The sequence below is a fragment of the Pseudomonas sp. IPO3778 genome (genome assembly GCF_013386825.1).
GTDB lineage: Bacteria > Pseudomonadota > Gammaproteobacteria > Pseudomonadales > Pseudomonadaceae > Aquipseudomonas.
The window spans coordinates 1-57,671 of the sequence record NZ_JACARC010000039.1; the positions used below are offsets into that span (position 1 = coordinate 1).

48 protein-coding genes, 1 tRNA gene and 2 pseudogenes (1 of these 51 running past the window's edge) are annotated in these 57,671 nt (G+C 61.4%); 25 read left to right on the top strand and 26 right to left on the bottom strand.

All coding sequences use genetic code 11. The features are described 5' to 3' along the window. Positions 1-214: 214 nt before the first annotated feature. The 3 genes from HX855_RS20615 to HX855_RS20625 form a co-directional block, all read right to left on the bottom strand. The gene (locus HX855_RS20615; protein ID WP_177084270.1) at positions 215-1,939 is read right to left on the bottom strand and encodes an ABC transporter ATP-binding protein/permease; all 1,725 of its coding nucleotides are present in this window, start codon (positions 1,937-1,939) and stop codon (positions 215-217) included. Between the two features lie 222 nt (positions 1,940-2,161). Beyond that, a complete protein-coding gene (locus tag HX855_RS20620) occupies positions 2,162-2,722 on the bottom strand; it encodes a response regulator transcription factor (protein WP_003216016.1) in 561 nt (186 codons plus the stop codon). Then, complete coding sequence (locus HX855_RS20625) at positions 2,715-3,977, bottom strand: ATP-binding protein (protein WP_177084271.1); 1,263 nt, start codon at positions 3,975-3,977, stop codon at positions 2,715-2,717. Before HX855_RS20625 ends, HX855_RS20620 begins: the two co-directional genes overlap by 8 nt. 206 nt (positions 3,978-4,183) lie before the next feature. On the opposite strand from HX855_RS20625, the gene HX855_RS20630 reads away from it, so the two are divergent. The 10 genes from HX855_RS20630 (at position 4,184) to HX855_RS20675 (ending at position 17,588) form a co-directional block, all read left to right on the top strand. Then, entirely contained in the window at positions 4,184-4,897 is a 714-nt protein-coding gene (locus HX855_RS20630; RefSeq protein ID WP_177084273.1) for an SIMPL domain-containing protein, read from the top strand. A gap of 87 nt (positions 4,898-4,984) precedes the next feature. After that, positions 4,985-6,586 carry an ABC transporter substrate-binding protein gene (locus HX855_RS20635; protein WP_177084275.1) on the top strand — a complete coding sequence of 534 codons (1,602 nt, stop codon included), beginning with the start codon at positions 4,985-4,987 and terminating at the stop codon, positions 6,584-6,586. Positions 6,587-6,844: 258 nt separating this feature from the next. Further along, complete coding sequence (locus tag HX855_RS20640; protein WP_177084277.1) at positions 6,845-8,473, top strand: ABC transporter substrate-binding protein; 1,629 nt, start codon at positions 6,845-6,847, stop codon at positions 8,471-8,473. A 364-nt stretch (positions 8,474-8,837) separates the two neighbouring features. Continuing rightward, positions 8,838-10,382, top strand: a complete 1,545-nt coding sequence (locus HX855_RS20645) for an ABC transporter substrate-binding protein (RefSeq protein ID WP_375140091.1) — start codon at positions 8,838-8,840, stop codon at positions 10,380-10,382. Positions 10,383-10,553: 171 nt separating this feature from the next. Beyond that, entirely contained in the window at positions 10,554-11,951 is a 1,398-nt protein-coding gene (locus HX855_RS20650; RefSeq protein ID WP_177084281.1) for an OprD family porin, read from the top strand. 81 nt (positions 11,952-12,032) lie between these two features. Then, positions 12,033-13,631 (top strand): ABC transporter substrate-binding protein, encoded by a 1,599-nt coding sequence (locus tag HX855_RS20655; protein WP_177084282.1) that lies wholly within the window; start codon positions 12,033-12,035, stop codon positions 13,629-13,631. A gap of 74 nt (positions 13,632-13,705) precedes the next feature. Beyond that, positions 13,706-14,716 carry an ABC transporter permease subunit gene (locus HX855_RS20660; protein ID WP_177084284.1) on the top strand — a complete coding sequence of 337 codons (1,011 nt, stop codon included), beginning with the start codon at positions 13,706-13,708 and terminating at the stop codon, positions 14,714-14,716. Between the two features lie 10 nt (positions 14,717-14,726). Further along, positions 14,727-15,638, top strand: coding sequence for an ABC transporter permease subunit (locus HX855_RS20665; protein ID WP_177084286.1), 912 nt, complete (start codon positions 14,727-14,729; stop codon positions 15,636-15,638). 10 nt (positions 15,639-15,648) lie between these two features. Next, positions 15,649-16,617 carry an ABC transporter ATP-binding protein gene (locus tag HX855_RS20670; RefSeq protein ID WP_008437263.1) on the top strand — a complete coding sequence of 323 codons (969 nt, stop codon included), beginning with the start codon at positions 15,649-15,651 and terminating at the stop codon, positions 16,615-16,617. Beyond that, positions 16,617-17,588, top strand: a complete 972-nt coding sequence (locus tag HX855_RS20675; RefSeq protein ID WP_177084288.1) for a peptide ABC transporter ATP-binding protein — start codon at positions 16,617-16,619, stop codon at positions 17,586-17,588. The genes HX855_RS20670 and HX855_RS20675 overlap by 1 nt, the downstream gene beginning before the upstream one ends. Before the next feature lie 113 nt (positions 17,589-17,701). On the opposite strand, the gene HX855_RS20680 is transcribed toward HX855_RS20675, so the two are convergent. Together HX855_RS20680 and HX855_RS20685 are read right to left on the bottom strand one after the other, a co-directional pair. Then, entirely contained in the window at positions 17,702-17,977 is a 276-nt protein-coding gene (locus HX855_RS20680) for a hypothetical protein (RefSeq protein WP_177084290.1), read from the bottom strand. 257 nt (positions 17,978-18,234) lie between these two features. Beyond that, a complete protein-coding gene (locus HX855_RS20685; RefSeq protein ID WP_076016505.1) occupies positions 18,235-19,818 on the bottom strand; it encodes a peptide chain release factor 3 in 1,584 nt (527 codons plus the stop codon). A 295-nt stretch (positions 19,819-20,113) separates the two neighbouring features. On the opposite strand from HX855_RS20685, the gene HX855_RS20690 reads away from it, so the two are divergent. From HX855_RS20690 to HX855_RS20710, 5 genes are all read left to right on the top strand, one after another. Continuing rightward, positions 20,114-20,866, top strand: coding sequence for an ABC transporter permease (locus tag HX855_RS20690; RefSeq protein WP_233092015.1), 753 nt, complete (start codon positions 20,114-20,116; stop codon positions 20,864-20,866). 20 nt (positions 20,867-20,886) lie between these two features. Then, positions 20,887-21,783 carry a glycine betaine ABC transporter substrate-binding protein gene (locus HX855_RS20695; RefSeq protein WP_177084292.1) on the top strand — a complete coding sequence of 299 codons (897 nt, stop codon included), beginning with the start codon at positions 20,887-20,889 and terminating at the stop codon, positions 21,781-21,783. Positions 21,784-21,794: 11 nt separating this feature from the next. Further along, the gene (locus HX855_RS20700) at positions 21,795-22,448 is read left to right on the top strand and encodes an ABC transporter permease (RefSeq protein ID WP_177084294.1); all 654 of its coding nucleotides are present in this window, start codon (positions 21,795-21,797) and stop codon (positions 22,446-22,448) included. After that, entirely contained in the window at positions 22,445-23,602 is a 1,158-nt protein-coding gene (locus HX855_RS20705) for a betaine/proline/choline family ABC transporter ATP-binding protein (protein ID WP_008437274.1), read from the top strand. The genes HX855_RS20700 and HX855_RS20705 overlap by 4 nt, the downstream gene beginning before the upstream one ends. 497 nt (positions 23,603-24,099) lie before the next feature. Then, complete coding sequence (locus HX855_RS20710; protein ID WP_177084296.1) at positions 24,100-25,263, top strand: type III PLP-dependent enzyme; 1,164 nt, start codon at positions 24,100-24,102, stop codon at positions 25,261-25,263. Positions 25,264-25,329: 66 nt separating this feature from the next. On the opposite strand, the gene HX855_RS20715 is transcribed toward HX855_RS20710, so the two are convergent. Continuing rightward, positions 25,330-26,130 (bottom strand): tetratricopeptide repeat protein, encoded by an 801-nt coding sequence (locus tag HX855_RS20715; RefSeq protein WP_177084298.1) that lies wholly within the window; start codon positions 26,128-26,130, stop codon positions 25,330-25,332. 2 nt (positions 26,131-26,132) lie between these two features. After that, positions 26,133-26,813, bottom strand: coding sequence for a Fe2+-dependent dioxygenase (locus tag HX855_RS20720; protein ID WP_177084299.1), 681 nt, complete (start codon positions 26,811-26,813; stop codon positions 26,133-26,135). A gap of 173 nt (positions 26,814-26,986) precedes the next feature. On the opposite strand from HX855_RS20720, the gene HX855_RS20725 reads away from it, so the two are divergent. Then, complete coding sequence (locus HX855_RS20725; RefSeq protein ID WP_177084300.1) at positions 26,987-29,512, top strand: sulfite reductase flavoprotein subunit alpha; 2,526 nt, start codon at positions 26,987-26,989, stop codon at positions 29,510-29,512. 182 nt (positions 29,513-29,694) lie between these two features. Here HX855_RS20725 and HX855_RS20730 read toward each other — a convergent pair whose 3' ends face one another. From HX855_RS20730 to HX855_RS20740, 3 genes are all read right to left on the bottom strand, one after another. Beyond that, positions 29,695-32,109: a TonB-dependent siderophore receptor gene (locus HX855_RS20730; protein ID WP_177084301.1), complete on the bottom strand. Its 2,415-nt coding sequence runs from the start codon at positions 32,107-32,109 to the stop codon at positions 29,695-29,697. 78 nt (positions 32,110-32,187) lie between these two features. After that, entirely contained in the window at positions 32,188-33,141 is a 954-nt protein-coding gene (locus HX855_RS20735; RefSeq protein ID WP_177084302.1) for a FecR domain-containing protein, read from the bottom strand. Further along, positions 33,138-33,656: a sigma-70 family RNA polymerase sigma factor gene (locus HX855_RS20740; RefSeq protein WP_177084304.1), complete on the bottom strand. Its 519-nt coding sequence runs from the start codon at positions 33,654-33,656 to the stop codon at positions 33,138-33,140. Before HX855_RS20740 ends, HX855_RS20735 begins: the two co-directional genes overlap by 4 nt. A gap of 351 nt (positions 33,657-34,007) precedes the next feature. On the opposite strand from HX855_RS20740, the pseudogene HX855_RS20745 reads away from it, so the two are divergent. Beyond that, a pseudogene (locus tag HX855_RS20745) lies at positions 34,008-34,286 on the top strand (endonuclease domain-containing protein); the annotation flags it as partial. 61 nt (positions 34,287-34,347) lie between these two features. Here the strand turns inward: HX855_RS20745 and HX855_RS20750 are convergent. From HX855_RS20750 to ptsP, 4 genes are all read right to left on the bottom strand, one after another. After that, complete coding sequence (locus tag HX855_RS20750; protein ID WP_177084305.1) at positions 34,348-35,889, bottom strand: alkaline phosphatase; 1,542 nt, start codon at positions 35,887-35,889, stop codon at positions 34,348-34,350. A gap of 188 nt (positions 35,890-36,077) precedes the next feature. Beyond that, a complete protein-coding gene (locus HX855_RS20755) occupies positions 36,078-37,790 on the bottom strand; it encodes a PTS fructose-like transporter subunit IIB (protein ID WP_177084308.1) in 1,713 nt (570 codons plus the stop codon). Between the two features lie 11 nt (positions 37,791-37,801). Next, entirely contained in the window at positions 37,802-38,722 is a 921-nt protein-coding gene (gene pfkB, locus HX855_RS20760) for a 1-phosphofructokinase (protein ID WP_177084310.1), read from the bottom strand. After that, positions 38,723-41,581, bottom strand: coding sequence for a phosphoenolpyruvate--protein phosphotransferase (gene ptsP / locus HX855_RS20765; RefSeq protein WP_177084312.1), 2,859 nt, complete (start codon positions 41,579-41,581; stop codon positions 38,723-38,725). A gap of 293 nt (positions 41,582-41,874) precedes the next feature. Between ptsP and cra the strand changes: the two genes are divergently transcribed. Next, complete coding sequence (gene cra / locus HX855_RS20770) at positions 41,875-42,870, top strand: catabolite repressor/activator (protein WP_177084314.1); 996 nt, start codon at positions 41,875-41,877, stop codon at positions 42,868-42,870. Between the two features lie 5 nt (positions 42,871-42,875). Continuing rightward, complete coding sequence (locus HX855_RS20775; protein ID WP_177084316.1) at positions 42,876-43,652, top strand: TatD family hydrolase; 777 nt, start codon at positions 42,876-42,878, stop codon at positions 43,650-43,652. On the opposite strand, the gene HX855_RS20780 is transcribed toward HX855_RS20775, so the two are convergent. The 6 genes from HX855_RS20780 to HX855_RS20800 form a co-directional block, all read right to left on the bottom strand. Further along, positions 43,599-44,030: a hypothetical protein gene (locus HX855_RS20780; protein WP_177084317.1), complete on the bottom strand. Its 432-nt coding sequence runs from the start codon at positions 44,028-44,030 to the stop codon at positions 43,599-43,601. The genes HX855_RS20775 and HX855_RS20780 overlap by 54 nt on opposite strands. Before the next feature lie 120 nt (positions 44,031-44,150). Continuing rightward, positions 44,151-45,578, bottom strand: a complete 1,428-nt coding sequence (locus HX855_RS20785) for a methyl-accepting chemotaxis protein (RefSeq protein WP_375140092.1) — start codon at positions 45,576-45,578, stop codon at positions 44,151-44,153. Next, positions 45,520-46,182, bottom strand: a complete 663-nt coding sequence (locus tag HX855_RS33905) for a hypothetical protein (RefSeq protein WP_375140089.1) — start codon at positions 46,180-46,182, stop codon at positions 45,520-45,522. The genes HX855_RS20785 and HX855_RS33905 overlap by 59 nt, the downstream gene beginning before the upstream one ends. Before the next feature lie 231 nt (positions 46,183-46,413). Then, entirely contained in the window at positions 46,414-47,250 is an 837-nt protein-coding gene (gene ampE / locus HX855_RS20790) for a regulatory signaling modulator protein AmpE (RefSeq protein ID WP_177084319.1), read from the bottom strand. Then, positions 47,247-47,810 (bottom strand): 1,6-anhydro-N-acetylmuramyl-L-alanine amidase AmpD, encoded by a 564-nt coding sequence (gene ampD / locus HX855_RS20795; protein ID WP_177084321.1) that lies wholly within the window; start codon positions 47,808-47,810, stop codon positions 47,247-47,249. The genes ampE and ampD overlap by 4 nt, the downstream gene beginning before the upstream one ends. Before the next feature lie 61 nt (positions 47,811-47,871). Beyond that, positions 47,872-50,028: a DUF1631 domain-containing protein gene (locus HX855_RS20800; RefSeq protein ID WP_177084323.1), complete on the bottom strand. Its 2,157-nt coding sequence runs from the start codon at positions 50,026-50,028 to the stop codon at positions 47,872-47,874. Positions 50,029-50,308: 280 nt separating this feature from the next. Between HX855_RS20800 and nadC the strand changes: the two genes are divergently transcribed. Continuing rightward, the gene (nadC, locus tag HX855_RS20805) at positions 50,309-51,157 is read left to right on the top strand and encodes a carboxylating nicotinate-nucleotide diphosphorylase (protein ID WP_177084325.1); all 849 of its coding nucleotides are present in this window, start codon (positions 50,309-50,311) and stop codon (positions 51,155-51,157) included. Then, a pseudogene (locus tag HX855_RS33430) lies at positions 51,154-51,267 on the top strand (outer membrane lipoprotein carrier protein LolA); the annotation flags it as partial. The gene nadC and the pseudogene HX855_RS33430, both read left to right, overlap by 4 nt. A gap of 5 nt (positions 51,268-51,272) precedes the next feature. On the opposite strand, the gene HX855_RS20810 reads toward HX855_RS33430, so the two are convergent. The 4 genes from HX855_RS20810 to HX855_RS20825 form a co-directional block, all read right to left on the bottom strand. Then, entirely contained in the window at positions 51,273-51,578 is a 306-nt protein-coding gene (locus HX855_RS20810; RefSeq protein ID WP_177084328.1) for a DUF6388 family protein, read from the bottom strand. 136 nt (positions 51,579-51,714) lie between these two features. Next, positions 51,715-51,787, bottom strand: a tRNA-Thr gene (locus HX855_RS20815). 39 nt (positions 51,788-51,826) lie between these two features. Further along, positions 51,827-53,236, bottom strand: a complete 1,410-nt coding sequence (locus HX855_RS20820) for an O-antigen ligase (RefSeq protein WP_177084330.1) — start codon at positions 53,234-53,236, stop codon at positions 51,827-51,829. Between the two features lie 86 nt (positions 53,237-53,322). Further along, positions 53,323-53,736 (bottom strand): pilin, encoded by a 414-nt coding sequence (locus HX855_RS20825; RefSeq protein WP_177084422.1) that lies wholly within the window; start codon positions 53,734-53,736, stop codon positions 53,323-53,325. Positions 53,737-53,937: 201 nt separating this feature from the next. Between HX855_RS20825 and HX855_RS20830 the strand changes: the two genes are divergently transcribed. From HX855_RS20830 to yacG, 4 genes are read left to right on the top strand one after another with little or no spacing between them, the layout of a single operon-like run. After that, the gene (locus tag HX855_RS20830) at positions 53,938-55,146 is read left to right on the top strand and encodes a type II secretion system F family protein (protein ID WP_218175774.1); all 1,209 of its coding nucleotides are present in this window, start codon (positions 53,938-53,940) and stop codon (positions 55,144-55,146) included. Next, positions 55,143-56,021, top strand: a complete 879-nt coding sequence (locus HX855_RS20835) for a prepilin peptidase (protein ID WP_375140090.1) — start codon at positions 55,143-55,145, stop codon at positions 56,019-56,021. Before HX855_RS20830 ends, HX855_RS20835 begins: the two co-directional genes overlap by 4 nt. Continuing rightward, positions 56,018-56,641 (top strand): dephospho-CoA kinase, encoded by a 624-nt coding sequence (gene coaE, locus HX855_RS20840; protein WP_177084332.1) that lies wholly within the window; start codon positions 56,018-56,020, stop codon positions 56,639-56,641. Before HX855_RS20835 ends, coaE begins: the two co-directional genes overlap by 4 nt. After that, the gene (gene yacG, locus HX855_RS20845; protein WP_010174995.1) at positions 56,638-56,838 is read left to right on the top strand and encodes a DNA gyrase inhibitor YacG; all 201 of its coding nucleotides are present in this window, start codon (positions 56,638-56,640) and stop codon (positions 56,836-56,838) included. The genes coaE and yacG overlap by 4 nt, the downstream gene beginning before the upstream one ends. On the opposite strand, the gene HX855_RS20850 is transcribed toward yacG, so the two are convergent. Both HX855_RS20850 and HX855_RS20855 read right to left on the bottom strand, forming a co-directional pair. Continuing rightward, positions 56,835-57,050, bottom strand: coding sequence for a hypothetical protein (locus HX855_RS20850; protein WP_177084336.1), 216 nt, complete (start codon positions 57,048-57,050; stop codon positions 56,835-56,837). The two genes, yacG and HX855_RS20850, sit on opposite strands and share 4 nt — an antisense overlap. A 65-nt stretch (positions 57,051-57,115) precedes the next feature. After that, positions 57,116-57,671: the 3' portion of an energy-coupling factor ABC transporter permease gene (locus tag HX855_RS20855; protein ID WP_177084338.1), read on the bottom strand. It continues 134 nt past the right edge of the window; 556 of the gene's 690 nt are visible here — the last part of the coding sequence; the start codon falls outside the window, past its right edge; it ends in the stop codon at positions 57,116-57,118.

Below are 57,671 nucleotides of genomic sequence, written 5' to 3' on the forward strand. Positions count from 1 at the left end.
TTTAGCCGCGACGGGCCAGGGACGGGCCGTCGCGGCGGCCCGCTTCGCGGTGCCGGAGTGAGGGAACACCGAGCCTAGGCGAGGTGCCGACAGGCGGGGCAGAGCCCTTTGCTTACTTTGGGCTGGGCCGGCATTCCGGCTTTTCCAAAGTGAGCCGCTGTAAGAGCGGAACCATAAGTAGCCGTTACCGAAGAAACGGATATGCCCCAAAGACTCAAACCAGCGCCTGCTCCGCCAACTGCCCGTTCTCGATCCGCACATGCCGCCCATGGAAACGCTTGAGGCTGCTGCGATGCCCAACACTGACGATGCTCAAGCCCGGCAATTCATCAATCAACGCCTGATACAGCGCCGCCTCGTCTTCCTCGTCCATCGCCGACGTGGCCTCATCCATGTACAGCCACTGCGGCTCAAACAACAACGCACGGGCAAAGGCCAGGCGCTGCTGCTCACCCGGTGACAACATGCGCTGCCAGTGATTGGCTTCGTCCAACCGCGGAATCAGGTGCGCCAGGCGGCAGGTTTCCAGGACCTGTGCATAACGTTCCGCCGGGTAGGCGCCCTCCTCCTGTGGATAACTCAACACGCCGCGCAAGGTGCCGATCGGCAGATACGGCTTCTGCGGCAAGAACAGGTAACGCTCGGCCGGCAAGCGAATGTTGCCATGGCCGTTTGGCCACAAATTGCCCATGGCCCGCAGCAAGGTTGATTTGCCGCTGCCGGAACGACCGCTGAGCATCAGGCGCTCACCTTCGGCAACGGTCAGGTTGGCGCCGTCGAGCAGGTGACGACCATCGGCCAGGTCCAGGCTAAGGTTGTCCATCTGCAAATTGCCGCCCTGGCGTTGCAACTGAATGCCCATGTTGCGGCTTTCGTTTTCTTCCATCGCCTCGCCAAAACTCAGCAGACGATCACAGGTCGCGCGCCAGCTGGCCAACACGGTGTACGCGTCGACAAACCAGCTCAGGCTGCCCTGCACGCTGCCAAATGCACTGGCCACCTGCATCAGCACGCCCAGCTCTATCTGCCCGGAAAAGTAGCGCGGCGCGGCCACTACGAACGGGAAGATGATCGCAATCTGCGAGTAACCGCTGGTGAAGAAATTCAGGCGTTTCTTGAGCTGCATGATGCTCCAGAAGTTGCTCCACACTCGCCCGAAACGCGCACTCAGTTGCTGATGCTCATTGGGCTCGCCATTGAACAACGCGATGCTTTCGGCGTTCTCCCGCACCCGCACCAGGCTGAAACGCAAGTCGGCCTCAAACCGTTGTTGGCGGTTGCTCAAACCGATCAATTTCCGACCAATCAGGTGGGTCAACCAACTGCCCAGCACGGCATACACCAGCGCCGCCCAGAACATGTAGCCGGGAATGGTGATGCCCCACACTTCAATGCTGCCGGACACGCCCCACAGGATCACCGAGAACGACACCAGGCTCACCAGGTTGCTGATAAAACCCAGGCCCAGGCTGAGGGTGCTGCTGGTGAAGGCGTTGAGGTCTTCGGAAATACGTTGGTCGGGGTTATCGGTGTAACCGCCGTATTCGAGGTGGTAGTAGTTCTTCTGGCTCAGCCACTTGGCGAAGTAGGTTTCAGTCAGCCAGCGCCGCCAGCGGATGGTGAGCATCTGCTGCAGGTAAGACGTGAACACCCCAGTCACGATGGCCACCACGGCGATCACGCTGAAGTACATCAGCAAGTGGGTGAAGGCGTCGTAGTCCTTTTTTTGCAGGGCGTTGTAGAAGTCGCGGTTCCAGCTGTTGAACCACACCGAGACCGCCACACTGAACAGTGACAGCCCCAGCACCACCAGCAGCAACAGCCAGGCCTTGCCCTTCTCCTCACTGCGCCAGTAAGGAGTGATCAGTGCCCACACTTTCCTTAAAAATTGCCCACGCACCGCGTCGTTGACCGCGGAATACTCAGCGTTCTGATTCATTGTTCAGGCTCGGTAGGAAATAAAGAACAGGCATCGAATCGATGTAGGAGCGAGCTTGCTCGCGAAAAACTCAAGGGCACCGCGTGCTTTCCGGTTTCCCGCGCCATCGTTAACGACCTTCGCGAGCACGCTCGCTCCTACGGTCGATCATCACGTACTGGGCTGATCATAGGTGATCAGCCCAGACTCTGTGCAGCCTGAAGCAGATTGTTCAGTCGCCGTTCAACGTCGAACCGGGCGCTTCTGCAACTTGCGCTGCAAGGTTCGGCGGTGCATGCCCAGGGCGCGGGCGGTGGCGGAGATGTTGCCTTCGTGCTCGGTCAACACACGCTGGATGTGTTCCCACTGCAAGCGGTCCACCGACATCGGGTTTTCCGGCACCAGGGTGTCGAGGTCGGCGTGCTCGGAGAGCAAGGCGGCCAGCACGTCGTCGGCATCGGCCGGCTTGCACAGGTAGTTACAGGCGCCACGCTTGATCGCCTCGACGGCGGTGGCAATGCTGGAATAGCCAGTGAGGATCACCACGCGCATTTCCGGGTCCAGTTCCAGCAGCTTGGGCAACAGCACCAGGCCGGAGTCGCCGTCCATTTTCAGGTCCAGGGCGGCGTATTCCGGCAGGTCGGCCGTGGCGATGGCCAGGCCTTCTTCGGCGGAACCGGCGGTGCTCACGCGAAAGCCACGACGGCTCATGGCGCGGGCCATCACGCGGGTAAAGGTGGCGTCGTCGTCTACCAGCAACAGGTGCGGCAGTTCTTCGCCTTCGACTTGGATCTCGTCACTCATCGATGTCTCCTCGTGCGACACGGGGCAGGTGCAGCTCGGTGAGCGTGCCGCCTTCCTCATGACTATAGAGTTTCACTGAGCCGCCCGCGCGAGTCACGCTGGCCTTGCTCAAAAACAGGCCGAGGCCGAAGCCTTTGCCCTTGGTGGTAAAGAACGGCTTGCCGATCTGCTCGGCAATCGCCAGCGGCACGCCGGCGCCGTGGTCGCGAATACTGATGGTGAGGTCTTCGGCGTCCCAGTTCAGGGACACTTCCAAGCCTTCAGGGCAGGCATCGGCGGCGTTGTTCAGCAGGTTCAGCAGCGCCTGGGTCAGGTCCGGCGGCGGCGCCAGGCGCGGCACCGTGCCCTGGCCCAGCAGGTGGAAGCGGTAACTGGCTTCGGGACGCATCAGGTGCCAGCGGTTCAGGGCTTCGTCCAGCCACTGAGTGACGTCTTGCATCTCCACCGCCAGGCGGCGATTGGCTTCGGCGGCGCGCACCAGTTGCTGCAAGGTCAGCTTGCATTGCTTGACTTGCTCTTGCAGCACACTCAGGTCGTCTTGCAGGGCCGGGTCGTGGTGGTCCTGGGTCATTTCCTTGAGCAGTACGCTCATGGTCGCCAGCGGCGTCCCCAATTCATGGGCCGCGCCGGCGGCCTGGGTGGCGACGGCCAGCAGTTGCTGGTCGCGCAAGCCTTCTTCGCGGCGAATGGCGCGCAGCTCTTCCTGGCGGCGCAGCTCTTCCGCCATCCGCGCGGCAAAGAAGGTGATGACCGCCGCCGACAGGGCGAAGCTCAGCCACATGCCGTAGATCTGCAGGTTTTCCCGGGCGATGGGAAACGTCTGCAACGGGTAGAACTGCGCCAGCAGCAGGGTGTACAGCGTCAGGGCGATACCCGACAGCACCACCGAGTAGCGCCACGGCAAGGTCACCGCGGCGATGGTCAGAGGCACCAGGTAATAGGAAACAAACGGGTTGGTGGAACCACCGGAGAAGTACAGCAACACACTGTGGATAAACAGGTCGCAGGCCAGTTGCAGGGCGTATTCCAGCTCGGTCACCGGCCACGTGGTACGCAACCGGATGACGGTAAACACGCACAGTACCGTGGAGAAGCCGAGGGTCACGGCCAACTGCAACCAGGGCAACGGCAGCAGGTTGAACCAATAGGCAAGCCCGACCGAACCGGCCTGTGCGGCCAGCACCAGGGTGCGGATAAACGTCAGGCGCCAAAGGTTCTGGCGGGTGGCGGAAGTCAGTTTTACGGCGGCGAGCATGAGCTCTCCCGATGAGCGCTGCAGGCGGATCGCACGGAGTATAAACGAAGCGACAGCGCTGGCACGGCGTGTGTGGCTCTTTGACGCAGGGGTCAGGAACATGACCGTTCGTCGGCATTCGATAACTTGTAGGGAATGTGTAAACCCGAAGAACTGAAACCTTGCGTCTACAGTCTTACCGAACACGAACATCTCAAGGAGCTTCCATGTCACGTTTCACTCGCAGTGCAGCCGTTATCACCCTCGGCGCCGCCACCCTCGCCAGCCTGCCTGCCATGGCCGCTGATGAGCTGCATTACAACCAGATTTCCCTGCGTGCCGAAGTCAGCCAGGAAGTGGCGCGCGACCAGATGATCGTCACCCTTTACACCGAGTCGCAGAACACCGACCCGGCCAAGCTGGCCGCCGAAATCACCACCACCATGAACAAGGCGCTGGCCCAGGCCCGCGAAGTCAAAGGCGTGACCCTGCGCCAGGGCAGCCGCAACAGCTACCCGATCTACGACAACAAGAACCAGAAAATCACCGGCTGGCGTGAACGCGCAGAACTGCGCATGGAAAGCGCCGACTTTGCCGCGCTGTCCAAGCTCACCGGCGACATGCTGACCAACCTGAAAATGGACAGCATGGATTTCGCCATCGCCAACCCGACCCGCAAGGCCAGCGAAGATGCCTTGCTTAAAGAGGCGGTCACCGCGTTCAAGGCCCGTGCACAACTGGCCACCGACGCCCTGGGCGGCAAGGGCTACAAGATCGTCAACCTGAACTTCAACACCAACGGTTATCCACAGCCCTACGCCCGCGGCGGGATGATGATGAAGGCCGCAGCGATGGACTCGGCGCCGACGCCGGAAGTTGAAGCGGGCACCAGCCAGGTCAATATGACTGCGGATGGCGTGATCGAAGTCCAGATGCAGTGACCCCTACCTGACAAACCTGAACGGCGGTAACCTCGGTGACCGCCGTTTTCGTTTGGGCAGTGTTCAGCTGCCATCTCAGGGGTCTCCATGGAAAGAATCGCCTTAAAACCGCTCCTCCTCGCTGCCGGCCTGCTCGCCTTTATGCCGATGGCCCAAGCGGCCAGCACCCTGGTCTACTGCTCCGAAGCCAGCCCCGCCGGTTTCGACCCCAGCCAGTACACCAGCGGCACCGATTTTGATGCCTCCGCCGAAACCGTGTTCAACCGCCTGACCCAATTCAAGCGCGGCGGCACCGAAGTCGAGCCCGGCCTGGCGACCAACTGGGACGTGTCCAAAGATGGCCTGACCTACACCTTCCACCTGCGGGATGGGGTCAAGTTCCACACCACCGACTATTTCACCCCGACCCGCGACTTCAACGCCGACGATGTGCTGTTCACCTTCCAGCGCCTGCTGGATCCCGAAACGCCGTTCCGCAAGGCTTACCCGTCGGAATCGCCCTACTTCACCGACATGGGTTTGAACACCACGATCAAGAACGTCGAAAAACTCGACGAGCACACCGTGCGCTTCAACCTGAACAACGTCGACGCCTCCTTCGTGCAGAACCTGGCCATGAGCTTCGCCTCGGTGCAGTCCGCCGAATACGCCGCGCAGTTGCTCAAGGAAGGCAAGGCCGCCGACATCAACCAGAAGCCGGTGGGCACCGGGCCATTTGTGTTCAAGCGTTACCAGAAGGATTCGCAGATTCGCTACACCGCCAATAAACAGTATTGGAAGCCCGAGGACGTGAAGCTCGACAACCTGGTGTTCTCGATCACTCCGGACGCCGCGGTGCGCCTGCAGAAGCTCAAGACCGGTGAATGCCAGGTCAGCGGTTATCCGCGCCCCTCCGACATCGACGTGATGAAACAGGACCCCAACCTGCGAGTGCTCCAGCAAGCCGGCTTCAACCTCGGCTTTCTCGCCTACAACGTGACCCACCCGCCCCTGGACCAGCTCAAAGTGCGCCAGGCCCTGGACATGGCCATCGACAAGCCGGCAATCATCAAGGCCGTGTACCAGAGCGCCGGACAATTGGCGCAGAACGCGCTGCCTCCGGCGCAGTGGTCTTATGACCCCACCATCAAGGACGCTCCCTACGATCCCGCCAAGGCCCGGGCGCTACTAAAAGAAGCAGGGGTTGCACCAGGTACCACCATCAATCTGTGGGCCATGACCGTTCAGCGCGCCTCCAACCCCAATGCCCGGATGTCGGCCCAGATGATCCAGCAGGATTGGGAGAAGATCGGCATCAAGGCCAACATCGTCAGCTATGAGTGGGGCGAATACATCAAACGCGCCAAAGCCGGCGAGCATGACGTGATGATTTACGGCTGGACCGGCGACAACGGTGACCCGGATAACTGGCTCGGCGTGCTCTACAGTTGTGCCGCGGTGAACGGCAGCAACTATGCGAAATGGTGTAACCCGGCGTACGACAAGCTGGTGCAGCAGGCCAAGGTCAGCAGCGACCGCGAGCAGCGCATAAAGTGGTATCAACAGGCACAGAAAATCCTTAAGGAACAGGTACCTATAACACCTATCGCAAACTCGACGGTTTTCCAGCCCCTTCGAAAAGAAGTGCAGGACTTCAAGATCAGTCCATTTGGACTCACACCGTTCTATGGCGTCAGTCTGAATAAGTAACAGCCACGCCCCAACCGGGTGCGCCAGACACCTCGGTTGGGCATTCCTGGTGCACCCCTCGCACCGAAAAAACCCCTCAAAAGTGCGTAAATGTGTCCGAACTTACACATATGCGACATTCGTGTACGTTCGTACCACTGTTTAGCCTTTGTAGGCTCTCAACATCTTGCATTGGGTATGGGCCCTGCATAAGTATCCGCAGGTCGACTCACGAGGTCGCCCTCACTACCAAAAATGACAACAAATCATGAGGCCAACATGCTTAAACACGCAGTCATTCCGTTATTAGTCAGCGCCGGTTTAATGGCTGCTGCACCTTTCGCCCAAGCGGCGAGCAATCTGGTGTTCTGCTCCGAAGGGAGCCCGGCCGGTTTTGATCCAGGCCAGTACACCACCGGAACAGACTTCGATGCTTCGGCCGAAACGATGTTCAACCGTCTGACCCAGTTTGAACGCGGCGGCACCGCTGTTGTTCCTGGGCTGGCCACCACCTGGGACGTTTCCCCGGACGGCCTGACGTACACCTTCCACCTTCGTGAAGGCGTCAAGTTCCACACCACCCCGTACTTCAAGCCAACTCGTGAATTTTCGGCTGACGACGTACTGTTCACGTTCAACCGGATGATCAATAAAGACGATCCGTTCCGTAAAGCCTACCCAACCGAGTTCCCGTACTTCACGGACATGGGTATGGACACCAACATCAAGAACATCGAGAAAGTCGATGCCCACACCGTCAAGTTCACCCTTGGCACCGTGGACGCTGCCTTTATCCAGAACCTGGCCATGAGCTTCGCCTCCATCCAGTCGGCTGAATACGCCGCCCAACTGTTGAAGGAAGGCAAGGCCCAGGACATCAACCAGAAGCCAATCGGTACTGGTCCGTTCGTGTTCAAGAGCTACCAGAAAGACTCCAACATCCGCTACACCGGCAACAAGGATTACTGGAAACCTGAAGACGTGAAGATCGACAACCTGATTTTCGCCATCACCACCGACCCGTCGGTGCGTATCCAGAAGCTGAAGAAAAACGAATGCCAGGTCACCCTGTTCCCGCGTCCGGCCGACCTCAAGGCGCTGGGTGAAGACAAGGACCTGAAACTGCCGCACCAGGCCGGTTTCAACCTGGGCTACATCGCCTACAACGTGATGCCGGTCCTCAAGGGCCAGACCGCGCCTAACCCGCTGTCGGACATCCGGGTGCGTCAAGCCCTGGACATGTCGGTGAACAAGCAGCAGATCATTGATTCGGTCTACCAGGGTGCAGGCCAACTGGCCGTCAACGCCATGCCGCCTACCCAGTGGTCCTACGACACCACCATCAAGGATGTGCCGCACGACGTGGCCAAAGCCAAGGAACTGCTCAAGGAAGCCGGCGTCAAGGAAGGCACCGAGATCACCCTGTGGGCGATGCCGGTTCAGCGTCCGTACAACCCGAACGCCAAGCTGATGGCTGAGATGCTGCAGAACGACTGGAAACAGATCGGCCTGAAAGTGAACATCGTCAGCTACGAGTGGGGCGAGTACATCAAGCGTTCCAAAGGCGGCGAGAACCAGGCCATGATCATTGGCTGGAGCGGCGACAATGGTGACCCGGACAACTGGCTGAACGTGCTGTTCGGCTGCGATTCCCTGGCCGGCAACAACTTCTCCAAGTGGTGCGACAAGAAATTCGACGGCATCGTAAAAGAAGCCAAGGCGACTTCCGACGTAGCCAAACGCACCGAGCTGTACAAGCAGGCGCAACATATCCTCAAAGATGCAGTCCCGATGACACCTATCGCGCACTCGACGGTGTATCAACCCATGCGCAACAACGTGCAGGACTTCAAGATCAGCCCGTTTGGCTTGAACTCCTTCTACGGCGTGAGCGTAAGCGGCAAATAAGGGTCTCTGACGGCGACGTTTCATAACGTCGCCGTTATTGCATCCGCCAAGACCGTAGGAAACAGACCACATCCGCACAAGCTGCCGTCCTACGGCAGCTAACTGCGAATCGCGGCTCCGTTGCCTACAAGGTCTGTCAGATTCGATGTATTTACTGCCCGGCTCCCGACCCATAACGTCGTGGCACGGCAGAAGCATGGTCTCTGTAAGGCAACTGCCGTTGTGGGATCAGTGTTGTCGCAAGGTCGTGAATGACCTTGCGATTGCTCACTGACGAAAACAACAAACAAGGATTGGGATTGTCATGCGCCATACCACCGTTCTATCCGCGATATTTGGCACCAGCCTGTTGGCTGTGGCCTCGATGGGCCAGGCGGCCGATAAAAAGAGCCTGGTGTTTTGCTCCGAAGGCAGCCCGGCTGGCTTCGACACCGCGCAATACACGACGGCTACCGATAACGACGCCGCCGAGCCTATCTACAACCGCCTGGCCGAGTTCGAAAAAGGCGCGACCAATGTCGTTCCAGGGCTGGCAACCAGTTGGGATATTTCCGAAGACGGTCTGACGTACACCTTCCACCTGCGGGAAGGGGTGAAATTCCATAGCAACAAGGATTTCAAGCCGACGCGTGATTTCAACGCCGACGACGTCCTGTTCACCTTCAATCGCATGCTTGACCCCGAATACCCGTTCCGCAAGGCCTACCCCACCGAGTTTCCGTACTTCAACGGGATGAGCCTGAACAAGAATATCGCGAAGGTCGAGAAAACCGGCCCGCACACCGTGGTGATGACCCTGAACTCGGTCGACGCCGCGTTTATCCAGAACATCGCCATGAGCTTCGCCTCGATCCTGTCGGCTGAATACGCCGACCATCTCCTGAAGACCGGCAAGCCCAGCGACATCAACCAGAAGCCGATCGGCACCGGGCCGTTCGTGTTCCAGCGGTACCAGAAAGACTCGCAGATTCGCTACACCGGCAACAAACAGTACTGGGACCCGAGCCGCGTGAAGCTCGACCAGCTGATTTTTGCGATCAACACCGACGCGTCGGTGCGGGTGCAAAAGCTCAAGGCCGGCGAATGCCAGATCACCCTGCACCCGCGCCCGGCCGACGTCGAAGCCCTGAAGGCCGACCCGAAGCTGCAATTGCTGACCAAACCCGGCTTCAACCTCGGCTACATCGCCTATAACGTGCGGCACAAGCCCTTCGACCAGCTCGAAGTGCGCCAGGCCCTGGACATGGCGGTGAACAAGCAGAGCATTCTCAACGCCGTGTACCAGGGTGCGGGGCAACTGGCGGTCAACGCCATGCCGCCGACCCAATGGTCTTACGACGACACCATCAAGGACGCCGCCTACAACCCGGAAAAAGCCAAGGAACTGCTCAAGGCTGCCGGCGTGAAGGAAGGCACCGAGATCACCCTGTGGGCGATGCCGGTGCAACGGCCGTACAACCCCAACGCCAAGTTGATGGCCGAAATGCTTCAAAGCGATTGGGCCAAGATTGGCCTCAAGGTCAAGATCGTCAGCTATGAATGGGGCGAGTACATCAAGCGCACCAAGAATGGCGAGCACGACATCAGCCTGATCGGCTGGACCGGCGACAACGGTGACCCGGACAACTGGCTGGGCACCCTCTACAGCTGCGACGCCATCGGCGGGAACAACTACTCCATGTGGTGTGACCCGGCGTACGACAAGCTGATCAAGCAAGCCAAGGTCGTGACCGACCGCGAACAAAGGACGGTTCTGTACAAACAGGCGCAGCAACTGCTTAAAACACAGGTGCCGATCACGCCAGTCGCCCACTCGACGGTCAACCAGCCGTTAAGCGCCAAAGTCGAAGGGTTCAAAGTCAGCCCCTTCGGCCGCAACGTGTTCTCGGGCGTCAGTATCAACCCATAAAAAAATAACCGTATTGCGCAGGGCGAGTATTCGCCTTGCTGCAAACGTGCAGCCTTTATTCAGGAATTTTCCCCCGGCAAACGTTTGCAAGGCTTGAAAGAGTTACACACCCAAATAGCCGGTTCACCTAAAAAGACCGGCATTAAAAAGAGAACCAAAGGAGCTTCACCCATGAAACTGAGCAGCACCGCGCTTCTGGCCCTGGCCATCAGCAGCATCACGGCTAACGCCTACGCTGATCCTGCAAGCCAGGACTTCGTTCCAACCACACTGGCCGGTTCCAGCGCCCAAAGCGAGGCCAAAGGCTTTATCGATGGATTCAGCCTGGGCGGCACAACCCGTAACTGGTTCTCCAACGAACAACGCTTCCGCGGCAGCAAGTTCACCTACCAGAAGCACGGCGAAGCCCGTACTGACAATTACCGTACCAACTGGGTGCAGGGCACTATCCTCAACGCTACCTCGGGCTTCACCCAAGGCACCGTGGGCGTGAGCACTGAAGTGGCCGTCTACAACGCAGTGGTCCTGGACAGCAGCAAGCGTGACATCAAGGGCGGTTCCAACCGTACCCTGGCTGACTCCGATGGCGACGCTGTAGACCAGTGGAGCAAACTGGGCCTGGCCAACGTCAAGTTCCGTGTCTCGAACACCACCTTGACCGCCGGTCGCCAGAACTTCAGCAGCGGCATCGTCGATACCATCGGCAACCGTGCACTGCCTTCGAGCTTTGAAGGTGTGAGCTTCAACAGCGAAGAGTTCAGCAACCTGTCGTTCCAGGGCGGCGTGTTTGACCGCGTATCCCCACGGACCGAGCAGAGCCTGTCGAAATTCCGTACTGAATACGGCAATGGCCGCCAGGAAACCGACAAGGTCAACACCTTCGGCGTCAACTACCAGCCGTTCAAGAGCCTGAAAACCAGCCTGTTTGCCGCCAACGTGGAAGACTTCTGGAACCAGTACTACTTCGGCGCTACCCACGAGCTGGGTGACAGCCAGACCCTGTCGCTGACCACCGGCCTGAACTACTACAAAACCGTCGACGAAGGCAAAAAGTTGATGGGCAAGATCGACAACGACACCTACTCGCTGTCGTTCGGCCTGACCCACCAGGCTCACAGCCTGACCTTCTCGTACCAGGCCGTGAACGGCGACGAGTACTTCGACTACCTGCACGAAACCAACGGCATCTACCTGGCGAACTCCCTGACGTCCGACTTTAACGGCCCGAACGAGAAATCCTTCCAGATCGCCTACGGCCTCAACATGGCCGAATACGGCGTGCCAGGCCTGAAGTTCAACATCTACTCGGCTCGCGGCTGGGGCATCGACGGCACTCACTACACCGGCGACGGCGGCGTGGCTGGCTTTGCTTACAACGGCATTCAGGCCCAGGACGGCGAGAAACACCAGGAATACGGCATCGGCACTTCCTACGCCGTGCAGAGCGGCCCGCTCAAGGCCACCACCATCCGTGGTACCTATGTGACTCACCGTGCCAGCGCCAACCAGGCTGACGGCAACCTGCGTGAGTTCCGTCTGGTCACCACCATCCCGTTCAACATTCTTTAATCAGCGCCAGGTAGGCGGCGGGCTCAGGACGAGCCTGCCGCCTACGCTTGTCTGGTCCAATCGATTGCAGAGGGCTCTTAGATGAAAATGCTCCCGTTACAAGCTGCCATTGCCGCTGCGCTGTTGAGCGTCGCTGTCGGCATTTCGGCCAAACCGTTGGTCGTCTGCACCGAAGCCAGCCCGGAAGGTTTCGACCCGGTTCTGTACACCACGGCCGTCACCTCGGACGCCGCGGCTGAAACCATGTTCAACCGCCTGGTGGACTTCAAGCCCGGGACCACCGAAGTGGTGCCTGCCCTGGCCAAAGACCTGCCGGAAATCAGCGCCGATGGCCTGACCTACACCTTTCACCTGCGTGACGACATCAAGTTCCACACCACCGACTACTTCAAACCCACGCGCAACATGAATGCCGACGACGTGCTTTGGAGCTTCCAGCGCCAGCTGGACCCGAATCACCCGTGGCACAACAAGTCCAACGTGGGCTACCCGTACTTTGAAAGCATGGGCTTCAAGGAACTGCTCAAGAGCGTAACCAAGACCGACGATCACACCGTGGTCTTCACCCTGACCCGCCCTGAAGCACCGTTCCTGGCCGACCTGGCCATGGCGTTTTCCTCGATTCACTCCGCCGAATACGCCGACCAGTTGCTCAAGTCCGGCAAGACCGATGACCTGAACGCCAAGCCCATCGGCACCGGCCCGTTCATCTTCACCCGCTATGCCAAAGACGCCCAAGTGCGCTTCAAGGCTAACCCGGACTACTTCCGTGGCAAGCCGCCGGCCGATCCGCTGATCCTGGCCATCACCACCGACAACAACGTGCGCCTGCAAAAACTCAAGGCCAACGAATGCCAGATCGCGCTGTATCCGAAACCGGATGACGTGCCGAGCATGAAGGCTGATCCAAACCTGAAAGTCGCGGAACTGGCGGCGATGACCACCGCCTACACCGCCATGAACACCACCCACAAGTACATGAGCGACGCGCGGGTGCGTCACGCGATCAACATCGCGTTCGACAAGAAAGGCTACAACGAGTCCCTGTACGGCAAAGGCAACGCCATCGACGCCACCGGGCCTTACCCGCCAACCCTGCTGGGCTTCAGCGACAAGCTGAAGAACCCGCCACGCGACCTGGACAAGGCCCGCGCCCTGCTCAAGGAAGCCGGCGTACCGGAAGGTACCGAGTTCACCCTGTTCACCCGCAACGGCGGCGGCCCGACCAACCCCAACCCGATGCTCGGCGCCCAGCGCATGCAGGCGGATTTGGCGCAAATCGGCCTGAAAGTGAACATCAAGGTCATGGAGTGGGGCGAAATGCTCAAACGCGCCAAGAATGGCGAACATGACATGGTTTCCGCCGGCTGGGCCGGGGATAACGGGGACCCGGATAACTTCCTCACCCCGAACTTGAGTTGCGATGCAGCGAAAAACGGCGAAAACTACGCCCGCTGGTGTAACAAGGAGTTTCAAGACTTGATCGACAAGGCGCGCGCCATCGCTGAACCCGCACAGCGCGCTGCACTCTATGAACAAGCCATGGACGTTTTCGACAAGGACCAACCGTGGATTCCCATGGCTTACCCGAAAATGTTCACCGCCATGCGTAAAAACGTCGAGGGTTATACCCAAAGCCCTCTGACCACAAATAACTTCGCCACCACCCAGGTGAAGTAGATAAGAAACGCTCGGCACCGTCGACATTGACGGTGCCGGACCTGCCTAACCGGCTGATTGAGGTACACAACAAGATGTTTAGTTTTATTGCCCGCCGATTGGGGTTATTGATCCCCACGTTTTTCGGCATCACCTTGCTGACTTTCGCGTTGATTCGCATGATCCCTGGCGACCCCGTCGAAGTCATGATGGGCGAACGACGAGTCGACCCCGAGATGCACGCTCAGGCAATGGAACGCCTTGGTCTGAATAAACCGCTGTATGCGCAATACCTGGATTATGTCGGCAAGCTCGCCCACGGCGACCTCGGCGAATCCCTGCGCACCCGTACCAGCGTGTGGACTGAATTCACCGCCCTTTTCCCGGCGACCCTGGAACTGTCCATGGCCGCCCTGTTGTTCGCCGGCATCCTGGGGCTGTTAGCCGGGGTGATCGCGGCCTTGAAGCGAGGATCCCTGTTCGACCATGGGGTGATGGGCATCTCCCTGGCGGGATATTCGATGCCGATCTTCTGGTGGGGCCTGATCCTGATCATGTTCTTCTCCGTGAGCCTGGGCTGGACGCCCGTGTCGGGACGGATCGACCTGCTCTACGACATCGAGCCGCGCACCGGCTTCATGCTGGTGGACACCCTGCTGGCGGGCGAAACGGATGCGTTCTGGGACGCCCTGCATCACCTGATCCTGCCGGCCATCGTGCTCGGCACCATCCCGCTGGCCGTTATCGCGCGGATGACCCGTTCGTCGATGCTTGAAGTGCTGCGCGAAGACTACATCCGTACCGCCAAGGCCAAAGGCCTGTCGCCGGCACGCGTGGTGTTCGTCCACGGCCTGCGGAATGCCTTGATCCCGGTCCTCACCGTGGTCGGCCTGCAAGTCGGCACGCTGCTGGCCGGTGCGGTCCTGACCGAAACCATTTTCTCGTGGCCCGGCATCGGCAAATGGCTCATCGAAGCCATTGGCGCACGGGACTATCCCGTGGTGCAGAACGGCATTCTGTTAATCGCCTGCCTGGTGATTCTGGTGAACTTCGTGGTGGATATCCTCTACGGCTTCGCCAACCCACGCATCCGTCACCAGCGCTGAGATCATGACCATGACCACACCTACTTCCGCGGTAGCAGTCGATCAAAGCCTGCTGTACCCGTCCCCGTACAAAGAATTCTGGCAAGCCTTTTCCAAGAACAAGGGCGCCGTAGCCGGCCTGTTGTTCATGTTGCTGGTGGTGTTTTGCGCCATCTTCGCCCCTTGGGTGGCTCCGCATAACCCGAGCGAGCAATACCGTGACTTCCTGCTGACCCCGCCGGCCTGGCTGGAAGGTGGGCAGATCCAGTTCCTGCTGGGCACCGACGAACTGGGCCGTGACCTGCTGTCGCGCCTGATCCAGGGTTCACGCCTGTCGTTGCTGATCGGCTTGTCGTCGGTGGTGATGTCGTTGATCCCGGGGATCCTGCTGGGTCTGTTCGCCGGTTTCTTCCCGCGCCTGCTCGGCCCGACCATCATGCGCTTGATGGACATCATGCTGGCCCTGCCGTCGCTGCTGCTGGCCGTCGCCATTGTGGCAATCCTCGGCCCTGGCCTGATCAACACCGTGATCGCGATTGCGATCGTGTCGCTGCCGTCCTATGTCCGTCTGACCCGCGCAGCGGTGATGGGCGAACTGAACCGTGACTACGTGACCGCCGCCCGCCTCGCCGGCGCCGGCCTGCCGCGCCTGATGTTCGTCACCGTGCTGCCCAACTGCATGGCGCCGCTGATCGTTCAGGCCACCTTGAGTTTCTCCTCGGCGATTCTCGATGCCGCAGCCCTTGGCTTCCTGGGCCTTGGCGTACAACCGCCAACCCCGGAGTGGGGCACCATGCTGGCTTCGGCCCGTGACTACATCGAACGCGCCTGGTGGGTCGTGAGCCTGCCCGGTTTGACCATTTTGCTCAGCGTGCTGGCAATCAACCTGATGGGCGACGGTCTGCGCGATGCGCTGGACCCGAAACTCAAGAATGCCGCCTGAGGAGATTCCCATGTCACTGCTAGAAATCAAGAATCTCAATGTCCGCTTCGGCGACAAGACCGCCGTGCCGGTGGTCGATGGCCTCGACATCTCCGTCGACAAAGGCGAAGTACTGGCGATCGTTGGCGAGTCGGGCTCGGGTAAATCCGTGACCATGATGGCGCTGATGGGCCTGATCGAGCACCCCGGCATCGTCACCGCCGACGCCCTGAACTTCGACGGCAAAGACATGCTCAAGCTGAGCAACCGTCAGCGTCGGCAGATCGTCGGCAAAGACCTGGCCATGGTGTTCCAGGACCCGATGACGGCCCTGAACCCCAGCTACACCGTGGGTTTCCAGATCGAAGAAGTGCTGCGCCTGCACCTGAAAATGTCTGGCAAGCAAGCGCGCAAGCGTGCCATCGAACTGCTCGAAAAGGTGGAAATTCCAGGCGCAGCCAGCCGAATGGATGCCTACCCGCACCAGCTGTCCGGTGGTATGAGCCAGCGTGTGGCTATCGCCATGGCCATTGCCGGCGAGCCCAAGCTGCTGATCGCCGATGAACCCACCACCGCACTCGACGTGACCATCCAGGCCCAGATCATGGACCTGCTGCTGGCCTTGCAGAAAGAGCAGAACATGGGCCTGGTACTGATCACCCACGACCTCGCGGTGGTGGCCGAAACCGCCCAGCGCGTGTGCGTGATGTACGCCGGCCAGGCCGTGGAAGTCGGCCAGGTGCCGCAGTTGTTCGACATCCCGGCACACCCGTACAGCGAAGCGCTGCTCAAGGCGATTCCCGAGCACAGCCTGGGCGCCACACGCCTGGCCACGCTGCCGGGTATTGTTCCTGGCCGTTATGACCGCCCGCAAGGTTGCCTGCTGTCGCCACGCTGCCCATATGTGCAGGAATCCTGCCGCGCCCAACGCCCGGGCCTTGACCCGAAAAGCAACAGCCTCGCTCGCTGCTTCTACCCGCTGAATCAGGAGGTGGCGTAATGGCCGTCGTACTTACCGCCCGCGACCTGACCCGTCACTACGAAGTGTCCCGTGGCCTGTTCAAGGGCCACGCCCTGGTGCGTGCGCTCAATGGCGTGTCGTTTGAACTGGAAGCCGGCAAGACCCTCGCGGTCGTGGGCGAATCCGGTTGCGGCAAATCCACCCTGGCCCGCGCCCTGACACTGATTGAAGAACCGTCTTCCGGCTCGCTGAAAATCGCGGGGCAAGAAGTCACCGGTGCCGACAAGGCCCAGCGCAAGCAATTGCGCAAAGACGTGCAGATGGTGTTCCAGAGCCCGTACGCCTCGCTGAACCCGCGCCAGAAGGTCGGTGACCAACTGGGTGAGCCGCTGCTGATCAACACCAACCTGTCCGCCGCCGAGCGCCGGGAAAAGGTCCAGGCGATGATGAAGCAAGTGGGCCTGCGCCCTGAGCATTATCAGCGCTACCCGCACATGTTCTCCGGTGGCCAGCGCCAGCGGATCGCACTGGCCCGGGCGATGATGCTGCAACCCAAGGTGCTGGTAGCGGACGAACCGACCTCGGCCCTCGACGTGTCGATCCAGGCCCAGGTGCTGAACCTGTTCATGGACCTGCAGCAGGAATTCAACACCGCCTATGTGTTCATCTCCCACAACCTCGCGGTGGTGCAGCACGTCGCCGATGACGTGATGGTGATGTACCTCGGCCGTCCGGTGGAAGTGGGCCCCAAGCACGACATCTATGCGCGCCCGCTGCACCCGTACACCCAGGCCCTGCTGTCGGCGACCCCGACCATTCATCCGGATCCCAACAAACCGAAGATCAAAATCGTCGGCGAGTTGCCCAATCCATTGAACCCGCCGTCCGGCTGCGCGTTCCACAAGCGCTGCCCCTACGCGACCCAACTGTGCAGCACCGATGAACCGCTGCTGCGACCACTCGACAACCGCCAGGTGGCGTGCCACTACGCGGAGCAATTTTTGGTCTGACGTGCAAAAAAAATGCTCTGGAGGGTGAGTCCAGAGCATTCCCGTGTTCTACAGCCCTTCTCGTCGGATAGCGCATCTGTCCGGCAAGAGGGGCTTTCTTTTGCCTGCGCTACTTACGTATCGCTGTCGCCATCGTTGTAGGTGTCGCTGTCTTCGCCGTCATTGTCCGGGTTTTCAGCGTCGTCATCGTCCTTGGAGCCGCCCTGATCCTCGTCCCCTGGCTCGGACTCACTCTTGGCCAACTGCAAGCCACCCGCCTGCACCGTCTTCGCCGCCACAAACCCCGCGCCATGGCTTTGCGCAGCCGTATTGGCCCACGCGGCAGACATGCCCAGTGACATCATCACCAGCACTTTGAGCAACAGCACCACACGTTGAAAGATACTCATGGTCGAATTCCGCCCAGTCAGGAGTTGAATTGCGTACGACAACTATCCGCCGTCGCCTTGCTTCAAGCTAGTCCCGAACTGAAGTTTTCGCCACCCCTGTGGGAGCGGGCTTGCTCGCGAAGGTCGTCAACGATGACGTGGTAAACCTGGGTAAACGCGGTGCCCGTGAGTGCTTCGCGAGCAAGCTCGCGCCTACAGGGCGCCCAAACAAAAGGGCGAAGCCATGACAGCTTCGCCCTCTGGTGTCTCGCTAACCCTTAGTGATGCTCACGGGTCGCGCGGAATTTCACGTCCGGCCAGCGCTCTTCCATCAGCGCCAGGTTGACCCGGGTCGGGGCCAGGTAGGTCAGGTGACCACCGCCGTCAATCGCCAGGTTTTCCACAGCCTTGACCTTGAACTCTTCGAGCTTCTTCTTATCGCTGCAATCGATCCAGCGCGCGGAGTACACGGTGATCGGCTCGTAGGAGCATTCCACCTTGTATTCCTCTTTCAGGCGACTGGCCACCACATCGAACTGCAGCACACCGACGGCGCCGAGGATGATGTCGTTGCTGCGTTCCGGGAAGAACACCTGGGTCGCGCCCTCTTCTGCCAGCTGCTGCAAACCCTGGCGCAGTTGCTTGGATTTCAGCGGGTCGCGCAGGCGTACGCGGCGGAACAGTTCCGGGGCGAAGTGCGGGATACCGGTGAAGCCCAGTACTTCGCCTTCGGTGAAGGTATCGCCGATCTGGATGGTGCCGTGGTTGTGCAAGCCGATGATGTCGCCGGCAAACGCCTCTTCCAGTTGCTCACGCTCGGAGGAGAAGAAAGTCAGGGCGTCGCCGATGCGCACGTCCTTGCCGGTACGCACGTGGCGCATCTTCATGCCTTTTTCGTATTTGCCGGAGCAGATACGCATAAAGGCGATGCGGTCGCGGTGCTTGGGGTCCATGTTCGCCTGGATCTTGAACACGAAGCCGGCAAATTTCTCTTCCACCGGTTCAACGGTACGCTCGTTGGCCACCCGGGCCAGCGGCTTGGGCGCCCAATTGACCACGGCGTCGAGCACGTGATCGACACCGAAGTTGCCCAGGGCGGTACCGAAGAACACCGGCGTCAGCTGGCCGTCGAGGAATTCCTGCTGGTTGAACGCGTGGCAGGCGCCCTGCACCAGTTCCAGCTGGTCGACAAAACGGTCGTACTCGTCACCCAGGTGGGCGCGGGCTTCGTCAGAGTCGAGCTTCTCGATGATTTTCACATCGGTGCGTTCGTGACCATGGCCGGCGGTGTACACGATGATGTAGTCGTCAGCCAGGTGGTACACGCCCTTGAAGTCGCGGTAGCAACCGATCGGCCAGGTGATGGGCGCGGCCTTGATCTTCAGGACGGCTTCGATTTCGTCCAGCAGTTCGATCGGGTCGCGGATGTCACGGTCGAGTTTGTTGATAAAGCTGACAATCGGCGTGTCCCGCAGGCGGCAGACGTCCATCAGCGCGATGGTGCGTGGCTCAACGCCTTTACCGCCGTCGAGGACCATCAATGCCGAGTCCACTGCCGTCAGGGTGCGGTAGGTGTCTTCGGAGAAGTCTTCGTGGCCCGGGGTGTCGAGCAGGTTGATCATGTGATCGCGATACGGGAACTGCATGACCGACGTGGTGATAGAGATACCACGCTGCTTTTCCATTTCCATCCAGTCGGAGGTGGCATGGCGGTCGGATTTACGGGATTTCACCGTGCCGGCCACCGCGATCGCCTTGCCCATCAGCAACAGCTTCTCGGTGATGGTGGTTTTACCGGCATCGGGGTGGGAAATAATGGCGAAAGTGCGGCGTTTCGCGACTTCGGCGGCCTGGTGGGTCATGGGAAATCGCCTGGCAGGTGAGTCAAAAAAGGGCGGCGAGTATAGCGCAAACCCGGGGTGACGGACCACCGTTCACCCCATTGGGGGTGGCTAAATGCTGCCAAGTATGGAACCTTTTAAAAGGTAGAGACGTCCACTCCCCTGCTACCGCACTCGTAACAGGGGCTGAAAAATCAGCAAGTTAGCCTGACGAGGCTGCGCTCATGGCTCGACCGCATACCGCGTTGCCGGTAGAGGCGAGCTGCTATTCGCGACCACATTCGCCGACAGCCAGGAATGGCATTGCCGCTCGGAAATGTGTTCGCCGACAAAAGAAAAAAGGAGTCCGCCTGTGGCTATTCGCTATGGCAAAGGGCTGATAGGAGGAGCGGTTGTCGTCGCTCTCCTGGCCCTGCTGGTCCACTGGATCGGCATCAACACGATCGAACTGTACCGCGACGATTTGTTGTTTTACCTGCAAGCTCACTTGATCCTTGTCCTTGTTTCGATGCTGGCCGCCCTGATCGTAGGGATTCCCGCCGGTATTCTGCTCAGCCGACCGAATATGGTCGGGCGCGCAGAACGCTTCATGCAGATCTTCAACATCGGCAATACCGTCCCTCCCCTGGCCGTACTGGCCATCGCCCTCGGTGTCCTTGGCATCGGCAGCGGCCCTGCGATCTTCGCGCTGTTCCTCGCCTCGTTGCTGCCCATCGTGCGCAACACCTATGAAGGCCTGAAAAACGTACAAGGCTCCCTGAAAGAAGCCGCCGTGGGCATCGGCATGACGCCGCGCCAGGTTCTGTTTCGCGTGGAACTGCCCAACGCCGTGCCGATCATCATCGGCGGTGTGCGCGTGGCCCTGGCAATCAACGTCGGTACCGCTCCCCTGGCGTTCCTGATTGGCGCCAACAGCCTGGGCAGCCTGATCTTCCCCGGCATCGCCCTGAACAATCAGCCGCAATTGCTGCTCGGCGCCGCGTGCACCGCGCTGCTGGCCTTGCTGCTCGACGGTCTGGTGACCATGGCCAGCCGCCTCTGGCTGGAACGCGGGTTGCGTCCGTCTTAAGGCTCGGCAAAGGAATTCACATGAAAAAACTGACATTGATATTGAGCTGCGTCCTGCTGTTCGCAGGGTTTGCGCAAGCCGCTGAAAAACCGGTCATCCGTATCGGCGCCCGGGTGTTCACCGAACAGACCCTGCTTGCCGAAATCACCGCCCAGTACCTGCGCACCAAGGGTTACGACACCCGCGTGACCGGCGGCCTGGGCAGCAACCTGGCGCGCAGTGCCCAGGAAAGCGGGCAGCTGGACATGCTCTGGGAATACACCGGCGTGTCGCTGGTGGCCTATAACCACGTCGACGAGAAGCTCGACAGCGAACAGACCTACGCACGGGTGAAAGAACTCGACGCGAAGAAAGGCCTGGTCTGGCTCTCCCCGTCGAAATTCAGCAACACCTACGCCCTGGCGCTGCCAGAGAACGTGGCCAAGGAATTCCCGCAGATCAACAGCATCAGCGACCTGACCAAGGCCCTCGCCGAGGACAGCAAACAGAACCGCCTGGTGGCCCTGGATACCGAATTCGCCAACCGTTCCGACGGCATGGCCGGCATGGTCAAGCTGTACGGCATGAACCTGACCCGCAAAAACACCCGGCAGATGGACGCCGGCCTGGTGTACACCGCGCTGCGTAACGGCCAGGTGTTTGCCGGTTTGGTCTACACCACCGACGGCCGCCTGAACGCCTTCAAATTGAAGCTGCTGACAGACGACAAACACTACTTCCCGGACTACACCGCAGCGCCGGTGGTGCGTCAGGTGTACCTCGACGCTCACCCGCAACTGGCGGCTGACCTTGCGCCTTTGGCGGCACTGTTCGACGATGAAACCATGCGCCAGTTGAATGCACGGGTCGACGTCGACCATGAAAGCCCGTCCACCGTGGCCGCCGATTTCCTGCGCCAACATCCAATCAACCCATAAGAGGAGAAGACATGGAATTTCTGAACGCCTTTTCCCATCTTGATTGGGCTCTCGTCCTGCACCTGACCTGGCAGCACATCACCCTGGTCGGCATTGCAGTCATCCTGGCGATCGTCGTAGGCGTGCCCCTGGGCGTGCTGATGACCCGCTTCCCGACCCTCGCCGGCCCGTTACAGGCCAGCGCCACCGTACTGCTGACCGTGCCGTCCATCGCACTGTTCGGCCTGCTGCTGCCGTTCTACTCCAAGTTCGGCCAGGGCCTGGGGCCGATGCCGGCGATTACCGCCGTGTTCCTCTACTCCCTGTTGCCCATCATGCGTAACACCTACCTCGCCCTCACCGGCGTGGAGCCAGGCATCCGCGAAGCCGCCAAAGGCATTGGCATGACCTTCGGCCAGCGCCTGCGCATGGTCGAGTTGCCGATTGCGGTGCCGGTGATCCTCGCCGGTGTGCGCACCGCCGTCGTCATGAACATTGGTGTGATGACCATCGCCGCCACCATCGGCGCCGGTGGCCTGGGTGTACTTATTCTGGCTTCCATCAGCCGCAGCGACATGTCGATGCTGATCGTTGGCGCCGTACTGGTCAGTCTCCTGGCCATCTTCGCCGACCTGCTTCTGCAATGGCTGCAACGCACGCTGACTCCAAAAGGATTACTCAAATGATCGAACTTCAAAACCTGACCAAGACCTTTCAAAGCAACGGCAAGACCATCACGGCCGTTGATTCCGTAAGCCTGACCGTCAACGAAGGCGAAATTTGCGTATTCCTCGGCCCCTCGGGCTGCGGCAAGAGCACCACGCTGAAGATGATCAACCGCCTGATCAAGCCCACGTCGGGCAAGATCCTGATCAACGGTGAAGACACCACTGACCTGGATGAAGTGACCCTGCGTCGCAACATCGGCTACGTGATCCAGCAGATCGGCCTGTTCCCGAACATGACCATCGAAGAGAACATCGTGGTGGTGCCCAAGTTGCTGGGCTGGGACAAGCAGAAATGCCACGACCGCGCCCGCGAATTGATGAGCATGATCAAGCTGGAACCCAAGCAGTACCTGCACCGCTACCCGCGTGAGCTGTCCGGTGGCCAGCAACAGCGGATCGGCGTAATCCGCGCCCTGGCGGCGGATGCACCGTTGCTGCTGATGGATGAGCCGTTCGGCGCGGTCGACCCGATCAACCGCGAGATGATCCAGAACGAGTTCTTCGAGATGCAGCGCGCGCTGAACAAGACCGTGATCATGGTCAGCCACGACATCGACGAAGCCATCAAGCTGGGGGACAAGATCGCGATCTTCCGCGCCGGCAAGCTGCTGCAGATCGATCACCCGGACACCCTGCTGGCGCACCCGGCCGATGAGTTCGTGAGCAACTTTGTGGGCCAGGACAGCACCCTCAAGCGCCTGCTGCTGGTGAAAGCCGAAGACGCGGCGGACAACGCTCCCTCGGTCAGCCCGGAGACGCCAGTGGCGGATGCCCTGGAGCAGATGGATGAGCTGGACCGTCGCTACGTGGTGGTCACCGATGCCGAGAACAAAGCCCTGGGTTATGTACGACGTCGCGACCTGCACCGTCAGACCGGTACCTGCGGCCAGTACCTGCGCGAGTTCAACGCCACGGCGGCGTATGACGAGCATTTGCGCATCCTGTTGTCGCGCATGTACGAGTTCAACCGTTCGTGGCTGCCGGTGATGGATGCGGAGCGGGTGTTCCTGGGGGAAGTGACCCAGGAGTCGATTGCCGAGTACTTGAGCTCGGGCAAGTCCCGTGGGGGCAAGACCAGCATTGTTTCGCCGGCCGAGACAGCACTGGCCTGATACCCCCTTGTGGCGAGGGAGCTTGCTCCCGTTGGGCTGCGCAGCAGCCCCATAACAGACGACTCAATAGTTTCAGGTAAACAGGGGTTGACTGATTTTGGGGCCGCTTCGCGCCCCAGCGGGAGCAAGCTCCCTCGCCACAAAAGCGCTCCCAATTCCCCTCAAATAACACTCCTGGGGGAACATCAATCCGTCATACCGGTCGGTTACATAAGTAGCTGCACGCGGTCGCACGACGAACGCGTGCAAAAACGCGACATTTTTAGTTGATCTATAGCCCCTCACGTCCTAAAGTTCGCGCCGAACGTCCATGCTGGAAACGATCCATCCGGCTCAAGTACTGACGACGAGACAGCAAGGCCAAGGGAAGCGGTTGATCCCATGGCCTTTTTGCTTTCGGCGACATGCCTTGGGAAGTAGGCGAACCAAAGTGGGGATACGGAGGACGTTCATTTGCACCCATTGATCAATCTAGTTTGCCAGTAGGAGTTCCCAGCATGTCGATCCAGGTCGAAGACTATTTCGCGCGCGCCACTTTTGACAAAATGAAGGCGTTCGCCGATACCCAGGAAACCCCGTTCGTGGTGATCGACACCGCGATGATCAGCCAGGCCTACGATGACCTGCGCGCCGGTTTCGAATTCGCCAAGGTGTATTACGCCGTCAAGGCCAACCCGGCCGTCGAGATCATCGACCTGCTCAAGGACAAGGGTTCGAGCTTCGACATCGCGTCGATCTACGAGCTGGACAAGGTCATGGACCGCGGCGTCAGCGCCGACCGTATCAGCTACGGCAACACCATCAAGAAATCCAAGGACATCCGCTACTTCTACGAGAAAGGCGTGCGCCTGTTCTCCACCGACTCCGAAGCCGACCTGCGCAACATCGCCAAGGCCGCCCCGGGTTCGAAAGTGTATGTGCGCATCCTCACCGAAGGCTCGACCACGGCTGACTGGCCGCTGTCGCGCAAGTTCGGCTGCCAGACCGACATGGCCATGGACCTGCTGATCCTCGCCCGCGACCTGGGCCTGGTGCCTTACGGCATCTCCTTCCACGTCGGCTCGCAACAGCGTGACATCAGCGTGTGGGACGCGGCGATCGCCAAGGTCAAAGTGATCTTCGAGCGCCTGAAGGAAGAAGACGGCATCCACCTCAAGCTGATCAACATGGGCGGCGGCTTCCCGGCCAACTACATCACCCGCACCAACAGCCTGGAAACCTACGCGCAAGAAATCATCCGCTTCCTCAAGGAAGACTTCGGTGACGACTTGCCGGAAATCATCCTGGAGCCGGGCCGTTCGTTGATCGCCAACGCCGGGATCCTGGTCAGTGAAGTGGTGCTGGTTGCCCGTAAATCCCGCACCGCCGTCGAGCGTTGGGTGTACACGGATGTGGGCAAATTCTCCGGCCTGATCGAAACCATGGACGAAGCCATCAAGTTCCCGATCTGGACCGAGAAGAAAGGCGAGATGGAAGAAGTGGTCATCGCCGGTCCTACCTGCGACAGCGCCGACATCATGTACGAAAACTACAAGTACGGCCTGCCGCTGAACCTGGCGATTGGTGACCGGATGTACTGGTTGTCCACCGGTGCGTACACCACCAGCTACAGCGCGGTTGAATTCAATGGCTTCCCGCCGTTGAAATCGTTCTACCTGTAAGCCCACGCCTTGATCGTTCCCACGCGCTGCGTGGGAAAGCATCCGGTGACGCTCTGCGTCACGCCGTTAGCGCGGACGCAGAGCGTCCAGGGCGGCATTTCCACGCAGAGCGTGGGAACGATCAAGTTCAATGGCATGCTCTTGATAAATCTCGGCCATCGCCCGTATCTGCGGATCATTGGCGGCAGACAACGCCTTGTGCGCCACCCGCAAGAACTTCAAATTCCCGCCCGCCAGTGCCTTGCGTAGCCATTCCAGCGCTGCTTCAACCTGGCCGCGATCCGCCAGCACCGCCGCATAACTGAACTGCCCGCGAAAATCCCCACCCTGCGCCGACCGGCGATACCACGCCACCGCCGCGTCCAGATCCCTGGGGCAAAACTGCCCTTCTTCCAGGTAACGCCCCAGCAGGTTCATCGACTTGGCATGGCCCAGTTCCGCCGCCTGTCGATAACACGCCAGCGCCCGGGTTTGATCCTCGGCCACCCCGCGCCCGGTCGCCAGCAGGTTGGCGTAGTTATACAGCCCCCAATCCAACCCGCCGTCTGCCGCCAGGCGGTATTCACGTGCCGCCGCCACCTCATCCGCCCCACAGCCCCAGCCATGCTCGAGGCAACGCCCGAGCATGTTGCGCGCCATCAACTGCCCGCCCTGGGCCGCAATCCGGAACCAGCGCACCGCCAGCGCTTCATCGCGCTCGATGCCGCGCCCTTCCAGCAGGATCTGCCCGAGCAAGGCCTGGGCATCCACCACGCCCTCCTTCGCCGCGATCAGAATCGCCTGGGCGGCGCGCACCGGGGAATCGTCGAGCAGGGTCTGCAATTGTTCAACGGTGAGGACTTCTTCACGGCGCAGTAAAAAACCCACCCTCAGACCTCAACCCAGCGGCGCAGCAGGTTGTGATAGGTGCCGGTGAGCTGGATCAGGGCCGGGTGGTCGGGCACGTCCCGGCTCAGTTGCTGGATCGCCCCGTCCATTTCGAACAGCAAGGTGCGCTGGCTGTCTTCGCGCACCAGGCTTTGGGTCCAGAAAAACGAGGCGTAGCGCGCGCCGCGGGTCACGGCGTTGACCTTGTGCAGGCTGGAGCCGGGGTACAGCACCATGTCGCCCGCCGGCAACTTGACCCGCTGCAGGCCGAAGGTGTCCTGGATCTCCAGCTCGCCGCCGTCGTAGTCGTCGGGGTCGCTGAAAAACACGGTGGAAGACAGGTCGGTGCGCACCCGTTCGTGGCTGCCCTTGGACTGGCGCACGGCGTTGTCGATATGAAAATCAAAACTGCCACCGGCGGTGTAGCAGTTGAGCAACGGAGGGAAGACCTTGTGCGGTAACGCCGCCGACATGAACAGCGGTTTTTTCCACAAGCGATCGAGGATCGCCGCGCCGATTTCCTTGGCCAGCGGGTGGCCTTCCGGCAGTTGCAGGTTGTGTTTGGCCTTGGCCGACTGGTGCCCGGCGGTGATTTTACCGTCAGCCCATTCGGTGTTTGCCAGGGCTTCGCGGATGCGCAGCACTTCCTCGCGAGAGAACAGGCCGGGAACGTGCAGCAGCATGGGGAAGTACCTGAAGGCAAAAAGTTGCCAATGATAGTGATTCTTATTGACCACGCACAACACCCCATGCATCGGATGGTCGGATTTATTGCATGTAAAAAAGAATCTTTCTCGACAACTCACGGCATAATGCGCGCCGTGAAACACCTAACCTGCTAACGAGGCCGCACGACGTGTTGAAGAAAACCCTGTTCCAGTTGCATTGGTTCTTCGGCATTACCGCCGGGCTGGTGTTGGCCTTGATGGGGATCACCGGCGCGACGGTGTCGTTCCAGGATGAAATCATCGAGTGGCTCAACCCCACGGTATTAACGGTGGAACAGCGCCCGGCCGGCGTACTGCCGCCCGCGGAGCTGGTGCACCTGCTGGAGGCCCGTGAAGGCAAAGTCGTGTCGATGCTCACGGTGCAACCCGACAGCACCAACGCTGCCAAGGTCTGGTTCACCCCGCCGCCGGGTGAACGTCGCGGCCAGATGCGCTACTTCGACCCGTACACCGGCGACTACCTGGGCGACCCCGTTGGCCAGGATTTCTTCGCCTTCGTGTTGCAACTGCACCGCTACCTGGCGATCGGCGACACCGGCCGGCAAATCACCGGCGCCTGCACCTTCATCCTGGTGTTCTTCTGCCTTTCCGGCCTGTACCTACGCTGGCCGCGCCAGGTGGCAAACTGGCGTGCGTGGCTGACCCTGGACTGGCGCAAAAAAGGCCGCAGTTTCAACTGGGACCTGCACTCGGTGTTCGGCACCTGGTGCCTGTTGTTCTATCTACTGTCGGCGCTGACCGGGCTGTTCTGGTCCTACGAATGGTACAGCGACGGCATGACCAAACTGCTGTCCGACGCCCCGCAAAACGAACGGGTACGCAAGCGCGGCCCGGCGCCGGACGGCCCCACGCCCGTGGCCAATTACGATGCGATCTGGAGCAGCATCTACAGCAACGCCGGGCCAGGCCTGAGCGGCTATAACATCCGCATGCCCGCGGTTGCCGGCCAACCGGCCACCGTCTACTACTTGCTGAAAACGTCGCCCCACAACCGCGCGCTGAACCAGATCAACCTCGACCCGGCCACCGGCGACGTCAAATCCCACGAGACCTACGCCGGCAAAAGCTTCAAGGCGCAGATCCTGACCAGCATCTATGCGTTGCACACCGGCAGCTATTTCGGCCTGGCCGGCCGGCTCATCCTGACCCTCACCGCGCTGCTCATGCCGCTGTTCTTTATCACCGGCTGGCTGTTGTACCTCGACCGTCGCCGCAAAAAGCGCCAGGTTCGCGATGCCCGCAAAGGCCTCACCGACAACCCCAGCGACGCGCCGGCCTGGCTGATCGGTTTTGCCAGCCAGAGCGGCTTTGCCGAGCAGTTGGCCTGGCAAACCGCCGGGCAATTGCAGGCCGCCGGCTTGCCGGTGAACGTGCGGTCGTTGGGCAGCGTCAGCGAAGAAGAGTTGCGCCAGTCCAGCAACGCGTTGTTTGTGGTCAGCACCTTCGGCGACGGCGAAGCGCCGGACAGCGCCCGGGGTTTTGAACGCAGCGTGCTTGGCCAGAACCTGTCCCTCAAGGGCTTGAACTATTCGGTGCTGGCCTTGGGTGACCGCCAGTATCAACACTTCTGCGGGTTTGCCCGGCGCCTGCATTTCTGGCTGACCAACCAGGGCGGCAACCCGCTGTTCGCCCCGATTGAAGTCGACAGCGGCGACACCGACGCCTTGCTGCACTGGCAACAGCAACTGGGCCAACTGACCGGCCATGCACCCTCTGCAGCCTGGGCCACCGCGACGTATGAAAACTGGACCCTGGCCCAGCGCACCCTGCTCAATCCGGACAGCAGTGGCTCCGGCGTCTACTTGCTCGGACTGACTCCGCCCGCCCCCCGGGACTGGTTGGCCGGTGACCTGGTGGAAGTGCTGCCACGCAACGGCTCATGGGCCATCGAGCACTTCCTGGAAGGCCTGGGGCTGGCCGGCAGTGAAGGTGTGGTCATCGACGGCCTGACACACACCCTCGACCAGGTGTTGGCCGGCCGCCAACTGCCGGACAATCGCGCGCATCTGGTGGGCCTGCATGCCCAGGCGCTGGTCAATGCGCTGGTGCCGCTGAGCATGCGCGAATACTCCATCGCCTCGATTGCCAGCGACGGCGTGCTGGAACTGATCGTGCGCCAGGAGCGTCACCTCGACGGCAGCGTGGGCGTGGGTTCGGGCTGGCTTACCGAACATGCACCGATGGGTTCGACCATCAGCCTGCGGCTGCGGCGCAACAGTGGTTTCCACCTGCCGAGCGAGCCGGTTCCCATGATCCTGCTGGGCAACGGCACTGGCCTGGCCGGGTTGCGCAGCCTGCTCAAGGCGCGGATTGCCGACGGTCAGCAGCGCAACTGGCTGCTGTTTGGCGAGCGCAATATCGCCCATGACTACCACTGCCAACGCGAGCTGCAAGGCTGGCTGGCCAGCGGCGACCTGGCGTTGCTGGACCTGGCGTTTTCCCGGGACCAGGCAGAGAAAATCTACGTACAGGATCGCCTGCGGGAATCAGCGGACGTGCTGCGTAAATGGGTGGCGGATGGCGCCGCGATCTACGTCTGTGGCAGTTTGCAGGGGATGGCGGCGGGTGTGGACCAAGTGCTGCACGATGTGCTGGGCAGTGAGGCGGTTGAGCGGTTGATCGAACAGGGCCGCTATCGCCGGGATGTTTACTGAGCTAACGGCGAACGCTCTAGTTGTGGCGAGGGAGCTTGCTCCCGCTGGGTTGCGAAGCAACCCCAAAACCAAGCAACCGAGGTCTTGCGGGAAGTACAGAGATGGCCTTGTTGGGGCTGCTGCGCAGCCCATCGGGAGCAAGCTCCCTCACCACAGGAAGCCCGCTCGCCTAGGGTATTCGGTTACCAGCGATACGTCGCTGAAGCCACCGCCGTACGCGGGTTGCCGAACAGGCATCGCGTGGCGTCGTAGCAACCGGAGATGTACTGGTCGTTGGTCAGGTTGGTGACATTGAGCGCCAGCTTCCACGGCCCGGTCTGGTAGTGCGCCGACGCATCGAACACCGTATACGACGGCACCTCCAACGAGTTGTCCGCCGCCCCTGGGTTGGCCCCGACATAGCGCACACCCGCGCCCACCCCGAAGTTCTTCAACACGCCATCACGCAAGGTGTAGTCCGCCCACAGCGACGCCATGTTGCGCGGGATCGGAATGAAGGTTGGCGTCTTGCCTTCGCTGACGTCGTTGGCCTTGGTGATCTTCACGTCCTGGTAGGTGTAGCTGGCGATCAGGTCCAGCTCACGGCTCAGGCTGGCCGTACCTTCCAGCTCAAACCCACGAGAACGGATCTCGCCGGTCTGCACGTTGAAATTGGGGTTCAGCGGGCTCGGCGTGGTCACGTTGCTTTGGGTGATCTGGAACACCGCCGCAGTGACCGAGGCGTTACTGTCCTTGGGGCTGAACTTGATCCCGGCTTCGTACTGCTCGGCTTCGGTGGGGTCGAAGGGCTTGCCGTTGGCATCGATCCCCGAGTTCGGCGTAAAGCCGGTGGAGTAACTGGCATACGGCGCCAGGCCATTGTCCGCCAGATACACCACGCCCACCCGGCCACTGAGGGCCTCGTCCTTTTGCTCGACGTGAGTACCGGACACATGCTCGCTGGTTTCAGAGTTGGCCCAGTCATAACGACCGCTGAGGGTCAGGCGCCAGTGATCATCCAGCTTGAGCTGGTCCTGCAAATAGAGGCCGGTCTGGTTCAGCGTCGAATTCGGACGGTAACGCGAGCTTTGCTGCGGGTCGTTGAACACCGAAGGATCGAACGGCACGAACACCGGGTCGTAGAGGTTCAACGAGGGTGCGGCGGCGGCCACGTCCCGCTCGCTGCTGTTCTGGTGCTGGTAATCCACGCCGATCAACAGCGTCTGGTCGATGCCGCCGGCGGTGAAATCGGCCTGGGCCTGGTTGTCGACCGTCCAGCGCTTGTAGGTGAAATCGTCGATCTCGGCGGCGCGGGAAATGGTGGTCAGGGAACCGGGTTCAAAACCGGTGCCGTAGATCATATTGTCGTCCAGATCCAGGCGCGAATAGCGCAGGTTCTGCCGCACTTGCCAGGTGTCGTTCAGGCGCTTGGAGAATTCGTAGCCCAGGGAAAACTGCTTCTTCTCGTACTTCTGAAAGGCCTTGTCGGCGGGGAACACGTCGCGACGGATATGCCCGTTGGGGTTGAAATTGATGGTCCCGGCGGCCGGGTAGAAACCGTCGCCGGAGTTGCTGTCGTCATACAGCCACGACGCCAACAGGGTCAGGCGCGTGTCGTCGTCCGGCTGGAAGGTCAGGGACGGTGCCAGGGACTGGCGCTTGTCCTGCCACGGCGTGTCCTGGATGTTCTGGTCACGCAGCACGCCCACCACGCGGTACGCCCACACGCCCTGCTCGTCCAGCGGCCCGGTGCTGTCGAAGCTGATTTGCTTGCGCGCGTCGGTGCCGTATTGCACTTGCACTTCATTGGCGGCCACGGCGCTCGGACGCTTGGACACCTGGTTGATCACGCCACCCGGATCGCCCTGGCCGTAGAGCACACCGGCGGGGCCGCGCAGCACTTCAACGCGCTCCAGCATGTACGGGTCGACCATCCAGCTGGCGAGGTTGGTCGTGGTCGGCAGTTGCAGGCTGTCCAGGTAAGTAGTCGGTGAAAATCCACGAATCACCGTGTACCAGTCGGAGCGGTTGTTGGCGCCGTAGCTGGAAACCCCCGGCGTATAACGCAGCGCTTCGTTCACCGACTGCACGCCCTGGGCCTCCATGCGTTCGCGGGTGATCACCGAGATCGACTGCGGGGTTTCATGGATCGGCGTGCCGGTCTTGGTGGCGCTGATGCTGCGTTGGGCGACATAGCCGTCGACTTCGCCGAAAGCTGTTTGATCGGCCTCCGGCGCGGTGATCGACAGGCTGTCGAGTTGCAATTGGCCGTCGCCCTGGGGGATCACCTGCAAGCGATAGGTCGCACCGGCCTGCACGGCTTCCAGTCCGCTGCCGGCCAATAAACGCGCGAGGGCGATGTCCAGGCTGTAGCTGCCGTCCAGGCCTTGGGTCTGCTTGCCACGGGTCAGCGCCGGGTCGAACGCCTGGGCCACGCCGGCTTGCTCAGCCAGCGTGCTCAGGGCCACGCCCAGCTCGCCGCCCGGGATGTGGAAGGCTTGCACACGACTTTGCGCGCTCGATGAGGGGGCAGCCGCAGCCGGCAGTACACTGCCGGCGAGGAAGATCGGAAACAGCGTAGCCGCAAGCGGATGCAGCCAGACAACAGGGCGGGTCATGGAGGCGATTCCTGGAAGTTGTTGGGTTTTCCCAGGCCATGACGGGTGAAAACGCTGGAGGGACAGTGAGCGCTGAATTTATTTTTCTGCCTTGACCAGCACCAGCCAGTCGGTAAAGCGTTGCAGGCGAATCGGCAGGCTGGTCTGCAACGCGTTGAGCGCAGCGTCGGTGTTGTCCAGCGGGAACGAACCGGAGACCCGCAAACCGGCCAGCGCCTGGCGGTCGTAATGCAGCACGCCACGGCGATAGCGGGCCAGTTCATCCAGCACTTCCAGCAGGGGCCGGTCATCGACTTTGAGTACGCCACGGGTCCAACTGGCCGGGTCGGCGCTGCCGATGATTTGCGGGCCTTCGACGTGATCGGCGTACAACGTCGCCTGCTGCCCGGCGGCCACCCGCGCCGGGGTGCTCGACGGTGCTGCCGGCTGGGCGGCGATGGCCGACTCAAGCACGGTGACGCGGGTCTGGCCGTCTTCACGGCGCACCAGGAAGCGCGTGCCCAAGGCAGTGACCGTGCCCTGCTCGGTGCGCACCACAAACGGTCGTTGCGGATCCTTGGCCACCTCGACCCACAGCTCGCCGCGGCGCAGGTCGATCAGGCGGCGCTGGCCGTCGAACTCGATGTCTACCGCCGAATCGCTGTTGAGCTGCAACTGGCTATGGTCTTCCAGCATCATGTTGCGGCGTTCACCCACGGCGGTGCGCTGGTCGGCCAGCCACAGCGGCGCCTGGCGCACGCCTTGCCAGGCGACACTCGCAGCGATCAACAGTACCAGCGCGGTGCCCACGCGCGCATGACGACTGGGCGCCAGCGCCCTTTCCAGGGTCCTGCGTGAACGGGACGCCGGTAAACCGTCGAAACGCCCCCACAGGATCTCGAGCCGCGACAAAGCCAGGGCATGGCCGGGGTCAGCGTCGCGCCAGGCGTCGCAGGCCTGGCGTTGGGCCTCACTGGCTTCACCGGAGTGCAGCAACGACAGCCACTGCGCAGCAGCGGCGACATCTTCGGGTGTGGGTTCGCCGGAGCTCATGGCGTTGCGTACATCAGGGTGTAGCAATGCACCATGACCTGGGCGATGTACTGCTTGATCATGCTTTTCGACACACCCAGGTGCTCAGCGATTTCGGCGTGGGTCCAGCCGTCCAGGCGGTTGAGCAGAAAGGCGCGGCGGGGCTTTTCTGCGAGGCCTTCCAGCAGGCGAGCGACCGATTCCAGCAGTTCGAGGATCTGGTGCAATTCTTCAGGGCTGATGGCGGCGGCGTCGGCGCTTTCGTGGGCGAGCACCGCCAGGTAGGCACGCTCCAGTTTGCGCCGGCGCTCGCCGTCGATCAGCAGGCGGATGGCCGTGGTAGTGAGGAAGGCCCGGGGCTCTTGCAGGCGCTCGGGTTCGGCCAGGGTCAGCAGCCGGATGAAGGTGTCCTGGGCAAGGTCCGCCGCGCGCTGGGAACAGCCGAGTTTTTTACGCAGCCAGTTGTGCAGCCAGCCGTGATGGTCGCTGTAAAGCAAGCCGAGCAGGCGGTTGCGCGGGGATTCGAGCAACGGCATCTCAGGGGTGGGGCTGCTGGAAATGGGCGGGCATGGGAGCATCCTGGAGGGGGCGAACCTACATGAATGCGAATATATTTCATTTGGTAACAAGAGTCACTAAGGTGATCCCCTTGGCAATGTCCGGCTTTAGACCGCCTCCCCTCACCCTAACCCTCTCCCCAAGGGGTGAGGGGATCGACCTAAGTGTGCGCCGATAATTTTCGACCTGAAAGATTGAGGCGATTATGGATTCAGAGCAGAGCGGTCAGGTCGTAAATTGTCGCGAATATTCCCGGTCCGGTCCCCTCTCCCCTCCGGGGAGAGGGCTAGGGTGAAGGGTGGCTCTTAAACTCACACAGGACGTGAACCATGCCCACCCGACCTTCTCCCTCCCTACGCCAATTCGCCCGGCACCTACGCCTCAACCAAACCGACTGCGAACTTATCCTCTGGCAAAAACTACGCTCCCGCCAACTCGCCGACCTCAAATTCCGCCGCCAATATCCCTACCCGCCCTATGTCCTCGACTTCTTCTGCATCGAACAAAAACTGGCCATAGAACTCGACGGCGGCCACCACTACGACGCCACCCAAACCGCCTACGACCAGCGCCGCACCCGCTACCTCAACCAACAAGGCATTCACGTGCTGCGCTTCAGCAACCTAGACATCCTGCACAACCTGGCAGGCGTCCTCGAACACATCCTGCTCACACCGGCTGCAGCTTCTGCTCAAACACCGACACCCCATCCAGGTCCCGCAAAATCACGGTCAACTCCGCCGTCTGCCCATCAATCTGCACCTCGCCAAAAAACTGGAAGCCGGCAAACGGTGAGCTGTTCTGCACGGTGGGCGCCTTCTCGAACACCACCTGCGGGCCAAAGGTTTTATCCAGCGGGTTAGGCCCGAAACTCCCGGCATTCAGCGGCCCGGCGACAAACTCCCAGAACGGCTCGAAGTCCTGAAACGCCGCCCGATCCGGATGGTAATGGTGGGCTGCGCAGTAGTGCACATCCGCCGTCAGCCACACATGATTGCGCACCTGCTGTGCCCGCAGAAACCCGAGCAATTCGGCGATCTCCAACTCGCGCCCCTGGGCCGGGCCCGGGTCACCGTTGGCGATGGCTTCCCAGCGCGGCACACCCGGGCTCACCTCCCCGTCGGGCACGCCGAGGCCGATGGGCATGTCGGCGGCAATGACTTTCCACTGGGCCTGGGAGGCCTTCAATTCGCGCTTGAGCCAGTCCAGTTGCTCACGCCCAAGGAAGGGTTTTTCGCCTCCCATATTGTCGTCGTTGGGCCCGCGATAGCTGCGCATGTCCAGCACAAACACATCCAGCAACGGGCCGTAGCCGAGCTTGCGATAGATGCGCCCGCCCTGGTCGGCGCTTTGCCGGCGCATGGGGGAATATTCCAGCCAGGCCTGGCGTGCACGGCCCACCAAGGTGTTGATGTCCCGGGTCTGGTAGCGCTCATCCAGTTGTTTGCTCGGCGACCAGTTGTTGATCACTTCATGATCGTCCCACTGCCAGATCTGCGGCACTTCGGCGTTGAAGCGGCGCACGTTTTCATCCATCAGGTTGTAGCGGTAGTTGCCGCGGTATTCATTCAGGGTTTCGGCGACTTTGCTTTTGGCGTCGGTGGTGAGGTTGCGCCAGATGCGCCCGTCTTCGGTGGCCAGTTGCGCGGGCACCGGGCCGTCGGCGTAGATGGTGTCGCCGCTGTGGATAAAAAAGTCCGGCAGGCGCAGGCGCATGGCTTCGTAGATGCGCATGCCACCGATGTCCGGGTTGATGCCGAAGCCCTGGCCAACGGTGTCGCCGCTCCATACGAAGCGGATGTCCCGGCGCTGTTGCGGCACGCTGCGCAGGTGGCCGAACCAGGGCTCGCTGGCTACGCCGGTCTGGGCGTCTTCGAAGTGCACACGGTAGAAAATCGCCTGGTCGACGGGCAGGCCGGTGAGTTCGACACGGGCGGTGAAGTCGCTGCGGCTGTCGGCCAGGGGCGAGACGAATTTGCGCGGGTTGCTGAACACGCTGCGGGTGTCCCACTCCACCACCATCCGTGCGGGGCGGTCGCTGCGGCTCCAGATGATTGCGCGGTCGCCCAGCAGGTCGCCGGACTGCACGCCGTCGGTGAGCTGCGGGCGGTCCTTGACCGAGGCGATCACCGCCGGCGCAAGGCCCGGTAACAACAGGCCGGCGCCAACGGCTTGCATCACGCGGCGGCGACCGAGGTTGAAGTGGCTCATGCAGGTTCCCTCTTGAGCAGCAAAAGGGAAACTTAAGCATGGGCGCGTGAACGGGGTGTGACACCCTCCCGGACACTGGAGATCAAATGTGGGAGCGGGCTTGCTCGCGAAGGCGGTGTGTCAGCCAGTACATGTGTGACTGACACACCGCCTTCGCGAGCAAGCCCGCTCCCACCTTTATGACCGCGTCAGACCTTGACGGGCGCGACTGTCAGCTCGGCCACTTCAGGGCGCTTGAGGAATGCATACACCACCGCCGTCAACACACTCCCCGCCACAATCGCAAACAGGTACAGCAGCGCATGGTTGATCGCATTCGGGATCAGCATCACAAACAACCCGCCATGGGGCGCCATCAGCTTGCAGCCGAAATACATCGACAGCGCACCCGTCAGCGCACCGCCGGCGATGCTGGCCGGGATCACCCGCAGCGGGTCCTTGGCGGCAAACGGAATCGCGCCTTCGGAGATAAAGCACATACCGAGGATCAGCGCGGCCTTGCCGGCTTCGCGCTCGGTCTGGGCGAACTTGCGTCGCGCCAGGAAGGTGGCGATGCCCATGCCAATCGGCGGCACCATGCCGGCGGCCATGGTCGCGGCCATCGGCGCGCCGCTCTGGGCCGCCAGCAGGCCGACGGAAAACGCGTAGGCCGCCTTGTTGATCGGCCCGCCCAGGTCGACGCACATCATGCCGCCCAGCAAGATGCCCAGCAGCACGGCGTTGGTGGTGCCCATGGTGCTCAGGAAGTCGGTCAGGCCGGTGAGCATCTGCGCCACCGGCGGGCCGACCAGATAGATCATCGCCAGGCCGGTGAACAAGCTGGCCAGCAACGGGATGATCAGGATCGGCTTGAGCGCTTCGAGGCTCTGGGGCAAACGGATCGCGCGGCTGATGAATTTGACGCAGTAACCGGCCAGGAAACCGGCGAAAATCCCGCCGATAAAACCCGCGCCCAAGGTGCTGGCCAGCAGGCCGCCGATCATGCCCGGCGCCAGGCCAGGACGGTCGGCGATCGAGTAGGCGATGTAACCCGCCAACAACGGCACCATCAGCATAAAGGCCTGGTCGCCGACGGTTTTGAGTGCGGCGGCCAGGGTGCCTTTTTCTTCAAAGGCATGAATGCCGAACACGAATGACAGGGCGATCAGCAGACCGCCTGCCACCACCATCGGCAGCATGAACGACACACCGGTGAGCAGGTGTTTGTAGACACCGGTCTTCTCCGATTTGGCCGCGGCGCCGCTGGCGGCAGACTCTTGCTTGCCTTCGGCCAGCGCCTTGTTGAGGGTCGCCTCCGATTGCTTGAGCGCGATCCCGGTGCCACAGCGGTAGATTTTCTTGCCGGCAAACCGCTCGGTGGCGACTTCGATATCCGCCGCCAGCAGTACCACGTCGGCGTCACGAATCGCCTCGGGGCTCAGCGGCGTGCGCGCGCCGACCGAACCCTGGGTTTCCACTTGCAGGTCATAGCCCAGACGCTTGGCGGTTTGTTGCAGCGCTTCGGCGGCCATGAAGGTGTGGGCAACGCCGGTCGGGCAGGCCGTGATCGCAACGATACGCGGCGTGCTTTTCGCCGGCGCCGCATCCGCTACCTGCACCTGGGCCTCTTCAGCCCCGCGACGCAGCACCGCGTCCACATCCTGCAATGCCTGAGCCGGCGTGCTACGGAATACCCGCTTGCCGACAAACCGCTGCATGTCCACCGGCGTGCTGCTGACCAGCAACACCCACTCGGCGGCTTCAATAGTGGCCGCCGACAACTGGCGTTCCGGGTGTTGCACGTCGACCACTTCGACGCTGGTGCTCCAGCCCTGGCGTTGCGCGGCGGCATCCAGCAAGCGGGCGCACAGCACACTGGTGACCATGCCATTCGGGCAGGCAGTAACAATGGCTAACTTCATGACCAACCCTCTTATTGTTCTGTCAGCGGGCGCACATGGACGCCGCTCTGCAAAGACTCAAGCTGCGCGTGATCGCTGATGCCAAAGCCGATCTGCGTGACCGCCATCGCGGCAATCGCGGTGGCGCGTTGCAGGGTCTGCTCCGGCGTATCGCCACTGAGCAAACCGTGAAGCATCCCGGCCAGCAGCGAGTCGCCGGCACCTACGGTGCTGGCCACCGTGACCTTGGGGGGTGTGGCGTGCAGCGCCGTGCCCGGGCTGTACCAGCTCACGCCGGCGGCACCGTCGGAGACCACCACATGTTCCACACCTTGGCGATGCAGTTGGCGGATGGCATCCGGGGAATGACCGAGGGCATCGGCCAGTTCTTCGGTATTGGGTTTGACCAACCACGGGCCGGCCTTCAGCCCGGCGCGCAGCGCTTCACCGCTGGTGTCCAGGGCGACTTTCAAGCCGAGGTTTTTCAGCGCTTCCAGCAAATCCTGGAACCACTGAGGACTGACGCCGCGCGGCAAGCTGCCGGCGACCACCACCGCATCGAATTCAGGGCCGATCACCGCCAGTAGTTTCAGCAGTTGCTTTTGCGCCTGCTCACTCACCCAAGGCCCCGGTGCATTGATGTCGGTGACCCGGCCATCCTGTTCGGCAATTTTGATATTGCTACGAGTTTCTCCTGGCACGCGAATGAACGCGTCGCCAAACCCACGGCTAGCGATCAGTGCATCGAACGCCTGCGGGTTCGCCGCACCCAGAAAGCCGCCCACGCTCACCTGGTGACCCAGGTCCGCCAGCACCTGGGCCACGTTCACGCCCTTGCCGGCGGCATGGGTGATCATCGCTTCGCTGCGGTTGACTTCACCCGGTTCCAGGCGCGCCAGGCGCACCGTCAGGTCCAACGCCGGGTTCAGCGTCAGGCTTAAAATCCTTGCCATTTACACGGCCTCCACAAGCGCACGCACTTCGGCGGGGGAACCCACCGCCAGGGCTTTTTGTGCCAGGCCTTGAGCCTCGCGCAGACTGATTTCACGCACCCGCGCCTTGACCTCGGGGATGCTGCGCGCCGACACGCTCAGCTCATCCACACCCAGGCCGATCAGCACCGGAACCGCCAGCGGGTCAGCCGCCAATTCGCCGCACACGCCCACCCACTTGCCATGGGCATGGGCCGCGCGCACGGTGATGTCGATCAGTTGCAGCACCGCCGGGTGCAGGCCATCCGCCTGGGCCGACAGCGTCGGGTGGCCACGGTCAATGGCCAGGGTGTACTGGGTCAGGTCGTTGGTGCCGACGCTGAAGAAGTCCACTTCCTTGGCCAGTACCGGCGCCAGCAAGGCGGCCGACGGCACTTCGATCATGATCCCCAGTTGCAGGTCGGCCACCGGGATTTCCAGGCGCAGGCGCTCGGTCATGTCCCGGGCCTGGCGCCACTCGTCCACGCTGCCGACCATGGGGAACATGATGCGCAGCGGGCGGTTGTCCGCCGAGCGCAACAGCGCACGCAATTGCGCTTCCATGACCTGCGGGCGTTGCAGGGTCAGGCGAATGCCGCGCACACCGAGGAAGGGGTTTTCTTCCTTGGCGATCGGCCAGTAAGGCAGCGGTTTGTCGCCGCCCACATCGAGGGTGCGCACCACCAGTGGCCGGCCGTCGAGGCCGTCGAGCACGCGGCGGTATTCGGCCTCTTGGGTGGCTTCATCGGGCGCCTGTTTGTGGGCCATGAAAATCAGCTCGGTACGCAGCAGGCCGATGCCTTCGGCGCCCTGCTCCACCGCGCTGGCAACCCCGGCGCTTTCGCCGATATTGGCGAACACTTCGACGGCATGGCCGTCGCGGGTCAGGGCCGGCTCATGGCGTTGCGCGGCGGCGGCCTGCAGGCGTTGTTCGCGGGTGTCGCGCTCTACGGCGGCGCGCTGCAACGTGACGGCGTCGGCGTCGACATGCAGGCGGCCGCGTTGGCCATCGAGCAACAACGGCGTGCCGGATGCCAGCAGCAACACGGCAGGGCCAGCACCCACCAGCGCAGGAATGCCCAGGGCGCGGGCGACGATGGCGCTGTGGGCGGTGGCGCCACCACGGGCGGTGAGGATGCCGGCAACGCGCACCGGGTCCAGGCGGGCGACGTCTGACGGGCCGACTTCGTCCATCACCAGAATGTAGGGTTCGTCGGGCTCCTGGGCAGTTTCAACACCGCACAGCTGGGCCAACACGCGGCGGCCAATGTCACGCAGATCGGCAGCGCGCTCGGCCAGCAAGGCGTCCTGCAGCGATTCCTGCTGCCTGGCGGCGGCTTCGATCACGCTCATCCAGGCGGCTTCGGCGCTTTCGCCTTGCTTGAGGCGCGTCTCGACTTCGTCGGTCAGTTCCGGGTCGTCGAGCATCTCTTGATGGGTGATGAAAATCTCGCGAATGGCCTTGGATTTACTGCGCTCGATCAAGCCCTGGATATCCTGGCGCACGTCGGTCAACGCGGTGTGCAGGCGCTGGCGCTCGATCACCGGCGACTCACCACGCAGCGGGTATTCAAAGGGTTGCAGCACCTGGATATGCGCCGGGCCAATCGCAATGCCGGGGGCGGCGGCGATGGCCTGGATCAGGCTGCCGGACACGGGTGCGCTGAGCACCGGCTCGATATCGACCACTGCCTGTTGGGTACTGACTGCTGGCAACGGCTCGACGTCTTCGCCCAGGCCTTCTTCCACCGCAGCCAACAAAGCAGGCAAGGCATCACCGGCAATGCCCGGCTCCGCCACAAACTCCAACACCTGACCACGCCGGGCGCCGAGGCTCAACAGCTTGCTCAGGCTTTTTACCGACACCGCGCTGACGTCGCCATCGACGATACGCACGCGGATTTCACCGTCAAAACTTTTCGCCAGTTGCGCAAGGATCTTTGCCGGCCGCGCGTGCAAGCCATGGGCGTTGGCCAGGGCGATACGCACGCTTGGCCAGTCGGCGGGCAGTTCACCGCCAAGCACTTCCAGCACGGCCCGGCTGCTGGTGGCACGGCCGAGCTCCTGGCCACGGCCTTCGATCAGCAAGGCACACAGGCGCTCAAGCAAGGTTTGGTGGGCCTCACCGAGGCTGGCCAGGCAGAACAGGCCGCTCAAGGGCTGGCCCAGGTAACGCATGGGTTTGTCCGGGGTGACAAAGGCCAGGCCCGGACGCTTGACGGTCTGCTCACTGTGCAGCCACCACAGGCCATCGCCCAGGGGCAGCGCGTCGACTTGTTGCAGCACGGCGGCAAAGCCATTGCTCACGCAATCGGCCTGGCGCAGCAGGCGGGCTCCGCGCCACACCAACTCTTCGAAATCGTCAGCCGACACGCCCAGGCCAATCATCTGTGCGTCCAGCGCCAGCTCCTGCGGCGCGCCTTGCAGCAGTTTCAGCAAGGCTTCGGCAGAGCTGGCGCGACGCAGGGCCTGGCCCAGGTCGGTTTCACCGAGGGCGCGGGTCAGCAGTTGCAGCAGGCGCAGGTGTTCGTCGGATTTGGCGGCAATGCCGATGGCCAGGTACACGATCTGGCCATCGCCCCAATCCACGCCGTCAGGAAATTGCAGCAGGCGCACACCGGTGGCAAACACCTGGTCGCGGGTTTCGGGGGTGCCGTGGGGGATGGCAATGCCTTGGCCGAGAAAGGTCGAGCCTTGGGCTTCACGCGCTTGCAAGCCACTGAGGTAACCCTCGGCGACCAGGCCATCGGCCACCAGTTTTTCAGCGAGCAGTTGCAAGGCAGCAGACTTATCCACAGCCGTCTGGCCCATGGATATCTGCTCGTGGGTGAGCTCAAGCATGCCGTTCTCCTAGTTAGTGCGGCGGGCGCACTAGGTATTATTTTGAATAAATCAGTGCAAAGGCGTTCGAATTAATTGACTGTGCGGTCAGTTGGCAGGACCACACTCGTCGCGATAATCGTAAAAATACGCTTGCTGAAACGTTTAATCTAGAATTTATGGCAGATTACGCGTTAATTAAGCATGATTGAAGCGCCACTCGGCTGTTGAGTTGCGACAATGGTCGCCTGCAGTAATCGGTTACGATTGGACAAAATGTCGGGGCAAGCTCTAAAAAACAAGGAAATCCCGGTTTGAAACTCAGTGATATCGCGCGCATTGCCGGTGTGTCTGTGACCACCGCCAGCTACGTCATCAACGGTAAGGCCGAACAGCAACGGATCAGCAGCGCAACCGTCGAACGGGTGCGCGCCGTGGTTGAAGAACATGGCTTTACACCCAATCCCCAGGCCGCCGGGCTGCGCAGCCGGCACACCCGTACCTTGGGTTTTATCCTGCCGGACCTGGAAAACCCCAGTTACGCACGCATCGCCAAGCTCCTGGAGCAAGGCGCCCGGGCCCGCGGCTATCAACTGCTGATCGCCAGCTCCGATGACGACGCCAACAGTGAGCGGCAATTGCTGCAATTGTTCCGCGCCCGCCGGTGCGATGCGCTGTTTGTCGCCAGCTGCCTGCCGGCCAGCGACGACAGCTACCGCGAACTGCAAGCCAAGGGTTTGCCGGTGATCGCCATCGACCGGGTGATGGAGTCTACGCAGTTTTGCTCGGTGGTCAGCGATGATCGCCAGGCCTGCCAGCAGTTGACCAGCAGCCTGCTACAACCGCTGCCCAAGCAAATCGTGTTGATCGGCGCGCGGCCCGAGCTGAGCATCAGCCAGGAGCGTGCCGCCGGCTTCAAGCAAGCGCTCAAAGACTTCAGCGGTGAAGTGCTGATCGAACAGGGTGAGTCCTTCAGTCGCGACTGTGGCCGACAGTTGATGGAGCAATTGCTGCAGAGCCTGGGGCACTTGCCTGACGCGCTGGTGACGACGTCCTACGTCCTGCTGCAAGGGGTGTTTGATGCGCTGCATGACTTCCCACTCAAATCCCGCCCGCTGCGCCTCGGCACGTTTGGTGACACCCAGTTGCTGGATTTCCTGCCGCTGCCGGTGAACGCCATGGCCCAGCAACACCCATTGATCGCCGACACCGCGCTGCGCCTGGCGCTGGCGGCCATTGAAGAACAGCACTACGCCCCGGGCGTGCATGCCATCGGCCGTACGTTCAAGCAGCGGATTCACTCGGAGTAAGCGGTGTGGAGCTGATCGACAGCCACACCCATCTGGACTTCCCGGACTTCGATGGCGACCGTCGTGAAGTCCTGGGCCGCAGCCGCCAGTTGGGCGTGCGCAGGATGGTGGTGCTGGGGGTCTATCAGCAGAATTGGCAACGGCTGTGGGACCTGGTGCAAACGGATTCGGACTTATTTGCGGCCTTCGGCCTGCATCCGGTGTACCTCGATGACCATCGCCCCGTCGACCTGACGGAACTGGGCGACTGGCTGACCCGCCTGAGCGGCCACCGGCAACTGTGTGCGGTGGGGGAAATCGGCCTGGATTATTTCCTTGAACAGCTGGACCGCGAACGCCAGCAGGCTTTGTTTGAAGCCCAACTGAAGCTGGCGGTGGATTTCCAGCGACCGGCGCTGCTGCATGTGCGCCGCAGCCACGCGGCCGTGATCGCCACGCTCAAGCGTATTCACCTGCCGCGCGGTGGCATCATTCACGCGTTCGCCGGCAGCCAGGAAGAAGCCCGGGAATACATCAAGCTCGGTTTCAAACTCGGGCTGGGCGGCGCGGCGACGTGGCCGCAAGCCCTGCGCATGCACAAGGTCATTGCCCGTTTGCCCCTGGACGCCGTGGTGCTGGAAACCGATTCACCCGACATGGCGCCCGTGATGTACCCCGGCCAACGCAACAGCCCCGAACACCTGCCGGACATCTGCACGGCCCTGGCGGAGCGCATGGGTATCAGCCCTTCAGCGCTGGCCGAAGCGAGCACCCGTAATGCCTGCGAGCTGTTCAACTGGTAGGGGTTTTACCTCACGCAGTGTCAGGGTCATTCGCTGCCGGTGACGGGCATAGCGCAACGTCATGAAGTAAATAAGAACCGCCATCAGCGAGACATTGAGCTGCCCGACCACACTGATCAGGCCTATCCACTCGGCGACCAACGCCACCAACAGTGCCGCACAGGTGAGCACAATCATGCTCGGGCGCAGCAGGCCCAGATTGTCCAGGGACTTAAACTGTTTCAACTGTTTGGGGCAACTCGGTTCCACACCCTTGTGGCAATACGGGCAATCAAAGGGTTCGTTGATCGCAATGGCATTGAGCTGCCAGGGCTTGAGTTCAAAGGAAATATTGCAAAGGGCGCAACGCCCTCTGACGCCGACAAGTGCAGCGGCCATGACCGAACCTCCGCGAAAATGGATGGCGCAAATTCTCGCCCATTTTGGCAGCTGGAAAAGATCAACGCCAAAAACAAGACAAGTGCCACGCCATCCACGAAGTAATCCTACAACCACACCTCACACCCGAAAGGCACCGATCAACTGCTTGAGCTCGATCACTTGCAACGATAACTGCCGGCTGGCCTCTTCGGTCTGGTGCGCGCCCTGCGCCGCGTGCTCACCGGCAAGGTTGATCTCGACGATATTCTGATCGATGTCGTGGGCCACGGCGGTCTGCTGCTCGACGGCGGCGGCAATCTGCTGGTTCTGGTCAACGATCATGCCTACAGCACCAAGGATATTTTCCAGAGCCCTCTGGACTTTTTCCGACTGCCCCACCGTGCCATTGGCCATCTCATGGCTGGTGCCCATGGCCTTCACCGCAGCACCGACGCCGCTGTGGAGCTTGGCGATCATCTGTTCGATTTCCTCGGTGGAGTGCTGGGTGCGCCGGGCCAGGGTGCGCACTTCATCGGCCACCACGGCAAAACCCCGCCCTTGCTCGCCGGCGCGCGCGGCCTCGATGGCGGCATTCAGCGCCAGCAGATTGGTTTGTTCGGCGATGCTCTTGATCACTTCCAGCACGCGGCTGATGGATTGGCTGTCGATGGCCAACTGGTTGATCACCCGCACCGACTGATCGATCTCAGAGGCCAGCGCCGCGATGCTGCCTTGCTGGGATTGCACCAGGCCGCGACCGCTGACGGTTTCATCGTTGACGCTGTGGGCACTGCTGACCGCCGCCGCCGCGCTGCGCGCCACTTCCTGGGCGGTGGATGACATCTGGTTCATGGCGGTCGCCACGTGTTCGATCTGGCTGCGCTGGCCGGACACGGCCTGGTTGCTGCGAGCCGACACCGACTCCACTTGCCCCGCCTGATGTTCGACCTGATTGACGGTGTGGCCTACCCGCTCGATCAGGTCATGGATTTTAGCCACGGTGCCGTTGAACACCTGCCCCAGGTCACCCAGCTCGTCACGGCTGTGGGCAACGAAGCTGACAGTCATATCCCCCGCCGCCACTTTGTCCATCATCGCCCCGAGGCGGCGCAGGGTGGTGCGGGTGGAGGCATAGAAACCGGCGTACAAATAGAAGATCAGCAAGAATACCGACACCAGGGCCGTCACCAATCCGATCATGTGCGTGCGGTTTTCTGACAGGCGCTGCTCCAGTTGCTGTTCAAGAAAGGTCAGGGTGGCTTCGTCGAGCTGGTAGGTCTTGGCCATCAATGTGCTGACCGCGTCGTAGAAACCTTGCCATGGAGCGTCGAGGGTTTCGGCCATCACCACCTGTTCTTCGAACAACTCGCTGCCTTGTTTGAGGCTGGCCTTGCTCGCGTCCGCCAGGCTGGCCAGCGCGGCGTGGGCGGGTTTGCTGGAGCCAAGGGCGTCTTGCAGCTTCAGGCCGTATTCAGCCTGGAGCTTTTCCAGTTGTTGCAGCAACTCATCAAAACGGGTGCTGGACGACGAGTTGAGAAAGCCTTGGCCCAAGGAGTAAGCGCCCATGGCCCGGCCTTCGCCCAGGGTCTGGGTGACTTGCGGGGTGACGCTGGTGATCAGTTCGCTGAGTTGGCGCAGGTCGCCTTGGGGGTCGCGGCTCAGGCCGGATTGGCCTGGCAATGATCTGGCTGAGCATCTGCGCCTTGTTGAGGAGTTTGCCGATCAGTGCGCTTTTGCTGAGCAGCGAGGTTTCCTGCTGCTGGGCCTTGAAGGCGGCGATCAGCTCATCGCGCTTGGCGTCAAATGCGGCGGCTTGTTCGGGGTCTGCGGAGAGGGCTTGGAGGCCCTGCAGGCGTTGTAACAGGCTCTGTTCGAGGGCGGTGATTGTGCTTTCGATATCACCGGCCTTGCCTGATTGGCCGAGGGTGGCGTTGATCTGCACCTGGTTGTTCAGGGTTTCCAGGTCGCGGCGCAGGGCCAGGCTGCTGCCCAGCAGGTCGAGGCTTTGCAATTCGATACGGGTGCCCTGGAACTCGCGCCAGGAGTCACGCACCAGGTAATAGTTGGTGGCCAGCATCGGCAGCAGGAACAACACGCTGATGAGGCTGAACTTCATGCCGAAGGTCAGGCGGTTCATGAACGCGACGGCGGGATAGAGCAAGCTCTTCACAGGTGAACTCCCTTTTCTTTTATTTTTATTGAGGGCGCAGGGCGGCGGCAGATAGCCACTATTTGGCGCTCTGTCTGTATAGCTCAATTCGAAAAGGAGGTTTGTAACTTAAGGTTAACGAAGGCAGGAGCCAGCTTGCTCGCGAAGAACATCAACGATAACGCGCGCTGTCTGGATGCACGCGGTGTCCTTGCGTTTTTCGCGAGCAAGCTCGCTCCTACAGGGGGCGAATCAGGGCAGCACGGTCCAGATGGCGAAACCGGCGTACCACAGCACGGCGGCGCGCAGCAGCAGTTCCCAGATTCGATCCAGGCTGTTGACGCCCTCGGCGCCCACCACCGGTGGCGGGATTTCAGCGGCCACCAGGCCGACCTTGTCCACCAGTTGCGCCGCCGTGATGTCCCAGCTCAGCAGTTCGTGGAGCATCACCCGGCCCACCGCCACAAAGTTGCCCACCAGGGCAAAACTGGCTGCCAGCAGGCGTACCGGCAGCCAGTCGAAGGCATGGCGCAATTGGCCCGCACGTTCTGCCACCAGCGGGTTCTGGCTGTTCTCGGTCGCCAGCGCCAGCAGCCGGTAGGCCAGGGCAGCCACCGGACCGAGCAGGAAGTACCAGAAAATCACCGCGAAGAAGCTTTGGTAGGCCTGCCACAACAGGTGGCCCTGGACCCGCTCCAGCAACTGCTCGCCACTGTCGGCGCTGATGCGCAGATCGCGCTCGGCCACATGCTCGGCCGCTTGCAGGTCACCCCGGCGCCAGGCATCCCGAAACGGTCCCAGCCCGGCCAATAGATCGCCACGGCCCAGGCTGTAGATCACCACCAGCAAATGCACCGGCAGCGCCAACAGGCCATAAGCCACCGGCTCCAGTACCACCAGCAACAGCGCGAGCAAAGCCACCGGCAGCAGCACCAGCAACGCGAGAATCAGCCATGGCCGTTTGCCCATACTCGGGCTCGATTCCAGCTTGGCCAGCTCCCGCAGCCAACCGCCATCACGTTGTATACGCTGACGCAAGGCCGAGAACTTCTCGATCCATACCGCCAGCACCAACACCAGAAAACTCATTGTGCGTGTCCTCCATCCTGCAAGGCGCTGCGAAAGCGCGCCCAATCAAAAGCGGGTCCGGGATCGGTCTTGCGTCCCGGGGCGATATCGCTATGGCCACAAATGCGCTGGCGGGTAATGCCCGTGTACGCCACCAGCAACTGGCGCGTCAGGGCGATCAGGGATTGATACTGGGCATCGGTGAACGGCAGGTCGTCGGTGCCTTCCAGCTCGATCCCCAGGGAAAAGTCGTTACAGGTCTCACGGCCCTCGAAGCTCGATACGCCGGCATGCCACGCCCGGTCCCGGCACGAGACAAACTGCGTCACCGCGCCATCGCGCTCAATCAGAAAATGCGCAGAAACCCGTAGGTCGGCAATCCCCTCAAAGTAGGGATGTTCCGTGACATCCAGACGATTCTGGAAAAACTCATGCACCTTGCCGGTGGCGAATTGCGCAGGCGGCAGGCTGATGTTGTGCACCACCAACAGGGAAATCTCGCCACCGGGGCGCTCGTTGAAGTTGGGCGAAGGGCAATGACGAATGCCCTGGCACCAACCGCTGGCGGGGTCCAACTGCATACAGGTTCCTTGAACGAGGCTGGGGTGACTCAGTATGCCGCGTTCCAGTGTCCGGTTGCGATCACTTGGCGCGATGAAGTTGGCGCAGGTTGCCAATCACCGAGGCCAGGGCACGGTCGAACAGCAGCGCATCATCCAGGGTTCGTACCGCACCGCGCTTGAACTCCAGAGCCAGCTCGACCGGGCTTTTTTCCAAAACCTTGAGGCCGGTCCGATTGACAAAAATACAGGTATTGCCCGGCGCAATAATCGCCGCCAGCTTGCAACGCAGGGTGTTTTCAGGGTCTTCCTGGAACTCGACCCAGCAACCCACCCGCAATTGTCGGGCCTTGAGCAGGTCGGGGTCATCTTCCGGCAGGCTCACTGCAAGGGCCGGCGCATCCGGACTGAGCACGAATGCCTCGCGCACCTCGACCTGCGACAACCCAGGCTGCCCGTCGGCATTGCCCCGGAAAGACAGGACATGCAGGGTCTGCAACTGGGTGAAAAATTCCCGGGTGATGAAAGGATCAAACGCCGCCCCGCTCAACCCGTCGCGCAGGGCCTTGAGCAAGCCGGGCAACTGCTCCAGCAAGTGCCGGCCCGCTTCGGTGTCTTCACTCAGGCCCACACTCCAGATCAACTCGTCCATGGTGCGCAACCCGGCCAGCCATTGCGGCGACTGTTCGCCATGCTTCAGGCAGGCCAGCAACAGCACCTGGCTCCAGGCCTGTTGCAGGAACCGCACCACGACCTCGGGCAACACTTTGCCCAGCAGCCGCTGGTTGAGGGCCTCGGCCACGCGCTGACGGGCGATTTCGGTCCGGGCACGCCCTTCTTCGGCATCACGGGTACGCTGTTCCAGCAATTCGCTGCGCCGCCGCTCGTCATGGGTAAACGCCGTGAACTCCGTCAGCATCTGGGAAAAAATCGCCGGGTCATCCACAAAGTCATTCAACAACCGCTGCACCACCTGCTCGATATGCAGGTACAGGCTGTCGCGCTGATAGTCGTCGCGCCGACTCCAGCCCATGGCCGCCGTGGCAATTTCATTGAGCAGGCGCCGCGCCGGATGATTGGCGCGACTGAAAAAGCTCTTGTCCAGCACTGCCACTTTCAACATTGGAATCTGCAAGCGGGTGATCAGCGCCTTGAGCGACTCAGGCACCGTGGCGTCATCGAGAATGAACTCGAAGAGCATGGCGATCAGGTTGATCACATCCTCGTCCGCATCCTCGACCACCCGCGACTTGCCACTCTTGACGCTGACCCGGGTCAGCAATTGCTCAAGCTGGTTGCGCAGGTCGAAGTCATCCTCGACCTCTGGCGCAGGCACGTATTGCTGCAAATGGGAGAGCAGGCGCAGCAGATCACGGGTGGAGATGGGTTGGGTCTCGGCACTGGCCTCAAGGGTGGGCGCCACACTGCCGCGCACCGCCGACAGCAGCTCCTGCAACGCCGCAAAAACTTCCTGAGCGCTGTCGTCCGCTGGATGGCCGACGACGGGAGGGACGTCTTCGGGTAAATCGGCGGCGACGGCACGCCGCGAGGGCACCGCCTTGAGTTCAGGCAGCACGCCGGTGGCGATCAGCAATTGATTGGCTTCGCCGTACAACAGATCGGCGTCACTGAGGACGTATTTTTCGAACAGCTTGAGGATGATCAGCTTGACCCGGATCTCGACGCCAAGGTTGCGCCCCGCTTGCAGAAAGAACGCGCACAGCATCGCCGGGCCCAGGGGGTTGTCCCGATCATCCAGGCGCTTGTCGAGCAACGCGTTCAGGCGTGCGGTCAACTGCCCAAGGGCCAGGCCATCGCGGCGCAGTACCTTGCCCAGCATGGCCTCAAGGGCCACGGCTTTTTCCCGCTCGTCGCTGGAGCCACCCGGCACCGCCGCGTAGGACATTACCGGAGTCAGTTGCAGTTCACCGCGCTCTACGTTGCCAAGATTGGCAAACGCCTCGTAGAGCTGCTCCATAAAGCCGCGCTCGAAATTCTTGCGCTTGAGGCGCAAGTCGCGCATGGCTTCAAAGAAAATACCGTGGTCGACGTTGTTGCGGGTTTTGTCCGCCATTTCAAACAAGGTGTCGTCGGCGTTATCAAACAGCTCCTGCAAGCCCTGCTTGAGTTGCTGCGCGGCCCTGTCGCGGACCTGGAGCAACACCACCGGCAGGCAGGCGAGCGGCGAGGGTATCGCCCGTGCCTTATTGATCGGCACCACCTTCCCGTCATTGTGCATCCTGGCCTCCTGAAACGGCGGTATTCGATTCTGTGAAAGATCGGTGCAGCCACAGGGTGAACGTCCTGGGGACCGCGAAAAACGGGCTATCACCGCGACGTCAAAGCTATGACGCCAATTGCAAGGCGCGAGATTATCTTGCAAATGGGGGCTGTTGCGCCAGCAAACTCTGTGATTGCCGTGTAAATGAGCACCGCTGGCTGCGTCAGCGGCATCTGCTGCCTTGGGTTCGGGCCCGCCCTGCCCCTATAATCCAGGCACTTTGTTTGTGGAGCCTGTTATGCCCAATCTTCGCCTAGCCGACCTGACCGCTGAAATCGAAGCCAACGTGCGTCGCGCATTGCTGGAAGACATCGGCAGTGGGGATATCACCGCACAACTGATCCCTGCCGAACGCCTGGCCAAGGCCACGATCATCACCCGTGATACCGCCGTTATCAGCGGTACCGCCTGGGTGGAGGCGGTGTTTCGTCAGCTGGACCCGCGCGTCGCCGTGCATTGGCAGGTGCGTGACGGCGAGCGGGTGAGCCCGAACCAGGCGCTTTTTCACCTGGAAGGCCCGGCCCGTTCGCTGCTCAGTGGCGAACGTTGCGCGCTGAATTTTCTGCAACTGCTGTCAGGCGTTGCCACCCGCGCCCAGTATTTGGCGGACTTTGTCGCCACAACCCAGGTCAAGCTGCTGGACACCCGCAAGACCCTGCCTGGCCTGCGCCTGGCGCAAAAGTACGCGGTGACCTGCGGCGGCTGCCACAACCACCGCATCGGCCTGTACGACGCGTTCCTGATCAAGGAAAACCACATCGCAGCCTGTGGCGGCATTGCCCAGGCCATCAGCGCGGCCCACAAGATCGCCCCGGGCAAGCCGGTGGAAATCGAAGTGGAAAGCCTGGAGGAACTGCGCGACGCATTGGCGGCGGGTGCCGACATCATCATGCTGGATGAGTTGAGCCTGGATGACATGCGCGAAGCCGTGCGCCTGAACGGCGGCAAGGCCAAGCTGGAAGCCAGCGGCGGGATTAACGAAAGCACCCTGCTGCCCATCGCTGAAACCGGGGTGGACTACATCTCCATCGGGGCGATGACCAAGGATGTGAAGGCGGTGGATTTGTCGATGCGGCTGAGTCTCTGACAACACCTGTAGGAGCGAGCTTGCTCGCGAAGATCGTCAACGATAACGCGAAAAACCTGATACCCCGCAGGGTCCTCAGGTTTTTCGCGAGCAAGCTCGCTCCTACAGTTACGTCTCAGATCGCGAGGTTATTCATCCCGCAGTACTCGTTCCAGTCCACACCCAGCACCTCGGCAGCCTCCTTGTGCAACGCCAGACGCGCGGCCTCGAACGCTTCGGGGGTAGAGGTGTACTTGAGGGTCAGCTCCCATGGCTGCAGGCCCTGGGCCTCGGCCTCATCCTCAAATGACCATTGGATCTGGTCCCTTTGATCATCGGCGCTCAGGTCCTTGATCTCATCCAGCAGTTCCGGCGACTCCGCAACGTACTTTTTGAGGGCTGCTTCGTGGCGCGCTTCCTGGGTCATTTCTTGTGTGGTCATGTCGTTCTCTTAGATCGAGGAATGGGGATGCATCTGGGTCATCAAGGTCGCGCAGATACAAAAGAACAGGCATGAATACCGGTTCGTCTGGCCTTCAGAACCATTCTGGGATCATCTGAAAACTGTGTTGCCTTTTTGCCCGAGACAGGAATCGAACCTGCGACCTTCGCGTTACGAGTGCGCTGCTCTACCGGCTGAGCTACACGGGCGGTGGGCTAAAGCTAGCACTGCCTTGGACGTCCGGCAACTCACTGCTTTTCGAGGGCAATCACACCCTGCACCCAAAAGCGTGGCTGCAGGTGACCATTGCTCAGGGTCATGTAATGCTCGCTACGCTCCGTGAGGCGGGGCACGTCACGAATCGCGACGAACACCAGCAAGCCGACGGCCGCGACACTCGCGGCGATCCAGGCGCCGTACACCCTCGGCGCCGGGGCGACGGGTGGAGTTCGCCACACATGCAACGCCATCAGCCATCCGGCCACCAGCGCCAGCCAGAGTTGCGAAACCGGCATCACGATCACCCCATCCACCTGGGCCTGGGTCAGCGCACCGATCAACGAAGCAAACAGGCACAGCCGTAGCAGATCCACCGGCGCCAACGACAACGCACGCTCACGCAATACCCCCACGGTTGCCCAACCCGCCCACGCAACCAGCGCGATCACACCCAGCGTGGACGGCACCCCCCATTCGCTGGCCCACTGCAGAATCGCCTGGTGAGGGTGAGCAGCAATGTCGTTGGCAATATCGGCGAAATGCATCGGCCCGAAGCCCAGCCAAGGCCGCTCAAGAATCATGTTCCAGGCCTGCCACCAGATAGGGCCACGCCCTGACAGGCTGGTCGTCAGGCGATCGACGGCACCGTTGGAAATCTCAATCCCCAGGTAACCTGCCAGCACGGAGAAGATCAACTCATACAGCAACAATCCACAGGCCAGCGCCGCCGCCTGCCAGGCCACCCAGCGTCGCCCCGGAGGCCCCAAAAACACCAGCAAGGAGCCGGCGACGCCCATACCGAGCCACGTGCCTCGGGTCCCCCCGCTGATCGCGATCAGCCACCAGACGCAGAGCAGCGCAAACACCATTGCCCGCGCCGTACGTGAGACATATGAAAGCAGCAAGGGAAGTGCGAGCAGCGGCAGGGTGAAGGTCTGGAATTGCCCGTAGAAACGCTTGTTGGAAAATCCGGACAACAGCAAATCGGTATTCAAGACCGTTTCGCCGCTGGTAAACGCGAGGACACCGGCATACAGGTATTGAATACTTTTGATCAGGCACAGTAACAGCACGAATAGAATCAAGACGCGATCCAGGGGCTCGTCCCCCTTGCGCCTGACCCGGCTGAAAGCAACGGCAATGGCACTGCAGCTGATTGCCAGCGCCAGTTCGGTCAAGGCCCAAAGTGGCTGATGGGCCAACGCTGCCGACACCAGGCCGAACGCTCCAATCAGCGCCAGCCCCAGCGACGTCGGTCTATCGACGCAGCGCTCCAGTCGCGGCAAGCACAGCCCATACACCACCGCGCACAGCGCCACCGATACCTGCACCACACGTTGCCAGTCATGGCTACTGAAAGGCGCGCAAATAGCCAGGGTCAGCAAACACATAACCACCACGAGGAATGTGCTCCCCCGCTGCTGAACGGACAACGTCATCGGCAACCTCTACTTCCTTGTGGCGGATAGGGAGCGGTTTACGCACGCACTGTCCATTGTTGCGTAAACAGTAGACGAGCTTGCTATCAGGCGCCGCCGGAGGCACAACCTTTGGCAGCGTATTGGTCTTCTGCGGTGGTGGTGCACTTCCAGCCGGTCGTGGCACTGCGGGTCAAGGTGATGCTCTTGCCCAGGACGGGCGCGGGCGCATCGAGGATTTCGCAGGCAATCGTGCCCACGCCAGTGGCGACGTCACCGGTCACCTCAATCTTGCAATTGGCCGTTGGACTGGTCCCGCCCACCAACGCCAGGGTCGGCGGCGTACCTTGGTTCAGGGTGTCTTCAAAGCCCGCTTTCAATGCGGAGATTTCCGCCAGCCCCGCGGTGAACTTGGCCTTGGCCTGGTGCTTGGTGTACATGGGCAGGCCGATGGTGGCCAAAATGCCGATGATCGCCACGACGATCAACAATTCGATCAAGGTAAAGCCTTTCTGACGCATCACATTCACTCTCCAGAATAGAACCTGTCGCAAGGCGCATCCTGCACCCCGTCTCGGTAACCGCGCCAGTGTACTCACCCCGGCGCAGCCAATCCTGCCCAAGAAGCACAAACTGACATTTTTTCGCGCAAGGCGGCCCCGCCCGAATCCGCCACCTGACTAAGCTATAAATCTTCCACTATCTGTGTGCGGAACCGAGAAATGAAAGATGTATCAGCGATCTATGCCTGGGAAGGTGTCAACCGCAACGGGCGCAAAGTGTCTGGAGAAACCAGCGGTCACAATCCGGCACTGATCAAGACGCTGCTGCGCCAGCAAGGGATCAATCCAGGGCGCATACGGAAAAAATCCGCGAGTTGGCCCCGCTTCACGTCGCCGGTCAAACCCACGGAGATCGCCCTCTTCACACGCCAATTGGCCACGCTGCTAAGGGCCGGTATCGCGCTTTTACAAGCGCTGGATATTATCGCCGAAGGCGTCGACAACCGGCATATGCGTGCCCTGGTACAAGGCCTGAAGCAGGAAATAGCCGCCGGCAGTAGCCTGGCTGTTGCCTTGCAGAAGCAACCACGCTACTTCGATGAGTTGTACTGCAACCTGATTGCGGCGGGGGAACAGGCCGGCGCACTCGAAGCACTGCTGGAGCGGGTCGCCACCCACCTGGAAAAAAGCGAACGGCTGAAAGCCCGAATCAAAAAGGCCATGACCTACCCCATGACGGTACTGGCAGTCGCCACCGCTGTCAGCGCCATCCTACTGATTCACGTTGTGCCCCAGTTCCAGGGCCTGTTTGCCGGCGTCGATGGGCAACTGCCGGGCTTTACCCTGGGGGTCATCAGCCTGTCGGAGTTCGTGCAGCAAAACGGGTGGGGGCTGATTTTGGCCGCAGGGACCGGTTTCGCGGGGCTGCGCAAAGCCTATCGCTCATCGACAGGCTTTCGTCACTGGCTCGATGCCCGTTTGTTGAAAGCCCCGGTGGCAGGCACACTGCTGAAAAAATCGGCCGTCGCGCGCTATGCCCGCACGCTATCAACCACATTTGCGGCTGGAGTACCGCTGGTACAAGCATTGGACTCCGTGGCTGGGGCCACGGGCAATGGGCTATTCAAACAGGCAATCAATCGTATGCGCCACGACGTAGCAACCGGAACCCAATTGAATGAATCCATGGCCGCAAGCGGGCTGTTTCCAGGCATGGCGATTCAAATGACCGCTATCGGCGAGGAGTCGGGCACGCTGGACAACATGCTGGAAAAAGTCGCCAGCCACTACGAGACCGACGTCGATAACCTGGTGGATAACCTCACCAGCCTGATGGAGCCGCTGATCATGGTGGTACTCGGCGGCATCGTCGGGGCCTTGGTGCTCGCGATGTACCTGCCGATCTTCCAGCTCGGTACGGCCTTTTGAGCCCGCCCCTGACTGAAGTGCTGATTGATCAGCCGTGGGCGTTCGTATGGGGTTCACTGTTGCTGGGCCTGATTGTCGGCAGCTTTCTCAACGTGCTGGTATGGCGCCTGCCGAAAATGCTGGAGCGTGAATGGCGAGCCCAGGCCCACGAAGTCCTTGGCCTGCCCGCCGAGCCCATCACTGCCCCTTACAACCTCATGCGGCCCAACTCCTGCTGCCCGCACTGCGACCACCCGATTCGCCCCTGGGAAAACATTCCGCTGCTTAGCTACCTGTTGCTCAAGGGGCGCTGTTCACGTTGTCATCAACCTATCAGCGCTCGGTACCCCTTCACCGAATTGGCGTGCGGGTTGATCTCGGCGGTTGTCGCCTGGCATTTCGGCTTCGGCTGGGCAGCCGGCGCGGTGATGTTGTTGAGTTGGGGTTTGTTGGCGATGAGCCTGATCGATGTGGATCATCAGTTACTGCCGGATGCCCTGGTGCTGCCACTGCTCTGGCTGGGGCTGACCCTCAACAGCTTTGGCGCTTTCGTGTCATTGCCCGATGCGGTGTGGGGCGCGGTCGCCGGCTACATGAGCCTGTGGTCGGTGTTCTGGCTGTTCAAGCTGATCACCGGCAAGGACGGCATGGGTCACGGCGATTTCAAGCTGCTGGCGATGCTCGGCGCCTGGGGCGGCTGGCAAATCCTGCCGATGACGCTGCTGCTGTCTTCCCTGGTGGGCGTGGTGGGTGGGCTGATTCTCTTGCGCCGGCGCAAAGCCCAGGCATCGACTCCCATGCCTTTTGGTCCGTATCTGGCAATTGCCGGCTGGATTGCATTGCTCTGGGGTGGTCAAATAACCGACTTCTATTTGCAGTCTGTCGGTTTCAGATGACCACTTCTGTTGCAACACCCTGGATTCTTGGCCTCACTGGCGGTATCGGCAGTGGCAAAAGCGCGGCAGCCGAACACTTCGTACGGCTTGGCGTGGACTTGATTGACGCCGACCACGCCGCGCGCTGGGTCGTCGAACCCGGGCGCCCGGCCCTGGCGCAGATTGCCGGGCATTTCGGTGCCGGCGTGCTGCTGCCTGACGGGCAACTGAACCGTGGGGCGCTGCGCAAGCTGATCTTCGAAGTACCCGACGAGCGCCGTTGGCTGGAGGCGTTGCTGCACCCGCTGATCACCGAGGAAATTCGCAGCCATCTGGCGCGCGCCCAATCGCCTTACGCGATCCTGGTGTCGCCGTTGTTGATCGAGTCCGGCCAGTACACCATGACCCAACGGGTGCTGGTGATCGACGTGCCGCAATCGTTGCAGATTCAGCGTACCCTGCAGCGCGACGGCATCAGCGAAGAACAGGTGCAGGCGATTCTCAAGGCCCAGGCCACCCGTGAAGACCGCCTGCGCCATGCCGATGACGTGCTGGTCAACGACCAGGACCTGGCCCGGTTACATGCCGAGGTCGAGCGACTGCACCACTTTTACCTTACTTTGCGTGGAGGCCGATCATGAGCCAACCCTTGACCGTCGAATGCCCAACCTGCGGCGCACCCGTGGAATGGAAAGCGACCAACCCCAACCGTCCGTTCTGCTCGGACCGTTGCAAACTGATTGACCTGGGCGCCTGGGCGTCGGAAGAACACAAGATCCCGGTCAGCCCGGACGCCGAAGACGAGCTGTTCTCCGAAGACTTTCAGCCCAAACACTAAGGCCGCATAAAGCCATAGTCCTGCTGGTCGTCGAGGTTCTCTGCAAGGTATTGCAGCTCGTCGGCCAGGTCTTCAAAACTGCGCACGCCCTTGCTCTGCTGCACCACCGCACTGAGCATGGCGCGCAGGGTCAAGCCCGGGACAAAGCCGATTTCCTGCGCCGCGTCCTGGCTTCTGCGTAACTCCTGCCGTGCCCACTCGTACACACTCATGATTGCGTGCTCCTGGAAATTTTGCAGAGCATGCGACCCCTCACGTATGCAGCCTTTGACCTGGATCAAGGCCGTGGATCGTCGTCCTTCCAGGGCGCCGAGAGGTAGCGGGTGCGGTTGAACGTCTCCAGCCACTCGGGGCAAAACACCACCAGGGCGCTGATCACCATGCCGTTGATAAAGGCCTCGGGAAAAATGATCAGCCACAGGTAGCCGACAAAGTCCTCGATCCACTCGGGCATGGCGAAGCGACCGTCGAACCACAGCAACCCCAGGGCCGCCAGCAAGCACAACAAGGCCGACAGCGCGGCGGCGAAAAAGCCCGAACAGAAGATGTACACAAACGGATTACGCGGTTTCGCCCGCTCCACCAGCAGCGCGCAGCCTTCGGTGACCAGCACCGGCAACAGGATCAGCAGCATGCCGTTGATGCCCACGGCCGCCAGATCCTGGCGACCGAGCAGCACCAGCCCGAGCTGTGCAGCCAATCCGCCGACAATCGCCAGGGGCCAATCGAGCAACAAGGTCACGGCCGTCATACCGATAAAATGGTAAGACACCCCAGTGTCGAAATCCCGGCGCACCAGCCACAACATGAACAGCGCGAACACCGTGCCGAAC

Coding starts and splice junctions, on each gene's coding strand:
- HX855_RS20825 (WP_177084422.1), bottom strand. CDS start 53,736: ATGCGTCAGAAAGGCTTTACCTTGATCGAATTGTTGATCGTCGTGGCG.
- HX855_RS20645 (WP_375140091.1), top strand. CDS start 8,838: ATGGGCCAGGCGGCCGATAAAAAGAGCCTGGTGTTTTGCTCCGAAGGC.
- HX855_RS20675 (WP_177084288.1), top strand. CDS start 16,617: ATGGCCGTCGTACTTACCGCCCGCGACCTGACCCGTCACTACGAAGTG.
- HX855_RS20830 (WP_218175774.1), top strand. CDS start 53,938: ATGAAAGATGTATCAGCGATCTATGCCTGGGAAGGTGTCAACCGCAAC.
- HX855_RS20755 (WP_177084308.1), bottom strand. CDS start 37,790: ATGAAGTTAGCCATTGTTACTGCCTGCCCGAATGGCATGGTCACCAGT.
- HX855_RS20625 (WP_177084271.1), bottom strand. CDS start 3,977: ATGCTCGCCGCCGTAAAACTGACTTCCGCCACCCGCCAGAACCTTTGG.
- HX855_RS20780 (WP_177084317.1), bottom strand. CDS start 44,030: ATGGCCGCTGCACTTGTCGGCGTCAGAGGGCGTTGCGCCCTTTGCAAT.
- HX855_RS20740 (WP_177084304.1), bottom strand. CDS start 33,656: ATGCCGTTGCTCGAATCCCCGCGCAACCGCCTGCTCGGCTTGCTTTAC.
- HX855_RS20670 (WP_008437263.1), top strand. CDS start 15,649: ATGTCACTGCTAGAAATCAAGAATCTCAATGTCCGCTTCGGCGACAAG.
- HX855_RS20690 (WP_233092015.1), top strand. CDS start 20,114: ATGTGTTCGCCGACAAAAGAAAAAAGGAGTCCGCCTGTGGCTATTCGC.
- HX855_RS20665 (WP_177084286.1), top strand. CDS start 14,727: ATGACCACACCTACTTCCGCGGTAGCAGTCGATCAAAGCCTGCTGTAC.
- HX855_RS20850 (WP_177084336.1), bottom strand. CDS start 57,050: ATGAGTGTGTACGAGTGGGCACGGCAGGAGTTACGCAGAAGCCAGGAC.
- HX855_RS20680 (WP_177084290.1), bottom strand. CDS start 17,977: ATGAGTATCTTTCAACGTGTGGTGCTGTTGCTCAAAGTGCTGGTGATG.
- HX855_RS20720 (WP_177084299.1), bottom strand. CDS start 26,813: ATGCTGCTGCACGTTCCCGGCCTGTTCTCTCGCGAGGAAGTGCTGCGC.
- nadC (WP_177084325.1), top strand. CDS start 50,309: ATGCCCAATCTTCGCCTAGCCGACCTGACCGCTGAAATCGAAGCCAAC.
- ampD (WP_177084321.1), bottom strand. CDS start 47,810: ATGCAGTTGGACCCCGCCAGCGGTTGGTGCCAGGGCATTCGTCATTGC.
- HX855_RS20685 (WP_076016505.1), bottom strand. CDS start 19,818: ATGACCCACCAGGCCGCCGAAGTCGCGAAACGCCGCACTTTCGCCATT.
- HX855_RS20710 (WP_177084296.1), top strand. CDS start 24,100: ATGTCGATCCAGGTCGAAGACTATTTCGCGCGCGCCACTTTTGACAAA.
- HX855_RS20695 (WP_177084292.1), top strand. CDS start 20,887: ATGAAAAAACTGACATTGATATTGAGCTGCGTCCTGCTGTTCGCAGGG.
- HX855_RS20785 (WP_375140092.1), bottom strand. CDS start 45,578: ATGGGCGCTTACTCCTTGGGCCAAGGCTTTCTCAACTCGTCGTCCAGC.
- HX855_RS20640 (WP_177084277.1), top strand. CDS start 6,845: ATGCTTAAACACGCAGTCATTCCGTTATTAGTCAGCGCCGGTTTAATG.
- coaE (WP_177084332.1), top strand. CDS start 56,018: ATGACCACTTCTGTTGCAACACCCTGGATTCTTGGCCTCACTGGCGGT.
- HX855_RS20660 (WP_177084284.1), top strand. CDS start 13,706: ATGTTTAGTTTTATTGCCCGCCGATTGGGGTTATTGATCCCCACGTTT.
- HX855_RS20620 (WP_003216016.1), bottom strand. CDS start 2,722: ATGAGTGACGAGATCCAAGTCGAAGGCGAAGAACTGCCGCACCTGTTG.
- yacG (WP_010174995.1), top strand. CDS start 56,638: ATGAGCCAACCCTTGACCGTCGAATGCCCAACCTGCGGCGCACCCGTG.
- HX855_RS20705 (WP_008437274.1), top strand. CDS start 22,445: ATGATCGAACTTCAAAACCTGACCAAGACCTTTCAAAGCAACGGCAAG.
- ptsP (WP_177084312.1), bottom strand. CDS start 41,581: ATGCTTGAGCTCACCCACGAGCAGATATCCATGGGCCAGACGGCTGTG.
- HX855_RS20630 (WP_177084273.1), top strand. CDS start 4,184: ATGTCACGTTTCACTCGCAGTGCAGCCGTTATCACCCTCGGCGCCGCC.
- HX855_RS20820 (WP_177084330.1), bottom strand. CDS start 53,236: ATGACGTTGTCCGTTCAGCAGCGGGGGAGCACATTCCTCGTGGTGGTT.
- HX855_RS20730 (WP_177084301.1), bottom strand. CDS start 32,109: ATGACCCGCCCTGTTGTCTGGCTGCATCCGCTTGCGGCTACGCTGTTT.
- HX855_RS20750 (WP_177084305.1), bottom strand. CDS start 35,889: ATGAGCCACTTCAACCTCGGTCGCCGCCGCGTGATGCAAGCCGTTGGC.
- HX855_RS20700 (WP_177084294.1), top strand. CDS start 21,795: ATGGAATTTCTGAACGCCTTTTCCCATCTTGATTGGGCTCTCGTCCTG.
- ampE (WP_177084319.1), bottom strand. CDS start 47,250: ATGAGTTTTCTGGTGTTGGTGCTGGCGGTATGGATCGAGAAGTTCTCG.
- HX855_RS20650 (WP_177084281.1), top strand. CDS start 10,554: ATGAAACTGAGCAGCACCGCGCTTCTGGCCCTGGCCATCAGCAGCATC.
- HX855_RS20615 (WP_177084270.1), bottom strand. CDS start 1,939: ATGAATCAGAACGCTGAGTATTCCGCGGTCAACGACGCGGTGCGTGGG.
- HX855_RS20735 (WP_177084302.1), bottom strand. CDS start 33,141: ATGAGCTCCGGCGAACCCACACCCGAAGATGTCGCCGCTGCTGCGCAG.
- HX855_RS20810 (WP_177084328.1), bottom strand. CDS start 51,578: ATGACCACACAAGAAATGACCCAGGAAGCGCGCCACGAAGCAGCCCTC.
- pfkB (WP_177084310.1), bottom strand. CDS start 38,722: ATGGCAAGGATTTTAAGCCTGACGCTGAACCCGGCGTTGGACCTGACG.
- HX855_RS20800 (WP_177084323.1), bottom strand. CDS start 50,028: ATGCACAATGACGGGAAGGTGGTGCCGATCAATAAGGCACGGGCGATA.
- HX855_RS20655 (WP_177084282.1), top strand. CDS start 12,033: ATGAAAATGCTCCCGTTACAAGCTGCCATTGCCGCTGCGCTGTTGAGC.
- HX855_RS20635 (WP_177084275.1), top strand. CDS start 4,985: ATGGAAAGAATCGCCTTAAAACCGCTCCTCCTCGCTGCCGGCCTGCTC.